The sequence below is a fragment of the Anabaenopsis sp. FSS-46 genome (assembly GCF_029891665.1).
GTDB lineage: Bacteria > Cyanobacteriota > Cyanobacteriia > Cyanobacteriales > Nostocaceae > Anabaenopsis > Anabaenopsis arnoldii.
In genome coordinates this window covers 1-44,584 of sequence record NZ_JANQDG010000109.1, presented here as the reverse complement: position 1 = coordinate 44,584, position 44,584 = coordinate 1, and the positions used below count along the sequence as shown (strand labels likewise).

General features: G+C 41.9%; 44 protein-coding genes and 3 pseudogenes. 15 read left to right on the top strand and 32 right to left on the bottom strand.

The genetic code is table 11. The features are described from left to right. A partial coding sequence (locus NWP21_RS12760) for a DUF4351 domain-containing protein (protein ID WP_280793006.1) occupies positions 1 to 541 on the top strand: 541 nt, incomplete at its 5' end. A 236-nt stretch (positions 542 to 777) separates the two neighbouring features. On the opposite strand, the gene NWP21_RS12755 is transcribed toward NWP21_RS12760, so the two are convergent. Both NWP21_RS12755 and era read right to left on the bottom strand, forming a co-directional pair. After that, entirely contained in the window at positions 778 to 4,299 is a 3,522-nt protein-coding gene (locus NWP21_RS12755) for a helicase-related protein (RefSeq protein ID WP_280793005.1), read from the bottom strand. Between the two features lie 56 nt (positions 4,300 to 4,355). Then, positions 4,356 to 5,330 (bottom strand): GTPase Era, encoded by a 975-nt coding sequence (gene era / locus NWP21_RS12750; RefSeq protein WP_271731282.1) that lies wholly within the window; start codon positions 5,328 to 5,330, stop codon positions 4,356 to 4,358. Between the two features lie 92 nt (positions 5,331 to 5,422). Here era and NWP21_RS12745 point away from each other — a divergent pair, with 92 nt between their 5' ends. Together NWP21_RS12745 and NWP21_RS12740 are read left to right on the top strand one after the other, a co-directional pair. Then, positions 5,423 to 5,557: a hypothetical protein gene (locus NWP21_RS12745; RefSeq protein ID WP_280793004.1), complete on the top strand. Its 135-nt coding sequence runs from the start codon at positions 5,423 to 5,425 to the stop codon at positions 5,555 to 5,557. A gap of 36 nt (positions 5,558 to 5,593) precedes the next feature. Beyond that, on the top strand, positions 5,594 to 7,009 hold the full coding sequence (locus NWP21_RS12740; RefSeq protein WP_280793003.1) for a carotenoid oxygenase family protein: 1,416 nt from the start codon (positions 5,594 to 5,596) through the stop codon (positions 7,007 to 7,009). A 12-nt stretch (positions 7,010 to 7,021) separates the two neighbouring features. Here NWP21_RS12740 and NWP21_RS12735 read toward each other — a convergent pair whose 3' ends face one another. The 7 genes from NWP21_RS12735 to NWP21_RS12705 form a co-directional block, all read right to left on the bottom strand. After that, the gene (locus tag NWP21_RS12735; RefSeq protein WP_280793002.1) at positions 7,022 to 8,137 is read right to left on the bottom strand and encodes an LptF/LptG family permease; all 1,116 of its coding nucleotides are present in this window, start codon (positions 8,135 to 8,137) and stop codon (positions 7,022 to 7,024) included. Positions 8,138 to 8,406: 269 nt separating this feature from the next. Then, positions 8,407 to 9,135, bottom strand: a complete 729-nt coding sequence (gene lptB, locus NWP21_RS12730) for an LPS export ABC transporter ATP-binding protein (protein WP_280793001.1) — start codon at positions 9,133 to 9,135, stop codon at positions 8,407 to 8,409. 36 nt (positions 9,136 to 9,171) lie between these two features. After that, the gene (locus NWP21_RS12725) at positions 9,172 to 9,630 is read right to left on the bottom strand and encodes an LptA/OstA family protein (protein ID WP_280793009.1); all 459 of its coding nucleotides are present in this window, start codon (positions 9,628 to 9,630) and stop codon (positions 9,172 to 9,174) included. Between the two features lie 260 nt (positions 9,631 to 9,890). Continuing rightward, on the bottom strand, positions 9,891 to 10,277 hold the full coding sequence (locus tag NWP21_RS12720; protein WP_280793000.1) for a DUF309 domain-containing protein: 387 nt from the start codon (positions 10,275 to 10,277) through the stop codon (positions 9,891 to 9,893). Further along, positions 10,274 to 10,639 carry a ferredoxin thioredoxin reductase catalytic beta subunit gene (locus NWP21_RS12715; RefSeq protein ID WP_280792999.1) on the bottom strand — a complete coding sequence of 122 codons (366 nt, stop codon included), beginning with the start codon at positions 10,637 to 10,639 and terminating at the stop codon, positions 10,274 to 10,276. Before NWP21_RS12715 ends, NWP21_RS12720 begins: the two co-directional genes overlap by 4 nt. 72 nt (positions 10,640 to 10,711) lie before the next feature. Further along, positions 10,712 to 12,805, bottom strand: coding sequence for a PAS domain S-box protein (locus tag NWP21_RS12710; RefSeq protein ID WP_280792998.1), 2,094 nt, complete (start codon positions 12,803 to 12,805; stop codon positions 10,712 to 10,714). Positions 12,806 to 12,815: 10 nt separating this feature from the next. Continuing rightward, complete coding sequence (locus tag NWP21_RS12705) at positions 12,816 to 14,717, bottom strand: CheR family methyltransferase (RefSeq protein ID WP_280792997.1); 1,902 nt, start codon at positions 14,715 to 14,717, stop codon at positions 12,816 to 12,818. Between the two features lie 567 nt (positions 14,718 to 15,284). Between NWP21_RS12705 and NWP21_RS12700 the strand changes: the two genes are divergently transcribed. After that, on the top strand, positions 15,285 to 15,506 hold the full coding sequence (locus NWP21_RS12700; protein ID WP_271731292.1) for a DUF4327 family protein: 222 nt from the start codon (positions 15,285 to 15,287) through the stop codon (positions 15,504 to 15,506). Positions 15,507 to 15,599: 93 nt separating this feature from the next. Here the strand turns inward: NWP21_RS12700 and NWP21_RS12695 are convergent, their stop codons facing one another. The 4 genes from NWP21_RS12695 to NWP21_RS12680 form a co-directional block, all read right to left on the bottom strand. Then, a complete protein-coding gene (locus NWP21_RS12695) occupies positions 15,600 to 16,130 on the bottom strand; it encodes a ComEA family DNA-binding protein (protein WP_280792996.1) in 531 nt (176 codons plus the stop codon). A 12-nt stretch (positions 16,131 to 16,142) separates the two neighbouring features. Further along, entirely contained in the window at positions 16,143 to 16,517 is a 375-nt protein-coding gene (locus tag NWP21_RS12690; RefSeq protein ID WP_271731571.1) for an NINE protein, read from the bottom strand. Positions 16,518 to 16,589: 72 nt separating this feature from the next. Further along, positions 16,590 to 17,075 carry a GNAT family N-acetyltransferase gene (locus NWP21_RS12685; protein WP_280792995.1) on the bottom strand — a complete coding sequence of 162 codons (486 nt, stop codon included), beginning with the start codon at positions 17,073 to 17,075 and terminating at the stop codon, positions 16,590 to 16,592. A gap of 34 nt (positions 17,076 to 17,109) precedes the next feature. Continuing rightward, the gene (locus NWP21_RS12680) at positions 17,110 to 18,954 is read right to left on the bottom strand and encodes a bifunctional serine/threonine-protein kinase/formylglycine-generating enzyme family protein (RefSeq protein ID WP_280792994.1); all 1,845 of its coding nucleotides are present in this window, start codon (positions 18,952 to 18,954) and stop codon (positions 17,110 to 17,112) included. Positions 18,955 to 19,855: 901 nt separating this feature from the next. Between NWP21_RS12680 and NWP21_RS12675 the strand changes: the two genes are divergently transcribed. Further along, positions 19,856 to 20,944 carry a glycosyltransferase family 4 protein gene (locus NWP21_RS12675; RefSeq protein WP_280792993.1) on the top strand — a complete coding sequence of 363 codons (1,089 nt, stop codon included), beginning with the start codon at positions 19,856 to 19,858 and terminating at the stop codon, positions 20,942 to 20,944. Positions 20,945 to 21,047: 103 nt separating this feature from the next. On the opposite strand, the gene tnpA is transcribed toward NWP21_RS12675, so the two are convergent. Beyond that, positions 21,048 to 21,500 carry an IS200/IS605 family transposase gene (gene tnpA, locus NWP21_RS12670; protein WP_280792992.1) on the bottom strand — a complete coding sequence of 151 codons (453 nt, stop codon included), beginning with the start codon at positions 21,498 to 21,500 and terminating at the stop codon, positions 21,048 to 21,050. Between the two features lie 230 nt (positions 21,501 to 21,730). Between tnpA and NWP21_RS12665 the strand changes: the two genes are divergently transcribed. After that, positions 21,731 to 22,957: a transposase gene (locus tag NWP21_RS12665; protein ID WP_280792991.1), complete on the top strand. Its 1,227-nt coding sequence runs from the start codon at positions 21,731 to 21,733 to the stop codon at positions 22,955 to 22,957. Between the two features lie 72 nt (positions 22,958 to 23,029). Here NWP21_RS12665 and NWP21_RS12660 read toward each other — a convergent pair whose 3' ends face one another. From NWP21_RS12660 to NWP21_RS12645, 4 genes are all read right to left on the bottom strand, one after another. After that, positions 23,030 to 23,296: a DUF3143 domain-containing protein gene (locus tag NWP21_RS12660; RefSeq protein ID WP_280792990.1), complete on the bottom strand. Its 267-nt coding sequence runs from the start codon at positions 23,294 to 23,296 to the stop codon at positions 23,030 to 23,032. A 27-nt stretch (positions 23,297 to 23,323) separates the two neighbouring features. Then, on the bottom strand, positions 23,324 to 23,863 hold the full coding sequence (locus tag NWP21_RS12655; RefSeq protein WP_280792989.1) for a J domain-containing protein: 540 nt from the start codon (positions 23,861 to 23,863) through the stop codon (positions 23,324 to 23,326). A gap of 154 nt (positions 23,864 to 24,017) precedes the next feature. Next, positions 24,018 to 25,040 carry a tetratricopeptide repeat protein gene (locus tag NWP21_RS12650; RefSeq protein WP_280792988.1) on the bottom strand — a complete coding sequence of 341 codons (1,023 nt, stop codon included), beginning with the start codon at positions 25,038 to 25,040 and terminating at the stop codon, positions 24,018 to 24,020. Positions 25,041 to 25,270: 230 nt separating this feature from the next. After that, the gene (locus NWP21_RS12645) at positions 25,271 to 25,861 is read right to left on the bottom strand and encodes a hypothetical protein (protein ID WP_280792987.1); all 591 of its coding nucleotides are present in this window, start codon (positions 25,859 to 25,861) and stop codon (positions 25,271 to 25,273) included. 159 nt (positions 25,862 to 26,020) lie between these two features. On the opposite strand from NWP21_RS12645, the gene NWP21_RS12640 reads away from it, so the two are divergent. Then, complete coding sequence (locus NWP21_RS12640) at positions 26,021 to 26,578, top strand: pentapeptide repeat-containing protein (protein ID WP_280792986.1); 558 nt, start codon at positions 26,021 to 26,023, stop codon at positions 26,576 to 26,578. Positions 26,579 to 26,658: 80 nt separating this feature from the next. On the opposite strand, the gene NWP21_RS12635 is transcribed toward NWP21_RS12640, so the two are convergent. From NWP21_RS12635 to NWP21_RS12615, 5 genes are all read right to left on the bottom strand, one after another. Further along, entirely contained in the window at positions 26,659 to 27,018 is a 360-nt protein-coding gene (locus NWP21_RS12635) for a hypothetical protein (protein WP_271731323.1), read from the bottom strand. Positions 27,019 to 27,100: 82 nt separating this feature from the next. Beyond that, complete coding sequence (gene cysS, locus NWP21_RS12630; protein ID WP_280792985.1) at positions 27,101 to 28,546, bottom strand: cysteine--tRNA ligase; 1,446 nt, start codon at positions 28,544 to 28,546, stop codon at positions 27,101 to 27,103. Between the two features lie 6 nt (positions 28,547 to 28,552). Next, complete coding sequence (gene hisI, locus NWP21_RS12625; protein ID WP_280792984.1) at positions 28,553 to 28,900, bottom strand: phosphoribosyl-AMP cyclohydrolase; 348 nt, start codon at positions 28,898 to 28,900, stop codon at positions 28,553 to 28,555. Between the two features lie 164 nt (positions 28,901 to 29,064). Further along, complete coding sequence (gene folE / locus NWP21_RS12620; RefSeq protein WP_271731320.1) at positions 29,065 to 29,715, bottom strand: GTP cyclohydrolase I FolE; 651 nt, start codon at positions 29,713 to 29,715, stop codon at positions 29,065 to 29,067. Positions 29,716 to 29,834: 119 nt separating this feature from the next. Then, positions 29,835 to 30,839 (bottom strand): GTP-binding protein, encoded by a 1,005-nt coding sequence (locus NWP21_RS12615; protein ID WP_280792983.1) that lies wholly within the window; start codon positions 30,837 to 30,839, stop codon positions 29,835 to 29,837. Positions 30,840 to 30,884: 45 nt separating this feature from the next. Here NWP21_RS12615 and NWP21_RS12610 point away from each other — a divergent pair, with 45 nt between their 5' ends. Then, positions 30,885 to 31,037, top strand: a complete 153-nt coding sequence (locus NWP21_RS12610; protein ID WP_280792982.1) for a hypothetical protein — start codon at positions 30,885 to 30,887, stop codon at positions 31,035 to 31,037. A 21-nt stretch (positions 31,038 to 31,058) separates the two neighbouring features. Here the strand turns inward: NWP21_RS12610 and csx2 are convergent, their stop codons facing one another. The 3 genes from csx2 to NWP21_RS12595 all read right to left on the bottom strand — a co-directional run bounded on the left by csx2 (position 31,059) and on the right by NWP21_RS12595 (position 33,640). Then, positions 31,059 to 32,315 carry a TIGR02221 family CRISPR-associated protein gene (gene csx2, locus NWP21_RS12605; protein ID WP_280792981.1) on the bottom strand — a complete coding sequence of 419 codons (1,257 nt, stop codon included), beginning with the start codon at positions 32,313 to 32,315 and terminating at the stop codon, positions 31,059 to 31,061. Positions 32,316 to 32,395: 80 nt separating this feature from the next. Next, on the bottom strand, positions 32,396 to 33,322 hold the full coding sequence (locus tag NWP21_RS12600; protein ID WP_280792980.1) for a CRISPR-associated protein Csx3: 927 nt from the start codon (positions 33,320 to 33,322) through the stop codon (positions 32,396 to 32,398). A 12-nt stretch (positions 33,323 to 33,334) separates the two neighbouring features. Next, positions 33,335 to 33,640, bottom strand: coding sequence for a CRISPR-associated protein Csx3 (locus NWP21_RS12595; RefSeq protein WP_271731315.1), 306 nt, complete (start codon positions 33,638 to 33,640; stop codon positions 33,335 to 33,337). A gap of 41 nt (positions 33,641 to 33,681) precedes the next feature. Here NWP21_RS12595 and NWP21_RS12590 point away from each other — a divergent pair, with 41 nt between their 5' ends. Together NWP21_RS12590 and NWP21_RS12585 are read left to right on the top strand one after the other, a co-directional pair. Further along, a complete protein-coding gene (locus NWP21_RS12590; RefSeq protein WP_348519778.1) occupies positions 33,682 to 35,109 on the top strand; it encodes a TIGR03985 family CRISPR-associated protein in 1,428 nt (475 codons plus the stop codon). Next, positions 35,078 to 35,671, top strand: a complete 594-nt coding sequence (locus NWP21_RS12585; RefSeq protein WP_280793007.1) for an HD domain-containing protein — start codon at positions 35,078 to 35,080, stop codon at positions 35,669 to 35,671. The genes NWP21_RS12590 and NWP21_RS12585 overlap by 32 nt, the downstream gene beginning before the upstream one ends. Before the next feature lie 237 nt (positions 35,672 to 35,908). Here NWP21_RS12585 and NWP21_RS12580 read toward each other — a convergent pair whose 3' ends face one another. The 3 genes and pseudogenes from NWP21_RS12580 to crn3 form a co-directional block, all read right to left on the bottom strand. Continuing rightward, positions 35,909 to 36,529, bottom strand: a complete 621-nt coding sequence (locus tag NWP21_RS12580; RefSeq protein ID WP_280792979.1) for a hypothetical protein — start codon at positions 36,527 to 36,529, stop codon at positions 35,909 to 35,911. Between the two features lie 2 nt (positions 36,530 to 36,531). Further along, positions 36,532 to 36,843, bottom strand: a pseudogene (locus NWP21_RS12575) (CRISPR-associated RAMP protein); the annotation flags it as partial. A gap of 220 nt (positions 36,844 to 37,063) precedes the next feature. Beyond that, positions 37,064 to 37,963 (bottom strand): CRISPR-associated ring nuclease Crn3/Csx3, encoded by a 900-nt coding sequence (gene crn3, locus NWP21_RS12570; protein WP_280792978.1) that lies wholly within the window; start codon positions 37,961 to 37,963, stop codon positions 37,064 to 37,066. Positions 37,964 to 38,881: 918 nt separating this feature from the next. On the opposite strand from crn3, the gene NWP21_RS12565 reads away from it, so the two are divergent. Beyond that, positions 38,882 to 39,169, top strand: a complete 288-nt coding sequence (locus tag NWP21_RS12565) for a glutaredoxin family protein (RefSeq protein ID WP_280792977.1) — start codon at positions 38,882 to 38,884, stop codon at positions 39,167 to 39,169. A 53-nt stretch (positions 39,170 to 39,222) separates the two neighbouring features. Further along, positions 39,223 to 40,710 (top strand): UDP-N-acetylmuramoyl-L-alanyl-D-glutamate--2,6-diaminopimelate ligase, encoded by a 1,488-nt coding sequence (locus tag NWP21_RS12560; RefSeq protein ID WP_280792976.1) that lies wholly within the window; start codon positions 39,223 to 39,225, stop codon positions 40,708 to 40,710. Positions 40,711 to 40,718: 8 nt separating this feature from the next. Here the strand turns inward: NWP21_RS12560 and NWP21_RS12555 are convergent, their stop codons facing one another. Together NWP21_RS12555 and NWP21_RS12550 are read right to left on the bottom strand one after the other, a co-directional pair. After that, positions 40,719 to 42,158 carry a HAMP domain-containing sensor histidine kinase gene (locus NWP21_RS12555; RefSeq protein ID WP_280792975.1) on the bottom strand — a complete coding sequence of 480 codons (1,440 nt, stop codon included), beginning with the start codon at positions 42,156 to 42,158 and terminating at the stop codon, positions 40,719 to 40,721. A gap of 135 nt (positions 42,159 to 42,293) precedes the next feature. Beyond that, entirely contained in the window at positions 42,294 to 43,100 is an 807-nt protein-coding gene (locus NWP21_RS12550; RefSeq protein WP_280792974.1) for an ion transporter, read from the bottom strand. Positions 43,101 to 43,178: 78 nt separating this feature from the next. On the opposite strand from NWP21_RS12550, the gene NWP21_RS12545 reads away from it, so the two are divergent. From NWP21_RS12545 to sipA, 3 genes and pseudogenes are all read left to right on the top strand, one after another. Further along, positions 43,179 to 43,604, top strand: a complete 426-nt coding sequence (locus tag NWP21_RS12545; RefSeq protein WP_280792973.1) for a nucleoside deaminase — start codon at positions 43,179 to 43,181, stop codon at positions 43,602 to 43,604. A gap of 206 nt (positions 43,605 to 43,810) precedes the next feature. After that, positions 43,811 to 43,966: pseudogene (locus NWP21_RS12540) on the top strand (P pilus assembly/Cpx signaling pathway, periplasmic inhibitor/zinc-resistance associated protein); the annotation flags it as partial. 74 nt (positions 43,967 to 44,040) lie between these two features. Next, positions 44,041 to 44,295: a regulatory protein SipA gene (gene sipA / locus NWP21_RS12535; protein WP_271731306.1), complete on the top strand. Its 255-nt coding sequence runs from the start codon at positions 44,041 to 44,043 to the stop codon at positions 44,293 to 44,295. A 30-nt stretch (positions 44,296 to 44,325) separates the two neighbouring features. Here the strand turns inward: sipA and NWP21_RS12530 are convergent. Further along, positions 44,326 to 44,584, bottom strand: a pseudogene (locus NWP21_RS12530) (RNA-guided endonuclease TnpB family protein); the annotation flags it as partial.

Below are 44,584 nucleotides of genomic sequence, written 5' to 3'. Positions count from 1 at the left end.
TGAATCTGTGTGGGATGAGTTGGAGGTTAATCCTAATCCTTTTGCGGTGATTGTCATGGCGCATTTGAAAACTAAGGCGACTACTGGGAAACCTTCTGAGCGGGAAGCATGGAAGTGGCGAATTATTAGGGGATTGTATGAGCGGGGATTAAGTAAGACGGATGTCATCAGGCTATTTAAGATTATTGATACAATGATGACATTGCCGAAGGAGTTACAAACAGGATTGGTAAGGAAAATTAGGAGCTTGGAGGAGGAGAGAAAAATGCCTTTAATCAGTCCGACGGAACAACTCGCAATGGAACGGGGAGAACAGCGGGGTCTTGAACGGGGACTGGAACGGGGTCTGGAACGGGGTCTGGAACGGGAACAACAGCTGATTATTAAACTCCTCAATCGCCGCTTGGGAGGGGTGGAAGCATCCCAACTGGAAGCAATTTATACGTTGGATTTTGACGGGTTAGATTTACTGGGTGAGGCGCTGTTAGATTTTTCCTGTGTTGCTGATTTGCAGCAGTGGTTAGAAAGTCAATCACGGTGATGGGGAATTAGGGAATTACAGCGCATTTTATCTGAGTGAGGTATTGAGGGGCGGGCAGGATGTCCACCCCACAAGATTTATGATGTTAAGGTGTGTATTTTATTTATTTGAGTAGGATCGAAACCGAAATCAATAAGTTCTCTGGGGAGGTTGAAGGAATATAAGGGGGTGTTGGGGGGTGCGTGGTTTCGACTTCGCTCAACCTCCGAAATCAATAAGTTCTCTGGGGGAGGTTGTCAGGTTTTGGGTAAATTTCCCCGTTCCCACAATTTCTGCCAATTGTAGTTAACGCTGGTAACGTCAAAATCTGGCTCCTTTTCAAAGGGTTGCTGTATATAGCGTAGGATGCAGTCATGATGGCTGGGGGTGGTAATTTCTGGGGATAATGGTACTTGCACTAGTGCTAAAATAAAACCTTCGGGCTTATTCAGGGCGGTGAGAATTTCATTTTTAGTGACTGTAACTGTGTCTGCTCCCATTATGCGCCCTTTAACTTCAATCAACCGCAGCTTTCCTGTACCGGGGATGCGCGATTCTATATCATAGCCACAATTGTCGGCGCTGACATCTTTGGGTTCATAGCCTAATTGGCGTTCTGTATTAATTACTACTTGCATTGCTAGTGTTTCTACTCGCTGTTTTTCTTGGGCGGAGGTGTGGGGATTGGGTTTTTGCTGACCTTGTAGCCGTTGGAGTAATCCCAGGGAGACAATTAAGGACCCACCAATTACTACTGGTGGTAGGGGAGAAAGGCGGCGTTCTTGTTGCAAGTCTTCCATGCGCTTTTGTAACCGCGCTTGGAGTTCATCGGCTCTGCTTCTGGCTTTGGCTGAGTTAATTTTGGCGTTGATTTTCCCGGCGATTTCTTGCTGTTGTAAATCTGCGGCGCGATGGTCCCAATAATTAATTTCTTTAATTAGTCGCTCTTTGACTGCGGCCATGGTTTTGTTTATGAGTTCTTCTTTGTGTTTTTTGACTTCTTGGAGGTGTTGAGGGACGATGTGAGCGATCGCATAGGCTGTTGCTTGTGCTTCAATATGATTAAGTAACCATGACTGTTGTAAGATTGGTTCTATCAATGCTTGGTCAGGGTGACTGACTGGCTGATAATTTAAATAAGGAGCATAGCCTGCATTATAAATTTCTCCAGATGCTAGAATTTCCACATACTGCATTCTGCGGGACACCACCCGACGATTACCAGCAGGATCTGTGCGAGCATCTTGGATTGAATGTTCTAAATAAACTAGAGCTTTAATTTGTTCGCTGGGGTCGTTAACATCTAATAAGATACTACCTTGCTTGAGAACATCCCGATGGCGTTCTAAGATCAAATCTATCACAGCATCTAATAGGGGATGACCGGGATAGACTAAAGCCGCCAAGGGCTTACCTGCGATGCTAATTAATTGTTTATCAAAACAAATGCGCTCATAGCGGGTCAAAATTGCATCTCGTGTCCCCACTACTCGTCCCCGGTTACAAATGACGGCGGGGACATGGGTAATTTCGTAGCGTTGGGGTTCTCGTTCCCTAATAGTCCCCCCTAACTTCTGAAAAGCGGCTATGAAAAAGGAAGCTACAAAGTGGGGTTGTAATTTTCTGGCGTCGGCTCGTTCCATATCTTCGCGAATTTGCCGCACTCTAGAAATATCCATTGTATCCCGCGCCAAGGCCTTTTCTTCTAGGAGTTTTTGCAACCGTTTAGGGTCGAGACATCCCGTCACAACTTCATTTAACCGAGCTTTAATTTCTGGCGACTCACCATAGCGAATGGCTTCTATGAGTAATTGTCGCAGCTGGACACCATCAATAGCTGTCCCCAAAACATCAAATACCTTACCCCCCAGAGCCTTTTGTTCATTTTCTAGCTTTTTCAGCAGTGCTAAATAAACATCACCTTCCCGGGTTTCTTTGGCTACCAAGTTCCACAAATGACACACCTCCGTCTGTCCGATGCGGTGAATGCGCCCAAAACGTTGTTCTAAACGGTTGGGGTTCCAAGGTAGGTCATAATTAACCATGAGGTGCGCCCGTTGTAAGTTAATACCTTCCCCGGCAGCATCAGTAGCAATGAGAACTTGGACATCTGGGTCTTGGGTAAAAGCTTCTTGGGATTTGCGGCGTTCTTCGCGCCCCATACGGCCTTGAATTGTAGCGACTGCGTTGGGGTTGCCTAAAAGGTTACTAATTTGCTTGTGTAAGTAATTTAAGGTATCGCGATGTTCTGTAAATATTACCAGTTTGCGGCGGTAGCCACGAGCGTCAAAGAGTTCGGCTTGATTTTGCAGAATTTGAGAAAGTTCTTCCCATTTTCTATCTCTACCACTGCGACGCACTGCCAAAGCCAACTGCTCTAATTTTTGTAATTGGGAAATTTCCACTTTCAATTCCGTGATAGTCCGCGCTGCTGATGCTTGGTCAACAACTTCTTGTTCTATGGCTTCGCGTTCATCGCTGGGGGTATCTTCTTCAAATTCGTTGACATCTTCAATGATTCTACTGGATAACTCTAGGGCATCGAGTCCGCGCTTGGATATTTCTTCCTCTCGCAGGCGTTTTTGTAGTCTTTCCCGTCGCCGTCGCAGTGACTGATAAATTGCTTCTGGGGAGGATGCTAAACGCCGTTGTAAAATAGTCAAGGCAAAGCCTACGGTTCCTTTACGTCCTTGATTATCTAAAGCATCGGCGCGGTTAAATTCTTCGCGCACATATTCTGTAACTTGCTTGTATAAAACTGCTTCCTGGCTGGAGAGCTGGTAATCAACTGTATGAGCTTTGCGTTCTGGAAACAAGGGAGTACCGTCAAATTTTAACAAATCTTCTTTAACTAGCCGCCGCATGAGGTCGGAGGTGTCGCACACATGAACCCCATCGCGAAATTTCCCCTCAAAACGGTCTCCATCTAAGAGGGCCATAAATAGCTGATAGTCTTCTTCTTTCCCGTTGTGGGGTGTAGCGGTCATTAATAAAAAATGACGGGTAATACTAGACAGGAGTTTACCTAGTTTGTAGCGTTTGGTTTCTCTGACATCTCCGCCAAAAAAAGAAGCCGACATTTTATGGGCTTCGTCACAGATAATTAAATCCCAGTCGGTTTGTGTTAATTTGGCTTGGAGGTCATGACTACGGCTTAATTTATCTAACCGTGCTATGACTAGGGGTATTTCTGCGAGGGCGTTACCGCTGCGAGATGCTTCCATGCGGTCATTGGTGAGAATTTCAAAGTCGAGATGAAATTTCTGGTATAATTCATCTTGCCACTGGGCTGCTAGGCTACCAGGACATACTACTAAGCAACGCCGCAGGTCACCGCGCAAATGCAGTTCGGCCATGAGTAAACCCGCCATGATGGTTTTACCTGCTCCGGGGTCATCAGCTAGTAAAAAACGTAACGGCTGCCTGGTGAGCATTTCTCCGTATACGGCGGTAATTTGGTGGGGGAGGGGTTCTACTAATGATGTGTGTACGGCGAGGAGAGGGTCAAACAGATGTGCTAGGCGAATACGATGGGCTTCTGATACTAGCCGCAATAGGCGACCTTCGGCGTTGAAACTCCAGGGGCGCTCTTGAGTAACGATTTCTAATGTATCCTCGTTATGGCGATATAGCAATTCTTGACCGAGGCGACCGCTTGGGTCTTTGTAGGTTAATTCAACCACATCGCTACCAAACCATTTGACATCGACGACTGTGACTACCTGGTTAGGTAAAATCCCTTTAACTGCGCTGGCTTTGGTTAGTTGTTCTAGTCGCATCTAGCATACAGACTTTTTATACTCAAGTGGGCAATATGCCCACATTACAAGGTTATCTATTCTTCTACTCTGTAGCCTAACTCTGCTAAACTCATCCGTGATTGTCGCCATTTTGGCTCTACTTTCACGAATAACTCTAGATAAACTTTACCATCAATCAGCTTTTGAATTTGTTGGCGAGCCTCGCTACCAATGGCTTTGAGCATTGAGCCGCTTTTGCCAATTAGGATACCTTTTTGAGAAGTTCTCTCAACGTGGATGGTAGCCAGTACACGGGTAATACTGGGTGTTTCTTCTACTAAATCAATGGCGATCGCTACTGAGTGAGGAATTTCTTCCCGGGTTAACAGTAAAATTTGTTCCCGAATTAATTCCCCCATGATAAAACGTTCTGGCTGGTCTGTCACCAAGTCCGGGGGATAATAAAATGGTCCGGTCTCTAAATTTTCAATTAATAACTGTTGCAGTTCTGGTAGTCCGGCGCTGGTCTGGGCGGAAAATTTAACTACCGGCCATTGTTGACCTGCGGCTAAAGCTTGATAAGTATCATCAATGCTCTGAGAATCTGGTGGTTGTTGGTCAATTTTATTTACCCCTATAATTACTGGTGTTTGGGTTTTTACCAGTAAATCAGCAATAAAGCGATCGCCAGCACCACAAGCTACTGACCCATCTACGACAAGCAAGACCACATCCACGGACTCAATGGCATTTTTAGCATTTCTCACCAGCACTTCCCCCAATTGATGATGGGGTTTATGAATTCCCGGTGTATCGACAAAAATTAACTGTGCGGCTGGGGTAGTTAAAATCCCTCGTAACCGATTACGTGTAGTTTGTGCTACAGGCGACGTAATCGCGATTTTTTGTCCTACTAATTGGTTCATCAAAGTAGATTTACCGACATTGGGGCGACCAATGATGCCAATAAACCCTGATTTAAATTCAGGAGGAGCCTGGGGGATAGATACTTCTCCTGAAACAGAGAAGAGGTTATAATCAGTACTAGTCACCTTAAGCTCCACCGTCATATATTAGAGATGCAATGAGCAACAAACATAATTGAACCCTGGCATTTTCAGGGACTGCCTTTATATAAGTTTAATCTATTTAAGTCTTAGCTGTGAATTTGTTAATTTTCTACTCTTGGGCGATCGCCTGTGAGGCAGAGTCAAATTATATCAAAAACAACAATTATTTCCCAATTATACTAGAAAAATCTGCCGATATTGGGAGAAACAACCACAGCGATCGCTAATATGATCACTTCATCACTTGTTGAGACATAGACACCATGACAACCACACTTAACCCGTATCTCAATTATAACTTTGCCCCGGTGCAAACAGAAATCACCACGCAGGCTTTAGAAGTCATAGGTGAGTTACCCGCCAATTTATCAGGGATGTTTGTCCGTAATGGACCCAATCCCCAGTGGTCACCCATTGGTCAGTATCACTGGTTTGATGGCGATGGAATGTTGCACGGTGTGAGAATTAGGGACGGTGAGGCCACATATTGTAATCGCTACGTGCGCACTAAAGGATGGCAAATAGAACACCAAGCGGGGAAAGCGCTCTGGTCTGGGTTATTAGAACCACCGCAGATGGATAATCCCCATGGTGCCTACAAAAACACTGCCAACACAGCCCTAGTGTGGCACGCGGGGCAAATGTTAGCACTTAACGAAGGGGGTGCGCCTCACGCCATCCAGTTACCAGATTTACAGACAATTGGTGAATACACGTATAATGGTAAGCTGGTTTCTGGCTTTACAGCCCATCCCAAGGTAGACCCAAAGACGGGTGAAATGATGTTTTTTGGTTACTCCTTCGCTCCACCATACTTGCAATATAGCATAGTTTCCGATACAGGGGAAATAGTGCGGACAGTGCCAATTGAGCTACCGATGGGGGTAATGATGCACGATTTTGCCATCACCGAGAACTATACAATCTTTATGGATTTACCCTTAACTTTCAGTATGGAAAGAATGCAAAGGGGGGAACCGGGTTTGATGTTCGAGAGCCATAGACCCAGTCGCTTTGGTATTGTCCCCCGTTATGGGGATAACAGTAATATCCGCTGGTTTGAAACTTCGCCCTGTTACATATTTCATACCCTCAACGCTTACGAAGATGAAGAGGAAATAGTGCTTATAGCCTGTCGCATGAACTCGACCACAGTGTTAAAGGTTAATGATTCCCCAACGGACCGAGAAGCAGATATACCGCGTTTATATCGCTGGCGATTTGATCTGAGCAGCAAGAAAGTGCAAGAAGAAATGCTAGATGATGTCCCGGCGGAATTTCCCCGCATTAACGAAAACTTTTTAGGGCAACGAACCCAATACGGTTATGCTGGGAGAATGGACCAAAGGCCTCTCCCGCTATTTAATGGTATAATTAAATATGATTTTAATAATCAGACATCTCAAACCCATGAATTTGGTTCGGGACGTTATGGCGGTGAAGCAGTATTTGCGCCGAGTGTTAATGCTACAAAGGAAGATGATGGCTGGTTAATTACTTTTGTTTACGATGAGACTTCACAAACTTCGGAACTAGTGATAGTCAACGCCCAAGATGTCACCGCGGGACCTAGAGCGCGGGTACTAATTCCCCAAAGGGTACCCTATGGTTTCCATGGTACTTGGGTTTCTGACGATAAGAGGTTGTTTTGGGGAACAGGGAATAGGGGAATAGGGTAAGTTGTCAATTTATTAACGTTCAGCTATGCGCATCAATAAAAATAAACCTATTCCTAAAAACAGGAAATTAGGTAGCCAAGCTCCTATAAAGGGTGAGAAAATACCAGCTTGTGCTACGGCACCGCTAATAAAGAAAATTAAATAATAAGTAAAAATTACGATTACGCTCACACCAAAACTTGTACCTTTTCCGCTGCGCTGGGGTCTGCTTCCCATAGCAGCACCTACCAAACCAAAAACTACACATACAAATGGTAGAGAAACTTTTTGCTGAATACGTACTTCAAGTTTGCGAATTTTCTGAGTGTCGCCAGCGATCCGTTCGATTTCTAACTGTTGTAAAGATTCAGCAAGATTCATTTCACCATAATCTCGGCTTCTCTCGACTAGATTCAATGGTGTGCGGGGTAATTGCAGCTGTTGATGTTCAAACCGTAAAATATTCCGATAGGAACGGTCAGGAGCGACTAAATAAATGGTACCATTATAAAAGTCCCAAACGTTTTCAGCAGTGTTCCACTCGGCAGATTCGGAGACGAGAATTTTATTTAAACCTTCTCCAGTCCGGTCTATAATTGTTAAGCCCTTCATCTTCTGACCATCAAATTTGTCAGCATAAAATAAACGTGCCAGTATCCTGTTTCTAGTACCATCTGGCTCTTCTGTCTCTTGGTATTCAGGATAAAAGATATTTGACTGCTGTAAGATGGGTTTGTCTGACTTGAGGGCTTTTTCCAGGGTAATAGTTGCTTGGTAATTGGCTGCGGGTGCTATTTGCTCATTAAAGATAAATGTCATCCCTGTGACTACCATACTCAAGATCACAGCGGTGTACACCATGCGATAGACGCTGACCCCACACCCACGCAGAGCAATTAGTTCGCTCTCGCTGGAAAGACGACTATAAGTCATCAAAGTAGCCAGGAGTGTGGACATGGGGAAGGCTAAAACGATAAAATTGGGAAACTTTAATAAAAAAACCTGAATTGCAATATTGATTGGTAATCCAGATTCGACAATGCGCCGCACTAGCTCAAAGACAGCATCGATGGTGACACCCAAGGATGAAAATGCACCTACACCAAATAAAAAAGGTGCTACCAATTCTTTGGTCAGGTAGCGGTCCATGAGCGTCAAGGGTAAGAGGGAATTCAGTCTGTATAATAAATTGAGCTTTTTGAATCTCATAAAATATAGCAACGGACATATTGGTTAGGACATCATCATTATGGTTTTAAGGGAACAGGGAATAGGGAACAGGGAACAGGGAACAGGGAACAGGGAACAGGGAACAGGGAATAGGGAATAGGGGATAGGGGATAGGGAATAGTGAATGTCCTAATTACCTTGGCGGTTGCTATAACTATAGGACTACCATTTTTTTTAACCGGCCTCCTTTAGAGTTGAAAGTTATCGCCCAAGTAGTATTGTCGCACTAGGGGATTATGATATAGTTCTTCTGGATGTCCAGAAGCAAGAATTTGTCCCTCGCGCATAATATAGGCGCGGTCTGTAATGGCTAGGGTTTCACGAACATTATGATCTGTAATTAAGATACCCATGCCGCGATCGCTCAATTGTGCGACAATGTGCTGAATTTCGGAAACGGCAATCGGGTCAACACCAGCAAATGGTTCATCCAAGAGTAAGAATTTCGGACCATCCCTACCCGCTGCTAAAGCCCTAGCTAATTCTGTCCGTCGTCGCTCCCCACCTGAGAGTTGAATTCCTTTGCTTTTAGCGACTTTTTCCAAGCGAAACTCCCGCATTAAACCCTGTATTCGTTTTGACCATTCCCATCGGGGGACATGAGTTTGCTCCAGTACCAAGAGAATATTATCCCGTACAGATAGCTGACGAAAAACACTTGGTTCTTGGGCTAAATAGCCAATACCTAATTGTGCTCTTTTATGCATTGGCATTGCGGTTATTTCGGTACTATCAAGCCAGACTTTTCCGTGATTAGGTTTTTCTAGACCCGTAGCAATGTAAAAAGTCGTGGTTTTACCCGCACCATTGGGACCTAGTAACCCCACCACCTCACCCTGAGAAATGGAGAGGTTAACGTTATTGACAACACTGCGCTTACCATAAGATTTGTAAATATTCTCTAAGATAATTTTCACTATTCGCGTCTGTAGTGGTAATTTATCCTGATCAGATTAATTAGATTGTCCCCCCAGTTCAGAATCATTGACCATGTAGATGGACTGTACCTGACCCCGGGATTGAGGTAAAGCCACAAAACGCCCTTCATCAATCAGATAAGTGACTTTCTCGGCCTGGATGCTATTGACTCCATTTTGGACAATATGGACGTTACCGCTCAAATCAATGCGGCGTTCCCTGCTGAAAAATTGTGCTTGAGCAGATGTAGCTTTAATTTGGCGAGCAGGATACAACATTTGGACGTTACCGCGTGCGGTTGCTACTTGAGTATTGGCGTTATATTCTTGCATATCGGCGCTGATGGTCAGGCGACCATTTTGCTGAGATGTTTGTGCCGTTACAGTTTGCACATGGCTAGGAAATGTTACCACACCCAGGAGTGCAACTGGTAGCATGAAGGCTAATCCCAGGCGACGCATTTGTGATACTGGAAATTTGTAGCAGGACATAATACTGTAGCCATAAGTTTAGGATATCAGATTGTATATTAATTATCCCAATTTCTTGTTCTGAATATAAAATCTACATTTAAGATTTAGGAGCAACTTGGGATAACTCCTGAAATATTGACGCTTGATCTAGCTTCTAGGTTTCACCCATATACACATTCGTCAAATTCCCTGAGAACACCGCCGCTACAACCGCCATATTAACCTGGAAATGCAATATTTTGGCAACAACAGCCCCGTAGGCTAGGCTACGGGGTGAAATTTTAGTTGTGAACTAGGGTAATTGTGGGACTAGGTAAAGCCTGAGGATCTGCCAAGGCATGAAAGTTATCTGCTCCCATTTGTTGTAATGTTGACAACAGGGCTGCAGTTTGATTCAATAATTGATCTACATCAATACCCTGATAAACAGAGGGATAAGGTCGCAGTCGATTGCTGCCTTCTCCTAGCAAAATTACTGCACCTCGCCAGTTACCATTAGATAAATGATACTGTGAGACGGCAATTTGTAAAATACCTTGATAAAAGGTTTTTTCTGGTTCGCCGGCTTCTATCCACAAAGCCTCTAAAGTGTCATGACAGGCGTAAAACTGTCTGGAATTAAACTGCTCCACACCTTGCCAAAACTCTGGGGGGATAATGTCGCTCATCCCATGCTGGCTCGCACTTCTTTGATAGTTTCTAAACTAATTTTTTGTTGGTCGCCAGCAAACTCATTATCTGGGGTCAGAAACAGCATACAGTGACACTCTTTGCGTTCTCTCATGGGTACACAGGGACAGTTCCAATATGTGGCGCTAACTTCGGCTTCTTTGTCTTCATAGTGGCGACAGGGACACAAAGGGGCCCCTAAATCGTCTTTATGTTTTGCCAGTCCTTCAATCACCACTGCGGTTACAGAGGGTTCAGAACAGAAATATGTGCCGGTGCGTTTAGCGTACTGTTCGGAAAAGTGCCGCATGGCTTCCAGGCTTTTATCGGTGGATGTTGTGTTATTTTCTGATGAAATCATATGAACCGGCCACTCATAATTTAAATATTTGTTTGCATTGTACATCAGTGTCACTGGGCTATTACCCCAACTTCAGCGCTGCTGTTTCCAGGGTGGTGTTGTGGTACACACAAGGGCATGATGTATGACATTTAATAATTGCTCCGCAGTAAAGGGTTTTGCTAAAAATCCCTGAATCCCTGTGAGAGTAGTTCGTGCTAAAGCCTCAGCAGCAGCCAATTCACTCATAACAATAATTGGTACATCCGGGTTGATGATTTGCAAGGTGCGAATGACAGTTTCCCCTGTGATGGATGGGATCATTAGATCTATTAACACCAGTTTAACGTCCTGCTGGTGCTGGGTGTATAGGGCAAGGGCTTCAATCCCATTCTCGGCGATTAATACCCTGTAGTTATGAATATCTAATGTAGTTTTGGTAATTTGGGTAATTGCTGTCTCTTTATCTGCAACTAAAATTAATTCTCCTTTGCCTGTGGGCAGTTTACCCTGGTCTACTCTGGGGGAAGTGTGACTTTCACTACTGGGGATGTAGATTTTCAATTTCCTCCCAACTCCTGATTGACTGGATACTTCCACAAAACCGCCCATGTCAGGATTTTTACTGCCGGTTTGGGTATGGCAAAATGGTGTGAAAATGTCATCGATGACTTGAGGATTAATATTTAGTGCGGTATGAGTAATTGTAATTACTAAGTAGTAACCCACCTGAGCGCCCATGTGCCGTTTCACATAGCTTTCGTCAATGAAGGTCTGGTTAGCGGAGATTCCCACCTTCACACCTTGAGGCGCTGCATCACAGGCATTTACTAGTAACTTAACTAATAGTTTATGTAGTTCGGTATGGTATGGCTGTAGGATTTCTATATCGGTAGGGATATCTGTATGAATATCAATGTCTATGGATTTGGGGAAGATGCGTTTGATTGTCTGCTCTACATCTTGGAGCAGATGTGATACTGACGGTATTGAGCTTTGAACTTGAAAGTTACTGGTAAATGACTGAATTTGCTGGACTAAATCCATCCCCCGTTTACTATTGCTTTGCAATAATTTCAGCATTTGTAGGGAACTTTCACTTAACTGGGGATGTTTGAGGGGCAAAAGTTGCGCTACTGTGATCATGGGGGAGAATATATTTTGCAGATCATGGGCGATCGCCTGAGCCAGAGTACCGAGGGTTGACAATCTCTGGGTACGTGAAATTTCTGTTTCTAGTTGTTTTTTATCGGTGATATCGGTATCCACACTCATGATAGATTTGGGTAACCTGGCGGCATCATACATGAGTGTCCAACGGCTATTAACGATGATTTTCTGACCCCATCTGGTGACTTTCCGTAATTCCCCGCTCCATGATCCATGCTCTAAAACAGTGTTCAGCGCCCCTAGAAGTTCAGGAGAAGCTTCTGGTAATAAAATTTCCCAGGCGTTCCTGCCCATAACTTCCTCTGCCCGCCAGCCATAAATATTCACCGCGCCTTGATTCCAATATAAAATTTGGTTTTGCAAATCTCTGACTAGAATGGCATCTGTGGTAATATCAAGTAGTGTGGCTTGTTGGCGAATTTGTTCCTCTGCTTTGATCCGCTCACTAATATCCCTAAGTAGCCATCTCCAACCGTTGATTTTGCCCTGAGAATAATCTTTGGCTACCCCCAGGGTGAATTCAGCCGCAAAGTCAACTCTACCTTCTTGGTGAAATATCCGTAACTGTTCTGTGCGTTTCTCTGTTTGCTGGGGCAATTGTCCGATGATTTGGTAGAATTTGGGTAATTCTGTCTGATGTACAAATACAGCCAGGGGTTTGCCGATCAGGTAAGACTGGCGGACATTCAGTAAGTTGGCTGCAGCATAGTTAGCTTCTTGAATTACACCATTGACATCAGTAACTAAATATCCATCGGGGGCAAAATTAAATAAATCCTGGTAACACTGGCGCTCAACTTCTAAAAGGTGGCGAGTAGCAACTAATTCCCGGTTTTGCTGTGCGAGTTCTTCGGCTAATACTTCGAGCTCTTCCAAAGAAATTGTAGTTTCGCTGATGGCTTCTTGCAATAGTGCTGTTGTAGGATCATTCTCCTGTCTTATTTGACTAGCACGCTGGGATAAATTTTCTAGTCGCTGATGCGCCCCGGTGATGGCTTCCTCTAGGTTTCTGGTCATTATGTTTGGGTTACTCCTGTTGCTGTTGTCGTCTTTGAGCAATTGCTTCGTGAGAAATCATACTTTTAACTTGTTCTATATCTGTCATCATTAATACCACTCCTTCAATTTCTGTACTACATAGGGGGGTAATAGCCAAATAACATTCTATTGTTCTTCCCCGGCGATTGGTGGCATCTAAAATCATTTCTTGGAAGCTCTGCTTTGCAGATAAGGAATCGCGGATAGGCGATCGCAGTTGCTCGAGAGGTAGACCAATATCGAGACTAAATAAGGATTTTCCTAAGACTTCCTCTGTTCTTAAGCCCCACAAATGTTCTACCATGTAATTCCACAGTACGATGTTCAAGTTGCGATCAATGACTACGATTCCCATTTGTAGACTTTTGAGAATGCCAGTCAGGAATAGATTAGTACGGTTGAGTGCTGTGGTGCGATCGCTCAGTTCATGATTAATTGTTTGTAATTCTTCGTTGGTTGATTGGAGTTCTTCGTTCATGGTCTCCAATTCTTCATTGGTAGATTGAAGTTCTTCATTCATGGTTTCCAATTCTTCGTTGGTAGATTGGAGTTCTTCGTTAGTAGTTTCCAATTCTTCGTTAGTAGATTGGAGTTCTTCGTTAGCAGTCTCTAATTCCTGTCCAGAACGTTGCAAGGCTTCTTGAAGTTGAATAAAACGAGTCACATCATGAAAAGTGATACTCACACCTAGCAGGGACTTGTCAACATCTTCTAAAGGTATAATTGCTACATCTAAATATTGCTGTTCTCCATTGGGTAAATAGCGATGGACATTTGTTAAAGTAATACTACGGCGTTCGATATAAGCCCGTTCAATGGGCGATCGCAATTCTATTGGTCTGTAGGAAAGTTCTAAATCCTGAAAAGGACGAGCTAAATCCTGGGGTGAAAGACCAAACAGAATGCGAGCCTGGTGGTTACTTAGTACGAGTATTCCATTGATATCTACCACTATTTGGGCTACAGATGCGGAATCAAAAGCCATCTCTCGCAGTCGGATATGTCGAGATCCTCGGTAGCTAGATTCTGGCTCTACTGTATTTGCCATCCCTAGCAAGCGATCGCGTATATTTGCTACTAATACTTTACTAAATATCCGATCTTTCAACTCTAGGGGATTGAATAAATTGGAGTGCACTAACAGCATCTCTGCTTTTCCCAAAAACAGATAACCCCCATCATTGAGAGCAAAATGAAACCGAGCCATAATCCGCGACTGAGTCTCAGAATTAAAATACATCAGTGTGTTGCGACATACCAGCATATCTAAGCGAGAAATGGGCGCATCTTGCAGCAAGTCGTGACGACCAAAAATCACTGAACGTCGCAAGTCCTGACGGAAAACATAGTTATTACCCGTACTCTCAAAATATTTCTCTTGCAGTCCCCATGGTATTAACTGGATATCCTTAGCCGAATACACAGCTTGACGGGCTTGATTCAAAGCTTCTTCATCTATGTCTGTAGCATAAATTTTTACCCGTTGCCGACATTCCTCGATTCCCAAAAGTTCAGCCATGAGCATAGCCACAGTGTAAGCCTCCTCACCAGAAGCGCAACCCGCACTCCAAACCCGGATGGGATCAGAGTTATTTTTCCGGGCTACAATCTTCGGTAACACCTGTTTAGCTAAGTATTCCCAGGCGGAAATATCTCGAAAAAATGCCGTGACGTTAATCAAGATTGTGTTAAACAGGTGATTGAATTCCTCTGGATCAACTTCTAAGTAGTCCAGGTATTCCCCAAAGGTTTCTATACTTAGATATTGCATGCGCTTATGTACCCGACGCATCAAAGTTGAACGCTTATAACCTGTAAAATCAAAGCCCCGGCTTTGTCTAAGATAAGTCAGTAGATTTTCAAACTCAGGGTTTTTTTCTGGAGCAGTCATAAGTAGGGAATGAGGAATGAAGGACTAGGTGATCAGGGAAAAGTCGTTCTTCCCCCATCTGTAAGATTGCTTTCTTTGCCTAACACCCAATGCTGAATGCCCTATGTACTTTAACTTATTCCTCAAGGTACTAGGGCTGGTGATATCTCATCCCCAGGTAATGTGAACTACCTAGACAGTACCGTTAGGTCAGTGTAGGCTTGCGCTTGATTGACAGATAACCGTCTACCCTAGGGTTTCTTGGTACAAGGGGGAAACTAAAATCCCCTGGGGGGTGTCAAACTTTTTGAGGTCTGGGAGTCTCAACAAGAGTTTTCCAGGGGTCTACCTAAAGACTGATACCAATTCCTGCCTAGATATGCGATTCTGAGCAAGGTGTGGAGGTAAAAAGTTCCTCTACCTTGACCCAAAAGGGGAATTTATCTGTGTAACTGCTATCTACAGGAGACAAGATGGCTGTGGTGGGGTTGGTGTGTCTTGATTCTTGATAATTTTTCCTATTTTTTTTGCTCAGTTGAAGATACACGCAGAAAACTTATTTCCTTCAAAAAAGAAAAAGAATGATTTATGGATACTGTTGTTAGATATGATATTGGAATGATTAGAGAGGAAGCACGCCAACTAGTCAAAAAGGGACTACTTGACCGCCAACAACCAATTTACTCCCTATGTAAGTATGTTCCTAATCGTGACTGGATATTGTTTGAGAAGGAGCTGGAAAGGCATGAATATCTACTCAGAGATAGAATTATTGACCTATTGAGTGATGAAACCTGGGAAGAAGATTAAACCCAATACTATTACATCGGGGCATTAAGGAAGATAGGCAAGAACTTCTCAGATATAACCGACTTATTGATTCGGGTTTTTTACATAAGAGTCTCAAAACCTGAGAAAATACATCAGCTTGGCGATGTCCTCACCGGGTAGATCCAAGCGTCGCTGGAAATCTGCCAAGTTCGGGTAACTCCCAGCTGATAGACGATTTTGGACTATCGCCTCCGCCAGAGAGACATCCATCCAGGGAATTTGCAATAATTGCTCAACGGTGGCAGTATTCAGATTAACTAACTGGTGAGGATAATCTAGAGATTCGTTATCATAGTAAATAAAACTCAGTAGCGGCGCTAATGGTTCTAATCGCTGTATTGGCATAGCTAAAGCCGCCGCCACATCTTCAATACAATAAAATTTAACACCAGAGCGCGAAAGTTCCACAAGCGATCGCGCTTGGTGAATGGACAGACCAGGTAAGCGTAACCAATCGTCTACAGTTGCTTGATTAGCATCAATGCGAATTCCCAATTTTACCGCCAGACGAATTTCCTCCCCGGACTGTAATCGATAATAAGGGTCATTGAGGAGTTTAGCGCGGAGTTTTTGTAACTTAGGGTTTAAAGGTAGCCAGTTCATTTTGTTGCTAACTTAAGAAATTTGTTCTAGCAGCTGGCGGCGTTTTTGCTCAAATTCGTACTCAGAAATCAATCCATCTTGGCGCAGAGTATCCAATTCCCGCATAGCCTTAGCCATATCTTGTACCTGATTACCTGTAGAGATGGGATTATTCACTGCTGACCTACCCAAATTAAAATGACGATCAAAAGCCCCTTCATCCTGTGCCAAATACCACACCGCCTCAATAGCACTTGCTATCTTAGGGATAGGTGTCCAGGAAAGCAAAACATACAACACACCCCAAAAAGGTTGTCCCAAATAAAACTTATGTAACCCGGAAATAGTCAGCGTACCGGATAAAGCCAAGATTGCGGCAATGCTGCGACTTTTGCGTTTAGTTAACATATCTCCCATCCACCTAGCACTAGGACTTTCTACAGTCAAGTTTAAACCCAAATAAGTGGTTTCCAGAGAACTTTACCAGCTATATCTCAAAATTATGTCTGATAACTCATGGGTTTTACCCGGACAAATATCAACAGCCTCACCTAAGCGCAAAAAACCATAATTTTCGTAAAACGAGATAGCTGCAAAATTATCATAATTGGTAAAAACCCACAGTTCTTGAAATTTAAAACTCCGTGCATATTCGATTAACCTATCCATCATCATTGTTCCCCGTCCTTGTCTGCAAAACTGTGGACGCAAGCCAAACCATCCGATCCACACAACATGAGAGGGGCTATCACTTAATTGATAAAGACCCATAACACCGATTGATTCAGCCGCCAACTTAGCAATATATACCTCCCAGAAACTAATAGTGGCATCATGCTGGCCAATACCACACCACCTCAACATAGCTAAACTAAATTGATCCCCAAACTCCAACTCTTTTAAAAGCGGAATAAAATCTACAATATCTGTCGTTTGAATAATATTCAGACATTGATTATTAGACATACAAATTATCAGGTACGGTCATATTAATCACAATTCATGGAGAAAATACCACGCGAAAACCGCAGATCCTCAAACCACCATCAGACTCATTCCAGCTACGACTAGCGCTGCGACAAAGTTCGGCTGCAAAATTCCAAGAACCCCCACGCAATAGGCGACGATGAAAGTCACCACCAGCCTCCCACACACTACCATCCCCAGGCGCGCCACAATAGTTATTATGCCAAGTATCAGCACACCACTCCCACACCTGCCCATGCATATCATACAATCCGAAGGCGTTGGCGATGCCAAAACTGCCCACATCGGTTGTTTCCTTGCGGTATTTGCTTTTTACATCCATACCATAACTATCGCTACTACAATTAACTAAATCAGTGGTAATTATTTCGCCAAAGTGGTAAGATGTAGTAGTTCCAGCGCGACAAGCGTATTCCCATTCAGATTCACTAGGTAACCGATATTTACGTCCGGTTTTTTCTGAGAGTCTAGCGCAGAATTCTACAGCCTCGTACCAAGATACGTTTTCTACAGGCCGATTAGCTCCTTTAAATTTCGAGGGATGTGGGTTTAAGCTTTGTTTGACTTCAGGTAAACCCGTTACAGCTTTCCATTGACCTTGAGTTATGGGAAATTTCCCCATAAAGAATGGTTTGAGAGTAACTTTGTGTTGAGGGCGTTCGTCAGCATCTCCTTCAAATTCAGGGGAACCCATCATAAAACTACCACCGGGAATTAAAACCATTTCCAGTGTGACTATTTCGTTTAATTTTTCGGTAAAAAATTTAGCCGTGGGTAAATCGCGGTTGACTTCTCTACCTGCTGTATCTACCGTCACTACTTCAAATTTAAAGGTTTGCAAAGGGGGTAATGAGGGTTTTATTTGTTTTGCTAGGGATGGTAATCGAATTAATTGAGGTAAAATAATTTCGCTAATTTTTGGTTCAACAACAGATTTTTTACTATCCTGTAAATCTTTTAGCACTTCCGAGGCTGATTGATATCTTTCACTAGCTAGATGTTTCAACAATTTATTTAAAATACGGCTTAAGTCATCGTTGATATACATCCCTTTTTTCTGTAATTCTTCTTGCCATAACCAATTACCATTCATGGCATCATAAAGAGGATCATGGATCTGTCCATAGGTATTTTGTATTGGTAAACATTGGGTTAACAGACGCACGCAAGTTACACCCAAAGCATATAAATCACTCCCATGACAAGGAAATCCAGCCATTTGTTCAGAAGGAGCATAACCAATGGTATAAATAACCGTAGCCTGTCGAGCTAAGGTTGTTTGTGTTACCTGCTTTGCACCACCAAAATCAATTAATACGGGTTTACCGTCACTTTCGCGGCGGATAATGTTGTCTGGTTTGATATCTCTATGGATAACGTTAGCACCATGAATAAATTGGAGAACTGGTAATAAATCAGTTAAGAGTTGGTAAATTTGCTGTTCACTAAAGGGTTTTTGCTGAACCTCTTGTAACAGAGTCTTCCCTTGTATAAATTCTTGCACAAGGTACAAGCTAGAACCTTGTTCAAAATAAGCTAATAATCTCGGTATTTGAGTATGATTTTCTCCGAGTTCATACAACCGAAATGCCTCTTCTTTGAAGAATTGTGCTGCTTTATTACGTTGGATTGTTCCTTGAAATTGAGGAAAAAATTGTTTGATGACGCAAGGAGCATTTAGTCTATCTACGTCTTCAGTTTCATAAGTTCTGCTAAATCCACCTTCTCCTAAAAGCCTCAATACGCGATAGCGATTCCTCAGAAGTTTGCCAAAGTTACTGTGTCCGCAACTCATGCAAAATCTATTGTCTTCAGGGTTGAATGGATTAGAGCAATTGGGATTTTGGCAAATTTGCATAATGAGGAGGGAATAGCATCTTATCCAAACTTAGCCCCAATAATATCAAATTCAGAATACGTATTTAGAACAGTAACCTTGAATAAAATTGCCTATGCATATATACTTTTATGGCAAGATAGAAATGCATAAATTTTATAATTTTATTCTGTTTTCTGTTATACTTCCTATTTAAATAGGCTTAGTCTTGAGATGAGATATTTTGATCACAACAGCAATGATATTGTAAAGGGCTTGAATTTGTCAAGGGTGCTTTATTTTGTTAATTCTGTACATAATGCCGGTTATTTTTTGTGATCAAAAGCAGAATACTCACAGCATTGATATCAGGCTGCAATTATTTTGTGCAGCGACAAAAAATTTTCCTAGGTGGGTTGTTATAATCGCTACAAATACTCTTGATAACCGAGCGGTTCCAGTCTAACTGTTTTTTTGCGCTCAATATCCACAATGTGTTTTTAATACCATTAAACCTTAACATTGTCAATGGCATGATTTCATACTTTTGGGGGATGACAACTGGAATTGTACCGCTACCTATGGGAGAAGGATAGATAAACTCTCTATTGCTATAGGCTGGTGTGAAGAAAAATAACAGCATAAAAAAAAATATCAATAAGTTATCTAAATAAATTGAATTTTGCGGAAAAAATCTCTGTTTTGAGCAACATTTTCCAGAAAATTATCAAAATTTGATTCCTGATATTTTAATTATCTATAACTTAGTTACTCTTCTGAATAAAGCAATATTTCCCTACTAAGGTAGAAAGCAAATATAGGATATGAAACATACAATCTAAATTAATGTGCTTATTAAAAAGTACTAATCAAAGCCTTTATAGGCACTTATGAAACAGCACACAGATATGTCATTTTCATCTGATTTTGCAGGAGTTATGTAATGCGAATTGCTCAAGTTGCGCCATTAGTCGAGAGAGTACCACCTCCAGCATATGGGGGTATAGAGTTAGTCGTAGGACTACTAACCGATGAATTGGTTCGACGGGGACATGAAGTGACGCTATTTGCTTCGGGAGATTCTATTACCTTGGCGAAACTAGTATCAGTTCATCCCCGTGCTTTACGTCTCGACCCGGAGGTTAAGGAACCTCATATATACCAAATGTTACAACTGGGCTTTGTCTATGAGCGAGCTAAGGAGTTTGATATTATTCATTCCCATGTGTGCTGTTCAGCATTACCCTATGCCAATCTGATTAAAACACCCACGGTTCACACCTTGCACGGAATTTTTACCCCTGATAATGAAAAAATGTTTGAATATGGTAAACATCAACCTTTTGTGAGTATTTCCCAGTCCCAGAGGGAACTCAGATTAGGGTTAAATTATGTAGCAACGGTTTACAATGGGATTGATGTTAATAGTTATAAGTTTCATCCCCAACCGGATAATCCGCCATACTTGGCGTTTCTAGGTCGGATATCTCCAGAGAAGGGTACACACCTAGCGATCGCGATTGCTCAAAAAACCGGTTGGCATTTGAAAATTGCTGGTAAAATAGATGCAGTTGACGGAGAATACTTTGAGCAAGAAGTCAAGCCACACATAGATGGTCAACAAATTGAGTATCTTGGTGAAGCGAACCATATCCAGAAAAATGCTCTCATGGGGGGTGCGGTAGCAACTCTTTTCCCCATCACTTGGCGAGAACCTTTTGGGTTAGTTATGGTAGAGTCAATGGCAGCAGGTACACCGGTAATTGCCATGAAACTGGGTTCGACTGTGGAGATCATTAAACACGGAAAAACAGGTTTCCTTTGCAATAACGTTGCAGATTTTATTGAAGCTATTGATCAGGTAAAGCAGTTAGACCGCTATGTTTGTCGAGAGTATGTTAATCAGCACTTTAGCCTACAACATATGACCGATGGTTATGAAGCAGTTTATCAGCAAATTCTCGCCGGACAATCTGCTAAACATGGTCAAATCCTAGATGTAGTTGGTCTGGGTATGAGCGGTAATTGCTAATATCGTTAATTTTTAGCTTGAACAAAAAGAAGCCTCTCACTCAGTCCGAAGGACGAGTGATGAGATGAATTTTTGGGCGGTGACGAATTGACCCACAACCAATTCAATCCGCAGGATTGACGGCGCAGTGGGTCGATGAGGAATCGCCACTTTCTGGGCTATTTTGATTCTCAATATATTTTCGCAAAGTGGACACTGTGACACCACCGCAACTAGCAATAAAGTAAGAACCATTCCAAAAAACATCTTTGCTGTAAAACCTTTCTAGATGACCAGAAAATTCTTGACGTAGCTTCCTAGAAGAAACAGACTTTAAGTTGTTTACTAAGCTAAGTTCTAAATCAGGGTGGTACTGAAAAAGTAGGTGGACATGGTTATCTTCACCATTAAACTCAACAAGCTTGCAATTCCATTTAATCAATAATTCTTCAAAGATGAAATGCAACCGTTCTAGCATTTCACCTGTAAAGGCTTTTCGCCTGTATTTTGTTGTTAAAACTAAATGCGCTTTAAGGTCACTGACAGACCTACCTTTTGAAACAAAATCATTTTTCATAGTATAGCAACGGACATATTGGTTAGGACATCATCATTATGGTTTTAAGGGAACAGGGAACAGGGAACAGGGAACAGGGAATAGTGAGTAGGGAATAGGGAATAGGGGATAGGGGATAGGGAATAGTGAATGTCCTAATTACCTTGGCGGTTGCTATAATTCTGGACTATTTGTGTTAATTGGTGTATATTAAAATAATAACACTGATTTAACAAGGAGGTGATAAACAAGTGAGGACAGCTTACCAGTACAAACTACGCCCAACAAAACAACAAGCCGAAAATATAGATAAATGGTTGTCTATGCTTTCTGCTCAATATAATTATTTGCTGGCTGATAGGTTCAACTGGTATGAACAGAATCGTTGTGCGATTAACGCTTGTCCCCTTGTTTGCTATCTACCGGAATTAAAAGATAATCCAGATTACTATTCTCAAAAGAAAACTTTACCCAACCTCAAAAAAACACATCCGCATTACTGCGAGATTTACTCACAGCTTTTGCAGGATATAGTCAAACGAGTTAAGGTAACTTTTGACAGATTTTTAAAAGGGGATAGTAACGGTAAACGTAGTGGTAGACCGAGGTTCAAATCTCGTGACCGTTATAGAACTTTTACTTATCCTCAGATAAAAAATGGGTGTTTGCAAGGTAATTTAATTAATCTACCAATGCTTGGCAAGATTAAGGTTATTCTGCACCGTGCTATCCCTGATGGTTTCAAAATCAAAACCGCGTCCGTAACCAAAAAGGCTGATGGTTATTATTTAACTCTCAGTCTAGAAGATACATCGGTTCCAACAATTAAACCTGATTTTAATCCTGAATCTATAACAGGAATTGATGTTGGGCTAAAACAGTTTTTGACAACTGCTGATGGTGAAACTGTTTCTATTCCACAGTATTATCGTCAAGCTCAGAAACGTTTACGTGTTATTCAAAAACGTGTTTCACGTCGCAAGAAAGGTAGTAAGCGTAGACAAAAAACCGTCAAACAGTTGGGTAAACAGCACAAAAAAGTTGCTGATAAACGAAAAGATTTTCATTTCAAAACCGCTAACACTCTGCTTAAAAAATATGATGTTATAGCTGTTGAAGATTTGAATGTTAAAGGACTTTCACGCTCTAAACTAGCGAAGTCTGTACTTGATGCTGGATGGTCAAGCTTTCTGTCAATACTGACAAACAAAGCCGAAAATGCTGGTTTGTTGGTTATTCCAGTTAAAGCGTCTGGTACAAGCCAGGATTGCTCTAGTTGTGGTGCCAAAGTTCCTAAAAAGCTGCATGAACGTTGGCACGATTGCCCCAATTGTGGGTGCAGTCTAGACCGAGACCATAACGCAGCTATAAATATAAAAAATAGAGCGGCAGGGCATTCCGTTCTTAAAGCCAAGAGCCTCCTAAGCAATAGCCGGATTGTCTTGGAAGCCTACACTGACTCTTCGAGTACAGTGTAGGAGTATGTCACGTAGTTGAGCATGGATATGTATTTGAACCCATGACCAATTACCTACCCTTAAAGAAGAATCTTACGGACCAGAAAACACAGCTTGTTCTATATCTTCGCGGCTGAGAGAATATTTAAAGGAGCGTTGGATATCTTGCTCATTTTCGCCAGATTTGATATACCTGACTGTAATTTGCTCAATATCAAGCCAGAGTTCAGCTCGCCAACCCGGGCGTTGTACACGCCAACAATGTAACTGGCTTTCATCCTGTTGACAGCCTTGGTTTTTGAGCCACTCCTCAATTTGTGGTAGCGGATGACTATATAAAGGTGTATCGGCACTAAGCATAGGAAAATTAGAAAAACAACTAAAAATTTACAAGTTTAAATTAATCTTCATTTCTGCGGGAGTCGGGAGTTGAGAAATGTGGGTAATCTGTGGTTGGCTAAGTTGGGTAGGTATACTCGTTTCACCACGAATAACAGCAACAGCGATCGCGACCAACACACAACCCACAAGGGTTAAGACCAAGAAAAATAATACAAAAATTTCTCCTGCTGATAGGGGGCGATCGCTAGCATCGAGATACATGGACTTTGAGAAATCGTAGGGTTTACGCACCGGATGGTTTAAATCCGTTGGTGCTTGAATTACCCCAAACCGGGAATAGCCGATTTTCACATCATAACTTAAACGCCGTTCAGGATTACTGAGAGTAGCGTAAGCTTCGTTAATTTGCTGAAATTTAGCAGTAGCAACTGTAGCAGGTAATTCTGTAGTATCTGGATGATACTGTTTACTCAGTTGCAAATAAGCCCGCCGAATATCAATAACCGATGCCGAGGGATGCAATCCTAACAGGGCATAATAGGTTATATTCTTGCTGATTTGTCGGTGTTTCCCGTTTTGACTCACGGCTGTGATTCACTCTGGTCAAATTCAGTTTTTTATATTCTAAAACTTTTCTGGGCTTTGCTGAATCAGCATAGTCCATCCATATAGCCAAAAACAAGGTTAATTCTTGGCATATGGCTATATTTGAACCCCTCCTGAGTCAGGAGGGAATAAATTACAGAGCATCCAGACACTGCTGGATCTTTTTCAAGAGCGGTTCAGAGGCGATCGCTTGGGCTAAATCCTGAGCATTGTGATAGTAACTGAGGGCTAACTTTTTGCGTTTAGTCCTAGCGTAAAATTGACCCATACTCAGCAGCGCGGAAATTTCTCCGAGAGAATCGCCAACTTCTTGATAAATGGCGATCGCCTGCTGATAGTATTTCATAGCTTGACGGTGATTCCGCAAGATACCGTAGGTAAAACCAATATTATGTAGGGTTGTCCCCTCCCCTGCGCGGTCATTGATGGCCCGACGAGTCAACAAAACCTGATAGTAGAGTAACAGAGCCTTTTTAGGTTCTCCCAAATCACCATAGACAGAAGCAATATTATTTAAAGTAGTAGCTTCGGCCACCACATTTTTCACAGCGCGTTGAATGGGGAGTGCTGCTTGGAGAAATTCTAAAGCTTGCTCATACTGTCCTAATGTGCTGTAAGCATAACCAATACCATTGAGGGTAGTTGCTTCCCCAGAAAAATCTCCCAGTGAGCGACGCATAGCCAAAATTTGGTACTGTAGCAACAGGGAGCGCTTAGGTTCTCCCAACTTAGTGTAAATGATCGCCACATCATTGAGCGTAGAAACCTCGGACGGAATATCTTGTAAATCTCGAAAGATGTGTAACCCCTGGTGAAAATACTCTAGCGCTCGTGACAATCGCCCCAGACGGCTGTAAGTAGAACCCAGATTACTCAGTGCGATCGCTTCAGATCGACTGTTCCCGATTTCCTCAGCCACTAAACGCGCTTGATCAAAACACTCTAAAGCTTGTAGAGGTTGACAACAACTCAGATAAGCCAAACCGACATCATTCAACGTATGGCCTTCCCTAACTCTGTCTGGGATAGATCGAGCTAAGTGTAAATTCTCCGTGGCAAAATTGAGATATTCTTGAAACTGGCCTTGCTGGTAGTAGCGGTTAGCTTGGTTACGGCGTTGTTCCCATTCTTGGACTCGATTAAAAGCTTGCGTCATCTGACCCCGGTTACACTCTGCGATGAATTGGCAAGGGTTGGGAATGCACCCTCAAGAGGTTTCCCAATATTGAGTTAGTGATTATTTTCTCTCTTGAGAGATAAAAAGTAAATAGAATTGCAATAAAAAAATATATCCTGAGAAATAACACTGATGACTGGGGAATCAGGTGACAAAAAAGAGTATAAAGAATACAAGTATGGGTTTACCCGTGGTTATCTGTCGTTAATTTACTGCTGACGAATCCACAGAGCCAACCCACCCCCACGACCGCGAGCTGCAATCAAATCAGGTGTAACCAAAAAGAAAGCAAAAAAAGGTAACTTGGCGATAGGCTGATCATAGAAATCCTGAGCTTCACCCCGACCAGAGCTAAACCGCCCATTGTAGACCTTACCACCAAACAGGTAAAAAAGCAGATAATTAAAGTCAAAGGCTAACAAATTTTGCTTACCAAAATAACGTGCAGGTCCGGTCAGTTGTAATAAAACTGGGCCTAACTGTACCTGATTACCAATTTCACCCTTACCGGAATCTGGCTCTACAGTAGCACTAAAAGAAATCTGAATACTCACAAACTTCGGCACATACAAACCCTTCCCTAAGACAATTCCACCTCGTTTTTGAGCCTTCTTGGTTCCAGTAGCAAAACAAAGTTGCCATTTACCTAGTAGAGATGTAAAAGGATAACTCAGCCGTTGCTGTTTAGCAGACTTTTCAGCTTGTAACAACGCATTGACGACGGTTTCAGCAGTGGGACGCACCCCGCCGCCGCCATATGCAGCCACACATTGACATAGCGTAGATCTGAAATCAGCCATGGACTTTAGTATATTTCTGTTAAGGAATTGGTAAAACAGCTTGTGATCATAGCATAATAGGAGGACAAGTTTACCTAAAACTCGCGGTTGCTGTAAGTGTGGTTTGAGTAGAGTGTCAAGAATAACTCAACTGACCTGTAGAGATTGCGAGGTGAGAAAATGGACGCTAAAAGAATCCAAAACCTTTATGCAGCAGGAGAGCGCAAATTTAATAGAGCCAGTTTACATGAAATAAATCTTAGTGCTGCTAACTTGAGTGGTGCTAATTTTATGGAAGCTGACTTGAGTGGAGCTAACCTGACACAGGCGAATTTGACTGAATGTGACTTTAGTCGAGCAAATCTCACAGATGCTGATTTAAGTGGAGCCGACTTGAACGGTGCAAACTTGACTGAGGTCAACTTAATTGGCGCTGAACTAATTAGGGTTAACCTGCAACATTCTAACTTAACTCGTGCAGATTTGCGCAGTGCAAATTTAGAAATTGCTAACTTAGGATATGCTGACCTGAGTGAAGCCCAAATGAGTGGAGCCAACTTAAGAAACGCTAATTTGAGGAAAGCCAACTTAAGCGGGTGCAATATCAATGAAGCAGAACTAAACGGTGCGGACTTAACAGGGACACAACTAAGTCAGCAAGAGAAAGCTGAAGAAATAGCCCATATAGGAATATCTCATAAATGGGTGACTTGGGCTGGTAGTTATTGCTATTCTTAGAATGCTCAAGAGTTTTCGTCATCCTCAATTACCCAACCCCTCTCCTTAGCAAGGAAAGGGGAGAGTTTTTCAACAGATGTCTAATAAACTAAGGGCGACATACCGCGCATTTGACGCAAAGCATTAATACACTGTGGACAGTCACAGTTAAATAAGTCAACCGCCATATCACTTTCTTCAATATTAAACCCTAGTAAGGGAACTTCATTTTCATCGCTAGAAAACTCTACTCCGGGTTGATATTCAGGGATTTTAGCCAATACAGAAGCTCTCACACACACAGGACGCCATATATGGTCATTTTGTATGCAGCTGAGTTTGTCTGTGTTGTCTGGTTCTGTTTCTGCGGCCTGGGCTTGATTTGCCATTGCTCCCATAGCGAGAATTGAGCTAACTAGCATGGGAGTAGAAAGTAAACTCAGTATAGTCTTTTTATTCATCGGGGTTCCTTGTAAAACAATCTAAAACGATCCTGACTGCTGAGATGATCCGATTAAATCTTACGATTTAAGTAAATCTTAATCAGGAATGCCAACGAGTCGTACCATCTGGTTGATCGATTAAAGTAACGCCGAGTTCCTGTAATTTTTGACGAATGCGATCGCCCTCCGCAAAATTCTTAGATTTACGGGCTGTTTGTCGCTGTTGGATTAAAACTTCAATTTCCCCATCAGTTAACCTGCTAGGGGCGACAGTGGGGGCTTCTGGTGCTGCTTCGAGTCCTAATACCCCAGCTAAGGTGACTAAAGTTTGCCATTGCTGCTGAATTTCTCCTGGGGTCAGGTCTGTTTTTCCTTGGTGAGTTAACAGATTGCTTTGACGGCGTAACTCCTTAGCCAGTTCAAATAAAACCGCCAATCCTCCCGGTGTATTAAAGTCATCATCCATAGACCCTTGAAAACTCTCGATATAGGGATTAGGGATTAACTCTTTCCCGGTTTCCAGTCCCAGCTTGTCACCGTACTGATAGCCAAACAGTAACCCTTCCTTGAGGGTTTTCCAGGCATTTTCCGCCGAGGCGATCGCCTCTTTAGTAAAATCCAAGGGGCGGCGATAGTGTCCCTGTAGGATAAACAATCTTACCACCATCGGGTCAACACCTTGATCCAGCAACTCTCGAATTGTGGTAAAATTCCCCAAAGACTTAGACATTTTCTCACCGTTCACCGTTACCATACCATTGTGTATCCAGTAACGCGCCAAGGGTTTACCAGTCACCACTTCCGATTGGGCGATTTCATTTTCATGGTGGGGGAATACTAAATCACCACCACCGCCGTGAATATCAATAGTATCCCCTAGTAATGACCTGACCATAGCCGAACATTCAATGTGCCATCCTGGACGACCTGAACCCCAAGGTGAACTCCATGCTGGCTCCCCCGGTTTAGCCCCTTTCCACAGAGCAAAATCCGCAGGGTTTTGTTTTTTCTGTCCTGATGGGTCTTCTACATCTACCCGCCCACTAGCCCCGGCTTGCATATCTGACACATCCCGCCCTGACAGTTTACCATATTCACAGAAGTTATGCACATTGTAATAAACATCCCCATTGGCGGCGTAGGCATAACCTTTTTTTTCTAATTCCTGAATTAATTGGTGAATACTGCTGATATTTTCCGTTACACGAGGATATGCTGAAGCATCCATCACATTTAACCGTCTGATATCCTCAAAGTAAGCATCTATGTAGCGCTGGGAGACTTCCTCCATGGAAGTTCCTTCTAAATTAGCACGGTTAAGAATTTTATCATCAATGTCGGTAAAGTTCTGCACATATTCAACCTCGTAACCGCGCCATTGAAAATACCGGCGTACTACGTCCCAACCTATATAGGAGCGTGCATGACCCAGATGACAGTAATCGTATACCGTGACACCACAGCAATACATTTTCACCTTACCAGGTTCTTGGGGTTGGAATGGTTCTTTTTTATGGGTGAGGGTATTGTAGATGGTCAGGGTCATAATTAATTAGTAATTAGTCATTTGTACAGAATTAAAGAAACAGCTTCTCGCCCCTGTGTGACAAGCAATGTCACCGATTTGCTCAACTTTGATTAAGATGGTGTCGCCGTCACAGTCATAAAACAATTCTTTGACTTTTTGAATGTGCCCAGATGTAGCCCCTTTGTGCCACAATTGGGAACGGGAACGACTCCAGTAATGTGCTTCACCTGTGGCGAGGGTTTTTTCTAGGGATTCCTGATTCATCCACGCCATCATTAACACCGTACCATCTTTATAGTCTTGGGCGATCGCCGGAATTAATCCTTGGCTATTAAATTGTAATTCGGAAATTACCATAGTTGCTCTCCTCACTGAATTTTCACATGAGAGTATTTAATCAATTTATTTAATATTTAAGCAAAAATAGTTTTTATGGTATATTCAATTACCTTGTATTTTGATCATGTAGAGACAAGAATTCTCCCATCTCTACACTTACTACCGCAGCTATATAGATACAGCCCTATGATAACTATTTAATGAAAGTTAGCACTATGGCGGATTAAATTCATAAATTCTTCGCGAGTCCGACCATCTTCAGCGAAAATTCCCCGCATAGCACTGCTAACAGTCCAAGAACCGGGTTTTTGCACCCCGCGCATCACCATACACATATGGGTTGCTTCCACTACTACCGCCACACCTTGGGGTTTGAGTAGTCTTTGCAATGCGTCAGCAATTTGGGTAGTCAGACGTTCCTGTACTTGTAAACGTCGGGCGTACATTTCGCAAATGCGGGCTATTTTAGATAAACCGATGACTTTACCATTAGGTATATAAGCCACGTGAGCGCGGCCAATGATCGGTAGGATATGATGCTCACAGGAACTGAAAATATCGATGTCCCGAACCAACACCATTTCATTGGCGTCTTCTGTAAATACTGCACCATTGAGCAGTTCATCCAAAGATTCAGTGTATCCCTTTGTAAGAAATTTCAAGGCTTTCATCACTCTTTTGGGAGTGTCTTTGAGTCCTTCGCGGTCTGGATCTTCACCTAATCCAATCAACAAAGTCCGTACAGCCTGCATCATTTCTGCTTCTGTTACTTTTGGTTGCTTTTGAGCAACTAAAGACGATAGTACCTGATCGGCAGAAGTTAGATCGGGACGAATCGATAAAGTCATTTTTTGAGTTTTATAAGGAATGTTTTACTGAAGTGGTCAGTTGTTCAGATGTCGGTTGTGATTTACCGCTGACTTACCCTGACTCATGAATGAGTGTAACATAACTTTACACCCTCTCATCATATCAAACATTTATGCAAATGAGATTTAATTTCACTAGGGTTCAAATTTCTGCCAATAAAAACGAGTTGATTTTTACGTGGACTACACCAGTTGTCGGCGTGTAAATTATAACGTGGTCCGCTGAGTTGAAAAATATGGCGTAAATCACTATCATCAAACCACAGTATACCTTTAGCACGAAATACACCCGGTGGCATTTCCTCAGTCAGAAAAGCTTCAAACCTGTGAACATCAAAGGGGCGATCGCTCTGGAAGGAAATAGAAACAAACCCATCATTATCTAAATGATCTGAGTGATGATGGTGATCATGCTCCTTGTGTTCATCTTCTTCTACAATTGAGAGATAATCTTGTTTAGGTGTTAAATCTGTATCTAAAAGTAATGGTAACGGCACCTCTCCATATTGAGTGTGCAAAATTTTTGCCCCAGCTTTGACCTCATAGATGTAGTCTTCCACTTCTTGAAGTTTAGCAGGAGTTGCCAGGTCAACCTTATTGAGAAGAATAATATCACCATACGTGATTTGCTTCAAAGCCGATTCACTTTGAAAATGTTCAGCGTCAAAAGCTTCTGCATCCACCAAAGTAATAATAGAATCGAGGTTAGTTAAATCTCTGAGTTCCGTACCTAAAAACGTGAGGATAATCGGTAGCGGGTCAGCTACCCCAGTAGTTTCAATCACCAAATAGTCAATACGGTCTTCTCTTTCTAATACCCGATAAACAGCATCAACCAAACCATCATTAATGGTACAACAAATACAACCATTACTGAGTTCCATCATGTCTTCATCTATAGAAACCAGCAATTGGCTATCAATATTAATATCCCCAAATTCATTCACCAAAACAGCAACTTTTAAATCTTGTTTATTTTTGAGGATTTGATTTAGGAGTGTAGTTTTACCACTTCCTAAAAATCCAGTAATCAGAGTTACCGGCATTCCCCGCTTAGGAATCTCCGGTATAATGTTTGTTTGAGATGGTGTGAAACTAGTCATATGATCTTTAGACCGGATGATAGAGTTAACGATAGCCGGAAAATTATGATAACGGTTATCATTATAGCCCCAAATAAACCAGATGAGATTAATCTTTGGGCTTTTGGCTATTCAGGACTTCATCCCAACCCAGAATCAGGATGGGGAGCGATCGCCCACCAGAGTATAAATTATAATGGCAAAATCAGGCATTTTTAGATCATTAACTCAGAAGTAGTTTTATACAGTTTCATCCTGCAAATTCCAGACCTTTGCAATGGCTTCAAGTTCCTTAATAATCAATTCCGTTTGATGCAAAATATTTTGGGCATTTTTAGGATTTTTCCGAAATCCTGCGTGTAACACATCATTACGCAGATTAGCCAAGTTTAATTCACCACCCCAAAGTCTGTTTAATTGTTTCTTTTTTTCCTTGGGAAGATTAGACCATTCTACCAGATATTGAGATTCCTTAATAAGGATACCATCTTTATCCTTAATTTTACCTCCAGTTAATAATAGTTCCATTTCCTCCCTATATCCTTTATCTAATGGATCTAACTGAAAGTGATAACATAACAAAGAAGGTAGCCATTCCCGCGCCATAGATAAGGCTTGAACAATTTGTCCTTTCGCTGCGTACCACTCGACAATTTTCAGTTGTCGTAATAAAGATGATTGTGGGTAACGGCGATAATCTGTTGAGTTAAACAAGCCAAAACTACCATAATCTTTTTCTACACGCTGCAACAAAGCTGCAAATGGTGGTACAGTTTGAGAAACCATTGGTGCTGCTGCTAGAATACGTTCAGGTAATATTGCTGATTCTTGAATAACATCCATGGGACGTAAAAGCTGTAAACCTTGTGCAATTCCTTCGATACTGACTGCTAAATCCTTAGCTGTAGAGTCACCTTGATCAAGTAAGCTTGCTAATGCTTGTCCATTTCCTGTTTTAATGAACTGGTCAGTAGCAGTCGTCCACTCCAATAAGCTAACTATGGGTAAAAGGTCAAATATAGGGGTTTTATTATTAGTTTTGGCATCAAATGCACCATATATTAGGCCTTGAATCTCGACTTGACGGACAACACGTAAATAACTAACAGCAATTAATGCTAAAACTGGTAGAGAACGAAAGCCATTTGTAATGTCAAATACTACTCTATCACCCTCTTCTAAACAGTCCGTTAACATTTGAAATAGTTTCCAGATATCTGAGGTACTGTGTCCTTCAGGTACATTATTTATTGGTTGTAAATTAACTTTATCGCCAAGTTTCTTCTTGAGTGTTTCCCAACTAGATTCCGTCTCATTATCTGGAATACCTGTAGCTGCTGTATTCGTCAATAAAACATAAAGAGTATCAGGGTTGTAAAATTCTACTAAAGCTTCTTGAATAAATTTAGTTTTATATTCCCCCGGAGCAATGGGATTAAGGTAAGTAGTTTCTTGATAACCTCTTTTATTAAAGCCGAGAAATGAAATCGCCTTCATAATATTTAATCCTTGATTCTTATTTTTTTTACAGAAGTTTGTCCCATATCCAAATAAGTTTGAGTAGTAAGCTTGCTAACTTACTCTCTTCTACACAACCCCACCAAAACCTGCGCCAAAGCCTGTACCATGGGACGAGAAGAAACATCTTCTCCCCGTTCCAGGTGATGAATACTACCAGTTAGCAAAGGAGATTTTGTAATAATTTTATCTTCCTTACCATCGTAGTCACTATAAAGATTAGCAACAATCTGTATATTTAAATCACGACAAAACTCTTCCCAAACGGTAACTTCCTCCTTACCCTTATCCCCAGCTAAAATCACCGCATGAGTAGCTTCACGCATAATCAGCCGATTTTCTGGTGAAATTTTACCACCCACATCAATGATATTTAGTGGTGTATTGGCACTTTTTACCCAGCCCGCCGCTTTAATGGCAAACTCTGGGGTAAACTTAGCCTTGTAGTCTTGTTTTAGTTTTCTGGCTAAATCAATATCTCGCCGCGCAGCATCGGAAAACCAAGCACCTTCCCCATCTGGACAAGCAGTAATCACATAAGGATAAGGTGCGCCGGGAATATTGCCAATTGCCTGTTTCAAACCTTTACGCAGACAAGATTTACCAGATTGGGGCGGACCACACAATACAACTTTGAGATTTTGTTTACTTTTGTGGGTTTCACTGGTTTCAATCACTTCACCCAACCGATAAGCTGGAGTATGGGTAGCAACAACAATGTAAGTTTTATATCCTGGCTTACCAATTTTGGGGTCAAAAATGGCGATCGCACCATACAATTGAGATATCTTATGAGAGATGAGATAACTTACCGCCACAGAAGCAGGTCCATCAATCTTAAGTAATTTTCCCCCCGTAATTTCCCCCGATGCAAGCATTTGATCTAAACGCGCTCCCGCATCCCTAACAATTTGGTCACCGTGAGCAGGTTTACCAAACCTCACCTTTAACACATCCTCATCCAGACTAATGTGATAGCTAGTCATAACTTTAATCTCTCACTTAATCAAATCGCCCAATTTATACTCAGGATTATGTGTAATACAAACCACATATTTACCTAACTTGGGGTCAAAACAAGCGATCGCACCATAAAGATGAGCCAGTTTATGAGCTAAAACAAACGCCACCGGTACAGAAATAGGTCCATTAATCCTCAACAGTGGACCTCCTCCTAGTTCCTCTGAATCTTGCATTTCCTGCAGTCGCGCCGCCGCATCCTGAATAATTTGGTCATTTTGAGCAGTTTCCCCAAAACTCACCCGCAAAATGTTCTCTTTCAAAGCAATTCTATAACTAGTCATCTGTGCATACTGTTGGGTCAATAGGTATATCATACATCCCAGTGGAAGCAGCCAATTCCAATATGTTGTATGCTGGTCTTAGCAATGAATCTACTCAATCAGTGTTTAAGCCAACTTTTGTAGACACTCCCCAAATAGAACTGCTGCAATGGTTAGCACGCGGTTCTCTCAAGCAAAACCTCCCCAGAGCAATTCGTTTATGGGTGTGGTTACGTTATTTGTATGGACAAGACCCCTTAGCGCTGAGTAATTCCTTTACCTTTGCTCAGTGGCGGGATGTTTTTTTTACTTCCACCCACCCCAAAGGGGAAGCAATTCCTCAGTTACATGATGTAAATTGTCCTTGTAGTAAAACCACTGCTACATGGTTATTACAAGCGGGAATTGTCAAATCACAATGGCAAAAGTCCCTGTTAACTCACACTGGTATTTCTGAACCTAAATTAAATGAAATATTACAACAAAGACTATTTGGCGTTACACGTCGTTCCTTACAAGCAGACCTAGAAATTCTCGCCGAAATAGGATGGTTAGAATATCGACAACAGAAATATCATCGGGTCAAAAAATTCCCCTCTCGTCCCATGATCACCACATCTGGGACTAGCGACGAATTGAACTTTCTCAATCAAGAAGATTTAGCCGCGATCGCTCAAAATCATGCCCAGATGATCTGTGGTGTGCAGCGATTTTGCTTTCAACTTGACTATGTAATCCCCCGTAAGACTATAGACTTAGTTGATGATTGGCAACATCAATTACGGGAAATCTGGGAACAAGAGCCAGTAACACCTCTAGAATTAACTTACAACAGCGCCAGACTTAAACACACTGTGCAATCTATAGTTTACCCAGTATGTATCTATTATGTCCAACGAGCAGTTTACCTTTGCGCCCTGGGCGAAAGTCCTGACCGCAAAACTGATTGGTATAACTATCGACTAGACCGGATTCACCATATTACACCCATAGACTGGGCAAATCCATCTATTCCCCAGGTTTTACAACAACGCTACTACAACGGTAATTTACCCAGTCCCGATGAAATTGAACGGGAAATGTCTCAAGCTTGGGGATTTGATTTTTATTTACCCTCCCGACTGATGCTGTTGCGATTTGACCGAGACCACCATGACCGCTACATTCAGGATACTGTTCGCCATCGGACCTTTGAGGCCGTTACCTATCAGGAAGCAAAATATTTAATTCAACAACATAGATCAGTGCTGGAACAACAAGCATTACTGCAAGTTCTCAATCAGCGCTCCTCACAAGATGCTTACTACCGTGTGCAATATCGCCATCTAGATTACAACGTCAGTATGCGTATACGCGCCTGGCGACCAAAAGCTGAAGTTATTATGCCTCTAGATTTACGCCAAAGTATCGGGGCTGATGTCGCCGCTGAATATTTGCTCTATCTGGGTCAAGAAAATGATCAACACCCCAAAATTAACGGTAAAATTTGAGTCAGCATTAGTTTACGCCACATCTCTGCACGCTAAACAAACCCGTAAAATTAACGGTACCCCTTATGTTGCTCATTTATTGAGTGTGGCGGCCTTAGTATTGGAAGCTGGGGGAACAGAAGAAGAGGCGATCGCAGCTTTACTACATGATAGTATTGAAGACCAGGGAGGAAAAGCTACTCGTGAAGAAATATATCAGCTATTTGGTGAAGCCGTTGTCACCATTATTGATGGTTGTACAGAGTGGGACACACCACCCAAACCCCCTTGGAAGCAACGTAAGCAGCAATATTTACAAAAGTTGCGTCATGCTTCACCCTCTGTGCGCCTGGTATCTTTAGCAGATAAGTTACATAATGCCAGATCATTACTTGCAGATTCTCGCCAATATGGTAGTAGGATTTGGCAGGAGTTCCAATTTGGTAAAGAGGGTACTCTCTGGTTTTACCAAGAGTTATTACAGATTTACATCACCACCGGCTCAGATTTTCTCACTGAGGAATTTTCACGGGTAGTTAATTATTTGTCTCAGGAAGGGAATGGAGACATGGCAAGATTTTAAGTAGTTCTGTTGGGTTTTACTAGGTTCAACCCAACCTACTTTGAGAGATTTTATTCACTGTTTGTCCTTCCTGAAGTAACCCAGCTTTCTTCAGATAGGTGAAAAACTTTACACTGGCATTGGTTTCATTGACAATGCAATTAAAATTAATCCATTGGGTATGATGATTAAATCAATGGTACAGTGGTTAACAAATCTTTTGTGCATGACTAAAATTGGTAAAGAAAATATTGGTTTTTAGGCTGGTACTAAATTATTTAGCTGTATTTGACACTGTTGGAAAATAAAATTAACAGCAGCAAATAATTGATCTAATTCATAAATAGTGTAGGGAGTAATATTTCTGGTAAATTTGTCATTGTCTAATTTCGCAAATTGCCATGTAAGACCATTAGAAACTATCCCGTAAAGAATAATGGTATCTTCTGCATTTAGTTTTTGAGCCGCAATCATTTCTGCTAGACATTGCGCCCAACCAGCTTCAAAGTTATCTTGCTTGGCTTCTACTAAAATGAAATATGGTTTATCAAAAACTACTTTTCCTAATGGGGAACGTTTAGCCAAAATATACTCAGGAAAACCGGATAAATTTTCATCATAGTTGAATGATTGATGACTCCATAAAATGAAGTGATTCCGGTATGTTTTCCAAACTTCTTTGAGTAGGGGATAAATCAGATTTTCGCAAATTGCAAATTCTGAGTTATTTACAACCCCATCCCCCATGATTATTTCTAAATCTTCCCGGAAATAATCAGATACTTTAAATTCAACAGCACTGATAAAATTAGCTTCGGTATAAGTGACTTGAAACGCTTTCAAAACTTCACCAATGCTTTTGTAATTACTAAAAGCCATATTTACCTCTGAAATTCAGCATTATTGTTAGGTAATTTGTTTGTCAGGTATTCAATTAATTTTTCTACCCAATAATCTTTAAATTCCCCTGCGTCTTCGTAGGCGCTTTCGTCTCCCATTACCAATTTCTTGAGATAATCTAGTAATAAGTGTGGTTGATTGTCGGGATAGTCAAACCAGTGCATTTTATCTATATCTAGTTTAACAACACCCAAGCCACGCGATCGCCCACCGCCTAAAGGTATCTGTTCTGTCTCAAATTGGTGTAACCCAATCATCAACAGTCCCAGTTCCCATTCTTGGGCGTTTTCAACCGCTAAGGGCGATAAAGCTGTAATCTTTAATTTAATTCGCTGCATATTTCACCTTGGGTAACAACATCTCCCATGCTTGATCATCTGGTGCTAATTTTGGTAATTCTTTCCAACTGAACCAACCCAAACCTGCCGACTTACTACCACCTAAAGCGTGAATATATTGTCATAAAACCAGTATCTTGCATTTGACACTCCCCTAGGTTAGATTAAGGTGAATTTATTTATTTAAAAGTATTAATCTTCTCAACCGTTTTAAAAAAGCTTGGGGAACAGCAGCAGGTTCTCCCGGTATCCACGGCCCAGCAGTCATTTCTAAATAGGGTTTCTGCTGATGAATGATTTCCATGGGAGTCAGCACACTATTAATCACACCGATGGGTTTTAAATTACCACGCTCGCCACAAAATTCATGCCAAGCATCAATAGCTTGACTATGGCAACTGATAATCAGATAATGGCTACAAGCCTCTAAAATCGGTAACTTTTGCGGTTGTTCCACCCCCCCCACATCCACAATTACCAAAGACTTCTCCCGTCGTAACTGAAGGATAACCTGAGAATGGTAGGGGAAAAACTCATCTGTGAAAGAACCGCGATCGCCCCTATTAACAGCCTCCGTACCCAAATCTAACAGGTAATTACCCTCACCATCCCAATGGGCGCGTTGCAGATATATATCAGGAGTTTCACAAGACAAAGCTGTAAACAAAGCATGAGAAAACACACTTTTACCACTATTTGGTGGTCCGACAATCATTAACGCTGGACATAATTGCTGGTGGTAACAATGAGGGGGATGTATATCAATTACTTCCCCAATGTCAACCACATCAGAGTTAGTTGCTACCACCACCGCACCTAAAGGCGGTTCATAACAAGCTACCCAAGCCGTAAACTGTAGTTTGTCAGTTAGGTAAGCATACAACCAAATGGGGGCGCGTCCAGAAATTACCACACCAGCAGTAGTATCAATACCAGATGGTAACTCTAAATTTATTAAATCTCCTGGTTGAATCAGGCGATCGCTTTTGGTTGAAGAAATTAATAAAAATTGGTATTTCTTACCTTGCTTAATCACTGGTTCACTTAACTGTAATCGACCCCCGTCCTGAGTCATCAGCCTTTTTCCTTTTTTGCAGTCTGGGTAAAACTACATCAGCATCATCGATGTTTTCGGAATCTCAACGCGGTACATTACCAGTTTTTTCGCCACAAATAAACCCATAAACAAAATATCCTCTCTTGAAATCAGTTCATTATTACACACCTATGGAAGAGGACTATTCCAATATTTTAAACTTTGTATAAATTAATCTCATAAAAGTATTATTTGCGTAATAATCACCACATTCCCCCAAGGGGACGGAAATCAGAAACCCCACTGTTACTAATGAAAAATGCCCACAGGCGCGGGCATTAAGTAGGCTTTCTGTCACTTTTATTGGCTACAATCATGTTGGATCATGATGCTTTTATTCTTCTGGATTTTCCCAAATAAATCAAGTACTTAAAACTGGAATTGTAGACATAAATAGCGAAATTATATCTTTTTATTTATTCATTCTCCAGATGACAATAGAGCCAAACTTAGAATTTATGTGACAACTCTAGTATCTCTTTGAAAATTTCCGGTAATTATCTGGCGATAATTGTAATTATATCACAAAGATGAATTGGTATTTACTACTACCATAAACATCCCGTTGACCAGCAAACATTTCACGACAAAACTGAGATATTTATGTCAATTAACCTGGAGAATTGCCGGGAATTTTATATTAAAACTATAAGTGTGGTCAGGTTGAAAACCCCAGGTATTCCCAGTCTTGGGGTTTTACTTTTTTCCCCATTCCCCATTCCCAATTACCCCCAATGCTGAAGTTTAGCCGAAAGATAGATGAAATTAGATCACCAATTGCCTTATATTATCGCTCAAACAAAGAGCGTCAGGTTTGAGGGTGTATCTGCTAGCCAGAGTAATCTGAATCCGCTCGGTTAAGATAGAGTTTAACTACCCTATCAATGTTTTCAGAAAATGCGATTGATTTTATATAGCAAGCCCGGATGTCATTTGTGTGAGGGTTTACAAGAAAAGTTAGAACAACTCGAAAACCTCAATTGTGAGTTAGAAATTCGGGATATTACCACTCGTGAAGACTGGTTCTTGGCTTATCAGTATGAAATACCGGTTCTTTGTTTATGTAACCACACAGGGGCAGAAGAAACCGAGGGAGGGGTAATTGAGGAGCGTTTACCACGTCCTTCTCCCCGTGCTAGTGTGCAGCAGTTAGCCCAAATGTTGGGTAAGTATTTATCCATTTAGAAAAAAATAATGCAGAATAAGCGCAAGAGATTTGTGTGACGAGGTGCACTAAAATGAAATTGCGTGAATTGCTGGCGGTTGTGGATGGTGTTAATTACTCTTTTGTCCCTGATGTAGAAGTTACGGGTTTAAAGACTAATTCTCATGCTTGTAGTATGGGTGATTTATTCATTGGAATGCCGGGAACCCGGGTAGATGGTGGGGATTTTTGGCCTAGCGCGATCGCCTCCGGTGCTGTAGCGGCCATTGTTTCACCCCAAGCATTACAAAACAATCCTCCCACAGATGGGGCTGTGGTTGTCAGTGCTGCGGATATGACTAAAGCCTGCGCCCAATTAGCGGCGGCTTTTTACGGTCATCCAGGCAAAAAACTCCAGCTGGTGGGTGTGACTGGTACTAATGGTAAAACTACTACTAGTCATTTAGTGGAATTTTTCCTCAGTCAAGCTGATCTATCTGTGGCTTTGATGGGAACTCTTTACACTCGTTGGCCTGGTTTTGAACAAACTGCCCTGCACACCACACCCTTTGCAGTGGAATTACAAGAACAGCTAGCAGCGGCTGTGAATGCGGGTTGTGAGTTTGGTAGCATGGAAGTTAGTTCCCATGCTTTAGCCCAAGGTCGAGTTTTAGGGTGTGAGTTTGAGGTGGGGGTGTTTACTAATCTGACTCAAGACCATTTGGACTATCACGGGGATATGGAGGATTATTTTGCTGCCAAGGCTTTATTATTTACTCCCGAATATCTCAAGGGACGCGCAATAATTAATGCTGATGATGCCTACGGTCAGCGTTTAATTGCGTCTCTAAGTATATCAGGACGGGTGTGGAGTTACAGTGTTAATAATCACAGCGCCGATTTGTACATGAGTAATTTAATGTACGAACCTAATGGTGTCAGCGGTATGTTACATACCCCAAGGGGTAATGTGGCTTTTCGTTCTCCTTTGGTGGGGCAGTATAATTTAGAGAATCTTTTGGCAGCTGTGGGTGCGGTTTTACATTTAGGACTAGATTTACACTTGCTGGCTGCGGCTATACCGCAGTTTCCTGGGGTTCCCGGACGCATGGAACGTGTACTTAGTCCTGAGGAAGAAATCACCGTAATTGTGGATTATGCCCACACCCCTGATAGTTTGGAAAATTTGCTCAAAGCTGCACGGCCGTTTATTCCCGGGAAGATGATCTGCGTGTTTGGCTGTGGAGGCGATCGCGATCGCACTAAGCGCCCTAAAATGGGTAAAATTGCCGCCGAATTAGCAGATATAGCCGTTGTCACCTCAGATAATCCCCGGACAGAAGACCCGGAACGGATTTTACAAGATGTTTTAGCAGGAATTCCTGATACTGCTCAACCAATAGTAATATGCGATCGCGCTACAGCTATTCGCACTGCCATTTTACAAGCCCAACCCGGCGATGGAGTCTTATTAGCTGGTAAAGGTCACGAAGACTACCAAATTCTCGGCACTGAAAAAATCCACTTTGACGACCGAGAACACGCACGGGAAGCTTTACAGGAAAGACTCAAGACCCGTTGATCTCAAAATCAAACACCTAGCTTCTTCTTACTGCTGACTTCCAAAGGTAAGAAAATAGTTAAAACTTCTCCGTAGTGTTGGCGTTGGCGGACAATTAGTTTACCGCCAATAGCCTGAAATAGATGCTTTGTGGCAGCAATATTTAAAGTAATCGTACCGGTTTCGGGTTGAAACATCAGTAATTGCCCCAAGGCTTTGCGAATTGGTGGTGTAACATTACCCGTGGCGACGCTTGTACCTTGGCAATGTAAGTGGGGTGATAATTGTAACTTCAGTTGGTCTCCGGCTGGAATCACCTGCACTTGAATATGACTTCCGGGGGGTAAACTGCGGGTGAAATTCTCCATTAATCCGGTGAGTACCTGATCGAGCATATTGGGATTACTCACCACTGTTGGTAATTGCTGCGGTAAAACTACATCTAAAGTCAAATTTCGCCGATGTGCCGCTTGTTGCCAACGAGGGACACTCTGCCGCAGTACCTGATCTAAGGACATGGGTGTGAGTTGACTACTGGGAGATTTCACCGCCGGAGAAGTTTCTAATTCTGCGGCTTTAAACAGTAGCTCCATGCGGTCAATTTGCTCGGTACACTCGTGGTCAATAATTTCTAAGCGATTAGTGACTTTAGCTGGTAAATCTTGCCGTTTGAGTAGTAAGCGAGTCAGGGTGCGAATTGTCGTTAAAGGTGTCCGCACTTCGTGAGCAAAAGCTTGGAGTAATTCTACATCGGGTACTGGGGATGGCTTGGGGGCTACCCTTTCCTTTTCAGCATCTGTAGTGTCTTCTAATACTTCTTTATTGGCCGGGACTGCTGTTAATTCCTCCAGTAACAATCTGCTAAACTCCATGATCAGGCGGTAATCTGGTGTGATTGCAGCATAGTTTTGAACTAATGTCTCCAGTTCGGCGCTAAATTCTGGATTAGTCAGCATTACCCTGGTACTCAGCGATCGCCAAGCTTGCTCTACTACTTCCGGCTCAAAGGAAAATGAAAATGTTTTATTACCTCTGTGATCTTCTGCCAAAACCAACACTAATCTCAATTTTTCTGTAAAAACTAAGCAAAATCTCTCTCTTACCAGTGGATCTGCTGGTAGTAAAGGTAGTACTGTTTTCTGGGGAGCCATTTCTTGATCTGCTGTAGCGATCACACTGGACATCTGAAATGGCATCAATGCCAAGGGGTTAAATGGCTGGGCTGTAAATGTGACAGTTTGCAAGCTCTGATTTAATTTTGGCTGAGTAAATAAAGGTGCTGGTGCTGCTAATACTAAGCCTTTAGTCCCATCAAGTGAAGCAGTTGCTAAACTGTTGATCAGTAGTTGTTCTGTTGCAGCCACACTCACCCGCCACTGTCGCTCTGCTTTGGTTGGTGAGCATTCAGCCACAGTTGCCTGACTGGCAGCTACAATTTCACTCAGGCTTGGCAAGATCCATTGATACACAGGTATTCACCCCTTAATTGAAGAGCGACGGCAGCGTTTAAATTAGACATTTGACTACTACCTATGAGGTTATATTCTTTTGTGTACTCGCAACAGTAGTATAACCGAACATTATAGGGGCAATTTCCCCTGTTATCAGTTCAATTCCCAGATTGTCAACTCACCCTTGAGTAACTCAGTCCCACACCGTTTACAAAACTTAGCATCTACATCATGGAATGCTAAACCGCAACCAGAACAAACTATTTCTAGCTGATTAGCACTTTTCACCAATCGCTTAATTAAGTCCCCTACTTGCCAAGGAATTAAAGAAATACCTGTCAAAATCATTAATACTGTCAGCAAGCGACCTAATTCTGAAATCGGGGTCAAATCCCCAAATCCCACTGTTGTCATCGTCACCACCGAAAAATAAAACGCATCCAAAAATGTGCCAAAAACATCAGGGTTGACTGGATGTTCTACCTGATAAATTAAGCCAGAGTAAATAAATATAATGGCAAATAAAGTAAATAAAATTCTGGCTAATATTTCCCCATCTTCCGTAGTGATAGTACCAAATAAAAATGGTCTATCTATTAATTTAATTAACCTTAAAATTCTAAAACAGCGCAAGAGGCGAATAAACCTCAAATCAACTCCCCCTATAAAAAATGTTAAAATTGCTATTAAGTCAATAGTTGCGTAAAAACTAAAAATATAGTTAAATTTATTTTCAGCACTCCACAGTCGCACTGCATATTCTCCAGCAAAAAATATCAGGATTACAATGTCAATAACATTTAAATCTATGAGAATATCCTCAGGAATATTATAAGTCTCAGCGACAAACATACCTGATGAGAGTACCACCAAAACCATAAGTGTTAAATTAATCGCTTTACCTATTGGTGTTTCTAGGTCTTTCAAGTAAAATTCTGTTTGTTTTCTGCTTACTAACATATTCAACATCTTTGACAAAAGACAAATAAAAGTTATAGGATATGATGAGAATTTATCATTAATAAATGACTAATTCCGATGCAACCAGAAGATTTTATGCGCCTAGCACTCCAAGAAGCTCAAAAAGGAGATGCTCCTTATGGTGCTGTAATTGTTAAAAACAAAGAAGTTGTCGCTGTCGCTCATAATACCGTCAATCGAGATAGCGACCCATCAGCCCATGCAGAAATTAACGTGATTCGCCGCTTAACAGCTAAACTTAAAAGCCCTTCCTTAGCAGGTTATACAATATATACCACTGGTGAACCTTGTCCTATGTGTGCTACGGCCTGTGTGTGGGCGGGGATATCTGAAATTGTCTATGGTGCTTCCATTCAAGATTTAGTCTCGGTGAATCAATCACAAATTCTTATATCTTGTGAACAGGTAATTACTCAATCATTCAGAAATATTAAAATCACAGGCGGGATTTTAAAGCATGAATGTTTGGCATTATTTAATTGAGCAAAATATCTTTTGAGAATTGTTAATGTTTTTAACAAGGCTCTAAATAAGCTAAAAATCTGTTAGCGACAATAGCCGCTTGAGTGCGATCGCTTAAGCTTAAGCGGTTAAACAGACTGGCGGACAACTGCGATCGCCAGTAATACCCACTCCAAATACAGCAAAAACCGAAAAGGATGATTATTAATTGTAATAGGGCGATTCATACTGAACAACAGAAAACCCAAATGCGCCAAATCCGGGAATCTTCTCAACAACAGATGTTAGCACTTCTGATCCCAGAGCAACGGCAACAAATGCAGGAAATGCGCCAAAATATGCGATCGCGCCGTCAGCAAGGCAATTTCCTAAATAGAGAATAAAAAATTAACTCAATACCTAGTAAAAGTTAGGAGTTATGAGTTATGAGTTAGTCAAGACTCCTAGCTTGATAAACATGACTCCAGAATTCGCCATTGGTAGTAAGGTCAGAGTTGTAGCACTACCGCCCTACGTCAAAACCGCAGATCCCATGCCCACGCTGCGCCCCCCTGATGTGATTTCTTTAGGGGAAGAAGGTACATTAATTGACCGAAAACCCGGAGGATATTGGGTTATACACTTTACTAAGGGCAATTTTTTGTTGGATAGCCAATATATTGAAAGCACAGATATCCCACCCGCAGCTCACCAGGGTAACCAAGAATTGTAAACTTGTGTAAAGTTTTGATACTCCCCACGGCTAGAAGCCGGGGGATTCTTGAATAGCCCATAAACGAACTTTCAATGGTGCTATCAAAGACACCCTACTGACTCCACTTAGGTCTAAACCTAGTTTGATCGCTACTTTAGCTAAAATGTTAGCTGCTCCATTAGCATCAGCATTTAAGAGAACATTTTCTGCTGTTCTGAATAATCCACGATTCACACGTTTTCCTGATGATTGCCACCCTTCCGGTTTTGCACGAAATGTAGGTAGCACATCACCATCTAAAAATGAA

Bases quoted from the DNA above. Each gene is read 5' to 3' on its own strand.
- NWP21_RS12755 (WP_280793005.1), bottom strand. From the start codon at position 4,299: ATGCGACTAGAACAACTAACCAAAGCCAGCGCAGTTAAAGGGATTTTA.
- era (WP_271731282.1), bottom strand. From the start codon at position 5,330: ATGACGGTGGAGCTTAAGGTGACTAGTACTGATTATAACCTCTTCTCT.
- NWP21_RS12740 (WP_280793003.1), top strand. From the start codon at position 5,594: ATGACAACCACACTTAACCCGTATCTCAATTATAACTTTGCCCCGGTG.
- NWP21_RS12735 (WP_280793002.1), bottom strand. From the start codon at position 8,137: ATGGACCGCTACCTGACCAAAGAATTGGTAGCACCTTTTTTATTTGGT.
- NWP21_RS12720 (WP_280793000.1), bottom strand. From the start codon at position 10,277: ATGAGCGACATTATCCCCCCAGAGTTTTGGCAAGGTGTGGAGCAGTTT.
- NWP21_RS12715 (WP_280792999.1), bottom strand. From the start codon at position 10,639: ATGATTTCATCAGAAAATAACACAACATCCACCGATAAAAGCCTGGAA.
- NWP21_RS12710 (WP_280792998.1), bottom strand. From the start codon at position 12,805: ATGACCAGAAACCTAGAGGAAGCCATCACCGGGGCGCATCAGCGACTA.
- NWP21_RS12705 (WP_280792997.1), bottom strand. From the start codon at position 14,717: ATGACTGCTCCAGAAAAAAACCCTGAGTTTGAAAATCTACTGACTTAT.
- NWP21_RS12700 (WP_271731292.1), top strand. From the start codon at position 15,285: ATGGATACTGTTGTTAGATATGATATTGGAATGATTAGAGAGGAAGCA.
- NWP21_RS12695 (WP_280792996.1), bottom strand. From the start codon at position 16,130: ATGAACTGGCTACCTTTAAACCCTAAGTTACAAAAACTCCGCGCTAAA.
- NWP21_RS12690 (WP_271731571.1), bottom strand. From the start codon at position 16,517: ATGTTAACTAAACGCAAAAGTCGCAGCATTGCCGCAATCTTGGCTTTA.
- NWP21_RS12685 (WP_280792995.1), bottom strand. From the start codon at position 17,075: ATGTCTAATAATCAATGTCTGAATATTATTCAAACGACAGATATTGTA.
- NWP21_RS12680 (WP_280792994.1), bottom strand. From the start codon at position 18,954: ATGCAAATTTGCCAAAATCCCAATTGCTCTAATCCATTCAACCCTGAA.
- NWP21_RS12675 (WP_280792993.1), top strand. From the start codon at position 19,856: ATGCGAATTGCTCAAGTTGCGCCATTAGTCGAGAGAGTACCACCTCCA.
- tnpA (WP_280792992.1), bottom strand. From the start codon at position 21,500: ATGAAAAATGATTTTGTTTCAAAAGGTAGGTCTGTCAGTGACCTTAAA.
- NWP21_RS12660 (WP_280792990.1), bottom strand. From the start codon at position 23,296: ATGCTTAGTGCCGATACACCTTTATATAGTCATCCGCTACCACAAATT.
- NWP21_RS12650 (WP_280792988.1), bottom strand. From the start codon at position 25,040: ATGACGCAAGCTTTTAATCGAGTCCAAGAATGGGAACAACGCCGTAAC.
- NWP21_RS12645 (WP_280792987.1), bottom strand. From the start codon at position 25,861: ATGGCTGATTTCAGATCTACGCTATGTCAATGTGTGGCTGCATATGGC.
- NWP21_RS12640 (WP_280792986.1), top strand. From the start codon at position 26,021: ATGGACGCTAAAAGAATCCAAAACCTTTATGCAGCAGGAGAGCGCAAA.
- NWP21_RS12635 (WP_271731323.1), bottom strand. From the start codon at position 27,018: ATGAATAAAAAGACTATACTGAGTTTACTTTCTACTCCCATGCTAGTT.
- cysS (WP_280792985.1), bottom strand. From the start codon at position 28,546: ATGACCCTGACCATCTACAATACCCTCACCCATAAAAAAGAACCATTC.
- folE (WP_271731320.1), bottom strand. From the start codon at position 29,715: ATGACTTTATCGATTCGTCCCGATCTAACTTCTGCCGATCAGGTACTA.
- NWP21_RS12615 (WP_280792983.1), bottom strand. From the start codon at position 30,839: ATGACTAGTTTCACACCATCTCAAACAAACATTATACCGGAGATTCCT.
- NWP21_RS12610 (WP_280792982.1), top strand. From the start codon at position 30,885: ATGATAACGGTTATCATTATAGCCCCAAATAAACCAGATGAGATTAAT.
- csx2 (WP_280792981.1), bottom strand. From the start codon at position 32,315: ATGAAGGCGATTTCATTTCTCGGCTTTAATAAAAGAGGTTATCAAGAA.
- NWP21_RS12600 (WP_280792980.1), bottom strand. From the start codon at position 33,322: ATGACTAGCTATCACATTAGTCTGGATGAGGATGTGTTAAAGGTGAGG.
- NWP21_RS12595 (WP_271731315.1), bottom strand. From the start codon at position 33,640: ATGACTAGTTATAGAATTGCTTTGAAAGAGAACATTTTGCGGGTGAGT.
- NWP21_RS12580 (WP_280792979.1), bottom strand. From the start codon at position 36,529: ATGGCTTTTAGTAATTACAAAAGCATTGGTGAAGTTTTGAAAGCGTTT.
- crn3 (WP_280792978.1), bottom strand. From the start codon at position 37,963: ATGACTCAGGACGGGGGTCGATTACAGTTAAGTGAACCAGTGATTAAG.
- NWP21_RS12565 (WP_280792977.1), top strand. From the start codon at position 38,882: ATGCGATTGATTTTATATAGCAAGCCCGGATGTCATTTGTGTGAGGGT.
- NWP21_RS12560 (WP_280792976.1), top strand. From the start codon at position 39,223: ATGAAATTGCGTGAATTGCTGGCGGTTGTGGATGGTGTTAATTACTCT.
- NWP21_RS12550 (WP_280792974.1), bottom strand. From the start codon at position 43,100: ATGTTAGTAAGCAGAAAACAAACAGAATTTTACTTGAAAGACCTAGAA.
- NWP21_RS12545 (WP_280792973.1), top strand. From the start codon at position 43,179: ATGCAACCAGAAGATTTTATGCGCCTAGCACTCCAAGAAGCTCAAAAA.
- sipA (WP_271731306.1), top strand. From the start codon at position 44,041: ATGACTCCAGAATTCGCCATTGGTAGTAAGGTCAGAGTTGTAGCACTA.